Source organism: Rhodococcus sp. P3_B8, from assembly GCF_056402775.1.
The window spans coordinates 57,672-102,541 of sequence record NZ_JBFUGT010000010.1; the positions used below are offsets into that span (position 1 = coordinate 57,672).

Genomic DNA, 44,870 nt, shown 5'->3' on the forward strand with positions numbered 1-44,870 from the left:
TACACAAGCTTCTCGTTGACGACCCTGTTACCATTGCGATCGACATAAATCATGCTGTCTCCGGGCGGAACGGGAATACCTTTATCCTCGTTCACGCGATTCATGGCAGCCTTTTCCAAGATGTCCTCGTACAGCCAGCCATTCTGCATGTGAGCGAGTTCAGCTCCGGCCTCGCGCGCGATAGGGATGAAATCACCCTGTGCGGTGGCAACTGCGCAACTGCTGTAAAGCGGCCCGCGCCAGTATTCATCGATCAAATCCGCGTTATGTGCAAAGCCACCGCTAGCGAAAACCACCCCTCGTCTCGCGTAGATGGGATCACCCCACGTCCCCCCAACTCCGACGGCTGCACCAGTTTCATCTTGCAGCAGCCGCTGCACACGATGATCTGTGCGCACCTCGATACCCCGGCTTCTAACGGCTACCCCCAGTTGATCGACCAAATCTGCTCCAGGTGCAGCGGAGCCGTCCTCTCGCGCTGGTCCTAGATGCCGTAAAAATCCTTGAATAGAGTTATCCAATTCCGGGTGATAGCTGACAATGGCTGGGTACCGTTCCGTAAAGGATGGCCAGGTGGTGACCCGGAAGGCACCTGCCGCAACCAGCGCATCAATCGCTTTCGCGGCGTTATCGTAAAACGCGCCTATTGTTTCCCACTGCCACTCTTCTGCGCCGTAGTATTCGGCATCGGCGTCGTACTGGTCGGGATGCGCGACCTGGACAACGTAGCGCAAGACGCTATCTCGATCGTCGCGAATTCCTAAGACGTGCATAAGTGAGTTGTCTGGAATCCACATCGCCCCGCCGGACTTGTAAGTTGTACCGCCGACTTCATCTGATGCCTCCAATAGAAGGACCTCGGCACCACGATCGTGAGCCAAAATTGCAGCACACATTCCCGCCATTCCGGCACCGACAATGATTACATCGAATTCATCTCGATCAGTTGTCGAGAAACCAGTAGGTCGGGGCGGGGGATTGAAAAGCCCTTCCATCCACCAGTACTTCGGCGTCCCGGTTGTCACAATAAAACTCCTAGGGTTTGACAATATTCACATATTAGGCTCATCGATTAATCCTTCTTCCGCGACTGGTCCACGAGTTGCCCCTCATGCGAGTAGCTTTCGTATGCCTCGGCCAAATCGCGATATTTTCGAAAGTCTCGTAAATTCGAATAGTCTGCCCTGCGTACGCGCTCGACGAAGTCCGGATTCGAAATCTGCGCCCTACCAACCCCGATCATGTCGAAGTCGCCGGCCTCCAAACCGCGCCGTACACGGATGATGTCATCCTCCACCTGCAGTACGGGGTCTTGGTTGTCGAAGACATCACTCGCGAGATCGGTGGACAACCCGACGCTGCCGATCGTCATGACCGGGCGATCTGTCATTGTCTTCACCCAGGAAGCGACACTCCGTCTAGAGTCGAGTTCCGGCCAGGCGACAGCGTCGAATCTGCGAGCCGACACATGAAAGACGTCGGCTCCCGCTTGCTGCAAACGTTCCAGAAACGGTCCCAGTTCGTCAGGATGCGCCGCGATTTTGGCTCCGTAATCCACCTCCTTCCACTGCGAGAAACGCACTGAAATTATGAATTGAGGGCCCGTCGCAGCACGGATTGCCGAAACTATTTCAGCAGGATATGCGGCGCGGTCGGCTAGGGTTTCACCGCCGTATTCATCGGTTCGCCTATTCGTTTCATGCCACAAAAATAGATCCAACAGGTAGCCATGAGCGCAATGCAATTCAATCCCGTGTGCGCCGAGACGCTGGGCGATAAGAGCACTCTCGACATATGCATTTTTGGTATCCTCAAGGTCCTGCTTCGACATTGCAACACCGTTGGTACGGCCCTCCTGGATCAACCCTGATGGGCTCCATGCAGGATGGTCCGGATGTGGATTCTCAATACCGTCGACAACCAGTCGCAGGGCACCTGGATGCCACAGCTGCATCAACAAGACTACGTCGCCGGTACTGAGGACCTCACGGACGACATGTCCCCATTCCTTGATGGTGTCACGGCCGAGAATGCTGAACGCCGGCTGCCAGTACCCCGCCGGATGGTCAGGTGCGGCCCCCTCGGAAATGATTATTCCCGGGCCCCGTTCAGCGGTCGAGCGCAGCGTATCCGCCATGCCCACAGTTGGCTTGTACCCACGCGAGCCACGCTGCATGGCAGGAAGAAGAAACCTGTTACGGACCGTCGTGGTATTGATTCGAAGAGACGAAAACAGTAGATCGTCTGTATCTTTCAACACATCTTCTTCGGCATAGTTCGTCTGCATCTGACCGCCTTACGGTTGGAAATCGAGTCACCGAAGACGTTAAGTCCGTCACAGTTGGGTGACAATTAGGAACTTTTTGGTGCCTACTAACGACACGCAATGTGCCGAGCGGTCGGTTTCGTTCGGCAGCGTGATCAATGAGGTCCGCAGACGGTCGATCGCGCCACGAGGTTCGGTAACATCGCGCGAGTCGATCGAGTATTCGACGATCTGATTTGAGTACAGATCATCAACGATGCTTAGGCAGTGGTTCGCGCTCATTCGGATTGTCCTACTGAGAGATCGGCGACTGCGCGACTTGTCCCCTCAAATTCTCGCAGCGGTTTGATCGGTTGGCGGCTTCTTTCAGTTCGGGGGCTCGCCTGAGTTCGAGGTCGAGGCGCCACCTGTCTTGACGCCGTCGTCGCGCTTTCACCCATCCGCACAAATAATCCTCGACGGCGATGACGTCGCTGCGAAACTTCTCGTATCGAGAACGCCTCCAGTGTGAGGACATCCCTCCACGGCGGGGAAGCATCCACGAAGTGGAGGGATGTCGAACCAACCCGCACCAGACCCGATCGTTCGACGAATGCAACCGGTCCGCATTGAACCAGCGAACCCACTCGGCGCAGCGCGCGGTCATCGTCTCCACGATCAGCGGAGCCACCCGCGACCACCACACCGGCGCAACGCCAGGCGCTTCGAGCATGACCTGATGCCGGTCGCGCCCATCGAACGCCGCAACCCGTACCGTGCGCACGCCTGCTTCATGATCTCGGCGGTATACTGACTTCCCCCGTCCGAGCGCATGATTGTGCCTGCGACGTCTCCGCCACGTTCGTCGACAGCCATGTTCAGCGCTTCGAGGACCAGTTCGGTGCGCATGTGATCCGCCACCGCCCACCCCAGAACCTTCTTCGAATACTCATCCTTAATCGCACACAGATACATGTCACCTTCACCGCAGGTCAGACCTGCGCGACGACCTCGTCGTCGGCGGTGGTGCCGACCACGAGCGCGCCGTTGGATGAAGTCTCCGATCGAACCTGGAAGGGGTTCGGGTGGGGAACCCCATCAACGGCCATAGTCAGGCGAAGCGCATCCCAGGCCGATAAGGGTACGTTCGCTGGGTCTATCTCGCACCAACTGCCGCGCCGGGCATGGGCGCGAGCTTGGCGGCCTCGGCGACGGCGGAGCTCCAACTGAACTCGTTGTTGTCGCTGAAGTAGTAGTAGGTGGCGCCGTTCGGCATCATCGCGACCGTGATGCCGCCGTACCCCGACATGAACGGTACGTAGAAGGGGCTGGTGTAGGCGGGGTTGTCGGCGGAGGTGAACTCCTGGCCCCAGAAGCCGTTCTGGTACTTCATGGGCTTGGCGCCGGTGGTGGTCATGCCCCGGTCCTCCGGGTCGCGTTGCATGGTGGCCGTGAGCAGTGCCGGGTCGAGTATCTGCGTGCCGTTGACGGCGCCGTGGTCGTTGTTGAGGAACTTGGCGAACCGGGCGACGGAGTCCTGCGTCCAGAACATGCCGTACCCGCCGAAGGGTTCTCCGCCGGGGCTGTTGTCGGTGCGGGAGGAGACGAGCGAGTCGGGCCCGACGCCGACGGGTTCGAGCACGTCGTCACGGAGCATGTCGAAGATGTCGGTGTCCGAACCGGCCTTGTCCTGCAGGTAGTTGTTCATCGCGCGGGTGGCGAGGAAGGTGTCCGAGGTGTGGTAGACCCACTGGCTGCCGGGGCCGGACTTACGCGGGAAGGACAGGGCGAGTCGCATCTTGTCGGCGTAGGGCTCGGCTGCGAAGAAGTCCGCCATGGTGGGGCCCGCTTCGTCGGTCTCGTAGCCGTGCGAGGTGTAGTTCCCGGTGGCCATGTCGAGAGTCTGGTCGAGGGTGATGCCGCTCCAGGCGGTGTTGCCGGCGGTCTCGGGGATTCGGTCGGAGAGCCTCTCCTGGGCCACGGCGGGGCCGTAGCGCTTCGCCAGACGCAGCATGGCTGTTCCCGCGAACGCCGACTTCGCGGTCGAGTACGAAGGCAACAGCATCTGGCCGCAGAACGGGTACTCCCCTTGCCGGGTCCGACAGTTGCCCACATAGTGCACTCCGCCGAAGTAGAAGCCGAAGGTGCTCAGTGCGGACGGCGTGATGCCGGCGCTGAACTTCGCTACGTCCACCCCACTGTCCGGGTAGTCGGTGGCCAGCGCCGAGACGGGCTTGGTCGGGAGCCGGTCCCCGACCTCGGCGGCGTACGCGTCGCGCAGGTTCTCGGCGCCGTCGACGGGGCCGGGCCGGTAGTCGGCCGGTACCTGGCCCCACATGTCGATCTGGAAGTATTCGCAGGTCTCCGTGGTGATCTGGTAGCGGATTTCGGAGACCGATGTGGCGTCGAAGAGGAACATCAGGGTGCCGTTGTGCACGCAGTTCGCGTTGCGCTCGACGAGCGCGAACGGCAGTGAGGCGCGGGTGCGTTCGCCGTCGCCGTCCTCGTTCCACGCGCGGCCGGGACCCACCGCCAGGTTCCACGCCTGGTTCCCCGTGTACTGCAACCCGCGCTTGGCCGGGACGAGGTGGCTGCCGTTCTGCACGAGGGCGATGTCGACCGGTGGCAGGTGCCGGGTGGCCGCCGTGTCTGCGTATCCGTGCGGGTCCTTCAGTACGCGGAAGCCGCCGGTGGTGGAGAGACCATTGAGGGTGAGGGTGCCTTCGAAGCTGTGGGTGGGTGGTGCTGCCTGGGCGGGCAGTGCGAAGGCGCCGTCGGGGACCGTGTCCGTGGCGGCGCCCTCGGTGAGTTGGCCGGCGGTGAGTTCGGTCCGGTTCACCGCACCGCTTCCGGTGAGCGGATCGCCCGGTACGGGCACGGCTTCGGCGGGCGCCGCGATCGTCGGTGGCGTGACGGTGCACAGCGCCGCGAGTGCGACGGTAACGACGATGGCACGGCTCAGCCCTCGGGCATAGAAGGGTCTTGGCATGGTGTGTGTCCTCTCGGGCCGGCAGCAGATACGGATATCGCCGCATCCTGGGGCCCGCCGGGGCCGCCGTCCAATGCCTGTCCGGTCTGATCAGGCTGCCCGCCAGGTATACGTCCAGCTCATCCGCGGGCGGTGACCTGAGGCCCGTACTGCTCGACGCAGAAGCGCGACAGCCCCGTGGCGAAGGCCTCGATGCTGCGCAGCGCATAGTGGCTGGCGTCCCACGCGGCGTGCAGATGGATCTGCAGCGGCTCGCCCGCGCCGTCGAGGATGAGCAGCGGGTGCAGGTCGAAGCGGGGATCGTCGGAGACCACCGCAATTCCGTGGCCCGACGCCGCCATGGCCTGGGCGACGTGCGGAGTGTCGCATTCGAGCACGATGTCGTACGAGGCGTCGGCGTCCTGCACGGCATGGTCCAGGACGCGTCGGGTGCCGTGCGCCGGGGTGAGGACGATGAGGGGCGCCGCGGCGAGTTCCCCGATCGTGACGCCGTCCCGGTTCGCCCAGGCGTGGTCGGCCCGCACATAGGCCCACAGCGGTAGCCGCGCCACGGGCAGCCCGGCGAAACGGCGCCTCGGAGGCGCCGTGGAAATGGCTACGTCGGCGCCCCTCCCCAGGGCCTGGTACGCGCGGGCCGGGCTCTCCGCCTGCACCGTGACGAGCGGATCCTCCGGTCCCCAGGTGGCCAGGAACGGTGCGATCACGTCCGTGATGGTGGTGGGCGGCGCCGCCACGGTGATCCGCATGGCGCGACCGGAAGCAAGCGCTCCGACTGCGGCCTCGGCGGCGTCCGCTCGGGCGACCAGATCTCGGGCCAACGGAAGGAAGCGCCGGCCGGCGGCGGTCAGGATCAGCTGTCTGCCGCCGCGGTCGAAGAGCGTCATGCCCAACGACGCCTCCAGGCCGCGCAGTTGGCGCGACAGCGAGGGCTGGGCGACGCGGACCTCCTCGGCGGCCTTGGTGACGGAACCGGTCTCCACGATGGTCAGGAAGTAGCGCAGCACCCGTAGTTCCATTGGTAGTGGCCTCTCGGAAGACGGAGGAGACATGACCCTTGCATGCCTCAAAGGCATGCAAGTCAGCCCTAGAAAGTATTTGAAATTATATGTGACGAGGCCCACGCTTGTCTCACCCCGGCCGCCCGGCCCACGCCGCCGGCGCCTGAACCACCATCAACTGCTCCCTCCAGAGCCCTACCTTCGATTGGCTGGTGTTCCCCGCATGACCCGCCCCCTGCCCCTGATCCTCGCCCAGGCGCCCGGCCGCCCGGCCGACGACCTCGCCGGCTTCACCTCCGACGTCGAGCGGCGCGTGAAGCTGCGCGCACCAGGCGCCCTCGTCGTCTACCCCGAGCTACACCTCGGCGAGAGCGCCCCAGGCGTTCCGGCCGCGCCGGAGAAGGCCGCCGAGCCGCTCGACGACAAACGGGACGCTGCCCTCGCCGAACTCGCGGGCGACCTGGGCATCTGGCTGGTACCCGGCAGCGTCTACGAACGCGGCGCCGACGGTCGCATCCACAACACGGCAGCCGTCTACTCGCCGCAGGGCGAACGCCTCGCCGCGTACCGCAAGATCTGCCCGTGGCGCCCCTACGAGACGACCGCACCCGGCAACCGGTTCGAGGTCGTCGACCTCGCCGGGGTCGGCCGTATCGGACTGTCCATCTGCTACGACACCTGGTTCCCGGAGGTCTCCCGCCATCTGGCCTGGATGGGCGCAGAGTTGATCGTCAACGTGGTCCGCACCCCGACGAGCGACCGCGCGCAGGAAATCGTCCTCAGCCGCGCCAACGCCATCACCAACCAGGTCTTCGTCGCCAGCGTCAACTCCGCCGCCCCGTCCGGGATCGGCCGCAGCCTCGTCGTCGATCCACAGGGCACGGTGCGCGCCGAAACCGTCGATGCCGGCGACTCCACCCTCACCGACGTGATCGACCTCGACGAGGTCAGCAACGTCCGCCGCTACGGCACCGCCGGCCTCAACCGCGTCTGGGACCAGTTCCGCCCCGGTGACGCGCCCCTCGAACTCCCGCTGTACGGGGGCCGTATCGACCCCGCCACCTGGAACGCCGCCCACACCACCGAGGAGCCACCACGATGAACAGCGAGACAACTGGGAACACCATGAGACTGAAAGGCGACCTGAGCCTCTTCTCCGTCATCCTGTTCGGCCTGGCCTACATCTCCCCCGGCATCGTCGTCACGATCTTCGGCGTGGTCGCCGCCACCAGCGGCGGCGTGGCCCCGACGGCGTTTGCCGTCGCCACCCTCGCGATGGTGCTCACCGGGCTGAGTTACGCAAAGATGGCGCGCGCCGTGCCCGGTTCCGGGTCGGTCTACACCTACGCCCGCACGATGCTCGACAGCCGCATCGGTTTCCTGTCCGGCTGGGCGATGCTGCTCGACTACTTCTTCATCCCGATGGTCGGCTGGCTGATCACGGCGATCTACTTCAACGCCCAGTTCCCTGACATACCCAAGTGGGTCTGGCTGATCGTCTCGGTGGGCATCACCACCGCCATCAACGTCTTCGGCATGAAACTCGCGGACCGCGTCAACAAGGTCCTGATGTTCATCGCTCTGGGGTCGCTGGTCCTCTTCGCCACCCTGTGTGTCGTCTTCCTCGGCAAACACGGCTCCTCCGCGCCCGCCACGGACGCCCTGTGGAACTCCGGCACTTCGATCGGCGCGGTCACTGCGGCCGCCGCCATCGCCGCGTACTCCTTCCTCGGCTTCGACGCCCTCTCCACACTCGGCGAGGAGGCCAGGGGCGGGGCGAGGACGATCGGCAGAGGCATCGTCGGGTGCGTCATCGCCGCCGGCGCGATCTTCTTCGTGCTGTCCTTCGTGATGCAACTCGTCCACCCGGGCGCGCTGTTCGCCGACGTCGACGCTGCCGCCTACCATCTGAAGGTCCAGGTCGGCGGCGAGACGTACGCCGAGATCATCAACTTCGTCACCATCGCCGGATCCATTGCCTCCTGCATCGCCCTGCAGGCGTCCGCCGCCCGCCTCATGTACGTCATGGGACGCGACGGCGTACTGCCCAAGGCCGTCTTCGGCAAGCTGTCGGCGAAGACCGGCACCCCGGTCAACAACCTGCTGTTGACCGCGGCCGCCGGTGTCATCGCCATGAAACTCGACCTGACCACAGCCACCTCGTTCATCAACTTCGGCGCGTTTCTCGGCTTCGCCGTGGTCAACGTCTGCGTGATCGCCCACCTGGTCCGAGAGCACAGACACGGTCGCACCCTCAACCGCTTCTCGTACCTGGTGATGCCGGTCATCGGCGGCGCCGTCTCCGTCTATCTGCTCACGAGGCTCGGTGACGTCGCTCTCCAAATCGGCGTCGTATGGTTGGCGATCGGTGTTGTCTATCTGGCCGTTCTGACCAAGGGCTTCCGCCGGCCCGCACCGGAAATGACCTTCGACGACGACCCCGTGGCCACGGACAAAGTCACCGCGTAGCTCCCCTCCCTCGCCCGGCGGCGTCGTGCGGTATCGCGACGCCGTCACCGGCCGGGTGAGGCGCGGCCGTACCCTGGGTCGTGGAGCAGGAACAGCGGTCCTGACGTGCCCGGTCGTGCCACGGGCCGCGCCAGCACGGTGCGAATCACGCGCACGACACACTATTACCGAAATATCTTCAATCTCCGACCAGCAGGACCGTTCACAGTGCTATTCCTTCTGATCCATGCCGTCATCACAGTCATGTCGATCGTCCTGCGCCGCCGCGTGCCGAATGCCGGATCGCTTCTTGCGGTTGCGGCACAAACGTACGCAACCGAACGATGGAGCACCGCGCATATCGTCGACCCTGATGTCACCGCACAGTTCCTAAGTACCAATCCGGGCCATCTCGCCGGCGAATCGGTCGCAGCCCAAAGATCCGACACGACAGAGTCGCCCATCGGTAGCTGCCGAGCAGGCGGAACCACTCTCGCTCGAACTAACAGCACTGGCCCGCACCACATTCGACACTCCGCGAAGCAGCTCACGATCCCAGACCCTCAGGATTGATATGCACAAACACTCGCGCACGAGGCGCCCCTGGCAGATAGTCTGCCATTCACTCTTCTCGGCACACTCAGCGACGCGAACGATTCCGAGTTGATCATCCTCAAAATCCGGTCGCGCTCCACACGAGAATGACCGCGAGGCGATGACGCAGAGATCGCGCGCAACAAACCGCACATCACCACGCCACCCACGGGTGCAATAACGGCTCCGGCAACAAGCCAGAAAGCGGCCATGATGGCGCCACGCGTTCATCTCGACGACGTCCTCGATCTCGCGATCTTCTGGGCACCGATCGGCGAACCTACACCCGGAACGATCCAGTCCGAATTCGGCATCGATGTCGCCGAGTACCGACGACTACTTTTGGCCGCGATACAACGGCACCAGCAGCGGCCGCTCGTCCCCTGCGATGCTGCGACCCTTGACCGGGTGTACTCCCCATCCGTTCTGGCGGCACTCGCCGTACAGCATCATCACACACCGTCCTTACCAACACATTCGGTCGATCCGAACCCCGAAACCTGCGATTAACCCCCCGCCACCTGGTCGACTAGACACAGGTCTTCACTTCGAAACAGAGAATGCCATGTCAGCAACCGAAACCGGGGGACGCCAGGGGGAAACACCGGATCTACAAATTGCGCGAACAACACCAGTTGAGATGGAGATCCGTCGTTACCGTCGATGGCGCGATAGACGACGTGAGGCAGAGCGCCGACGTACCCAACTCCCTGAACGCAGTCGAGAAGTCGAGGACATACTCACCTTTGCGCGGAGATGGGCCCCCTACGGGGGTCCATCCGAGGAAGATATTTTCGTCAACTTTGGAATGTCAACCAAAGGGTTCGAAGCAAGAGTGAAGCAGATTTTAGACGAGATCGGTTGCGACAGTCTCGAAGAACACAATTGATGTGGGTCTATCGCGAGTCAACCTCCCCGATGACCCAGTTTCGCAGTTGGGAAGCGCACACGAGAATCAGCCACCGCGGATCCGTCCGTTCTGATACTGATCGCCGCGACGAGCCCGGCGATACTGATGGCCATTCGTGTCCTTCCTCTGAACGGGTGGGGAGTCGTTGCAGCCGCCGTCGCCGATGGATTAACTGCCTCGCCAATACAGCCACCACCCGGACAATCGCCCCTGCGCTCGTACCTGCCTTCCAACACACCGCCCTCCATTCCTTCGACGCCCTTTCCCGGGAGATCGTCTGATGCGGCGGGCCAGTGCTGATCTCCCTCGCCGCAGCTATCGCCGTCACTCCACCGCGGTTGCGCTGTTCGCCACGAGTGCGAAGTGTGATTCCGAAGACATCAGCAGGAGCCGACCCAGGAAACGTGCTCTATGTAGGACCTCTAGCCTCGAGCTTTCACGTCGATTTTGGCCGGGCCGTGTGTTGATCATGAAGAAAGGTGCTCTGAACTGGGAGAATATGGCTTGCTGAGGGCCGATATTCACTGCGTTCGAGGAGCACCTTTCTGGTGGGCAAGTCTACTTCGTGGTACCCGTCGCTGTCCGTCGACTCCGCCGGAACCGGTGTCGTGTCGCACGCCGGGGCGATGTTGTTGCTACGCACCGCAGAGAAGTCCGGTCTGACCACCGCGTTGTCGAGCGCGCTCGAGCCGTGGCGTAAACCGACGACCTCCCACGATCCGGGCAAGATCATCGCCGATCTGACGATGGCACTCGCCCTGGGCGGCGACTGCCTGGCCGATATCGCGCTGCTGCGGGAAGAACCCGCAGTCTTCGCCGGGTGGCGTCCGATCCCACCGTCTCGAGACTGATTGCCGCATTGGCCGCTGACGCTCCGAAAGCGTTGGCGGCAATCAACTCCGCCCGTTCGGCAGCCCGACAGATCGCCTGGAGCGCCGCCGGTGAACAGGCTCCCGACCATGAAATCGACGCCGGACATCCGCTGATCATCGACCTCGACGCCACCCTGGTGACCGCGCACTCGGAGAAGGAAAACGCTGCCGCCACCTACAAGAGAGGGTTCGGCTTCCACCCGCTGTGCGCGTTCGTGGACCACGGACCGGACGGCACGGGAGAGCCGTTGGCGATGATGCTGCGACCGGGCTACGCCGGCTCGAACACCGCCGCCGACCACATCGAGGTCATCCGACAGTCGTTGCGGCAGTTGCCGTTCACCGCCAAAGGCGGACGGATCGGACGCAAGGTACTGTTCCGCACCGACGCGGCCGGCGGCACCCATGCCCTCATCGACTACCTGACCACACAGAAGTTGTCGTACTCGATCGGCTTCGGTCTGACCGACGCCATCGTCACCGCCATCGACGCCCTTTCCGAACAGGCTTGGATCCCCGCGCACAACGCGGACGCGCAACCCCGCGACGGCGCCTGGATCACGGAAGTGATCGGGGTGCTCGATCTGCCGGGCTGGCCCGACGGGATGCGGGTCATCGTCCGTAAGGAACGCCCACACCCCGGTGCACAACTGCGCTTCACCGACCGTGACGGGCTGCGGTTGACCGCGTTCGTCACCAACACCGAAGGTGGACAATTGTCCGATCTGGAACTGCGGCACCGGCGCCGGGCACGCTGCGAAGACCGGATCCGCATCCTGAAAGACACCGGCCTGGAGAATCTTCCGCTGCACGGTTTCGATCAGAATCGGATCTGGCTCGCCCTGGTCGCCCTCGCCGTCGAGGTCACCGCATGGATGCAGACGCTCGCGCTCACCGACGACACAGCCAGGCGGTGGGAGCCGAAACGCCTACGACTACGCCTGTTCGCCACCGCCGGCCGCATCGCCCGTCACGGGCGAAAAGTGCACCTGCGGCTGTCCGCCCACGCACCCTGGATCGACTTGCTGATCACCGCATTGGCCCGTCTCAACGCGATCCCCGACCCCCTCTGAACAGCACCAATCCGACCACCGAGACGAAAGGGATCAACTTTCGGGGCCCTGGACCCCGACGACCACCCGACCGCGTCGGGCGAGCGCTCGTTGCCGAGCACCGAATCCACGCCGAAATACCCAACGCGACACCGATCAGAGCGACACGTCAGAGGCATGCAAGATTGAGGCTAGACGCAGCACCGAAGATTCAGTTGCAGGAGATTCGCTTTCCGGCTTGACCCAGACCATCCGACCCCAGTGTCGACCACACCTAAACTGAATTTAAACTTCGTCAGCGCGTGTGTATGAGGATGAGACAACCAAGCCCTGAGTTGGCCCGCACAGCCATTGGAACCCTCCCTTAACAGTCAGGGGCTGTCGAGAATGCGACTGTCGTGGCGATTCCGCATGTCGCACCTGTCGACGGCTTTGCCTATCCCGATCTCCACTCAGGTTCCGACCTGTCGGACGGTCAGCGCTCTAGGTCGCCGGTCCGTTGGTGAGGGTATGCGTTCGCCAAATTACGTATCTCGTTTTGGGCACAGTTCGATTCGGGGATCACCTGCCACAATCGCTCGATGAACCGGGACGTTGTCATGTCGAAGTGCACAAGCATTTCCTCCTCGGCAGCGCCCCCGTACGGTGCCCACGTCCTGGCGAACTCGATGAGGTGCTCCGCCTCGGTATCAGGATGGCTGCGTGTGCGGTTGGCTTCGATCCAGGCGGCGCGACGTCTTTGGCGCCATTGGCGATACTCACGAGAGTTCATGGGAATTCACAGATCTGCTCGGGACTACGGGTGAGGCGGGCCGGTGGGTCGGGCCGAGAGAGAACTGCGCCATGATGTCGTCGAGCATCGGCGGGTCGGGCGGGCGGGCCGGGCGGGCCGGGCGGCGCCGGTGACGTTCTCGAATCGTCCGCCGGCGTCGTCCGACCTTTGACTTGATGTCAACCAGCAGGTTGTGCGTCACGGACGTTGGTGTTGCTGGACTCCTCCTCCGAATCCGTGGCGCTGGTGGCGTGTCGTGCTGCGATGTATCCGAAGGTCATGGCGGGTCCGATGTTGATGCCTCCGGACGGGTAGTGCCCGCCCATGACGCTGGCCTGGTCGGATCCCACGGCGTAGAGGCCTGCTATCGGGGTGTCGGAATCGTCGAGCACACGCGCGGAGGCGTCGGTGACGATACCGGCGAAGGTCCCGAAGCTTCCGGGCACGACCTTGACGGCGTAGAACGGTCCCTTCTCCAGTGGGGCGAGTGAGGGATTCGGGAACGGGTTGTCCGGGTCCCCGGAGCCGCGGTTGAACATCGTTTCGCCGCGGTGGAATTCGGGGTCCTTTCCGCGTCGGGCATTGTCGTTGAACGATGCGACCGTGGTGTGGAGTTGGGCGGGGTCGATGCCGCATTGCTGTGCCAGCTCGGTGAGGGTGCGGCCGGTCTTGAGGTAACCCGAGCGCAGGTACGGCCAGACCGGGATGGGGCGCGGTTTGGACATTCCCAACGGATACAGGCGCTGGAACCGGTGATCACAGACCAACCACGAGCACACTTGCTGCCCGTCGGGAACGGCGTCGATCATCGCGGTGGTGTAGTCGTGGTAGCCGTCGGCCTCGTTGACGAACCGCTTGCCTGATGCCAATACCCCTATGACACCGGGCTTTCCGCGGTCGAGGATGTGCGGGAAGACGCCTGTCTTGCCGTTGCGGTACGGCACCAGCGAGACCGGACAGTAGGCGACCGGTGAGGCGAGGGTGGTGTCGAGTCGGCCGCCGGCGGATTCGGCGAGCGCGATCCCGTCACCGGTGGTGGTGTCGGGGGCCAGGGTCCAGTGTTCACGCCCGGTCGGGGTGCGCGGAAAGTACTTTTTGCGCATGTCGACGTTGCTCGGGAAGCCACCGGCCGCGAGGATCACTCCCCGGGCGGCGTGGATGGTGACCGTGCCGTCGGGGCCGTCGAGCTGCGCTCCGGTCACCGCCCCGGAGTCGTCGGTGGTCAGCGTGCGCGCCGGCGACGAGACGCGGACGTCGACGCCGAGTTCGTGAGCGGAGGCCAGGAGCCGGCCGATCAGGGCGGTGCCGTTGACCAGTTGCATGCCCTTGCGTGCGGTGGCCAGGTCGATGATGTGCCGGGTGACGCGGCGTGCGGCGTGCCCGAAGGCCTTCGGCGAGCGGGTGGCGTGCAGAAACGCCTGGAGGTCGGGGCCGGCCATGATTCCCATGCCGAGGAATGAGGTTTCGTAGAGTTGCCAGCGCAGCTTCGCCCGAACCGGGGCGGGAATCTGGTAGGCGTCGATGGGCTGGGGTGCCACCGATCGGTGTCCGGTTCCGGCGCCGGGGGTGCCGCCGTGGATGTCGGCGATGGTGGTTCCGGGTACGAACTGCAGCCTGGTCTTGTCGTGGAAGAACCCGACCATGCGCGGCGCTTGCGCCAGGAACGCATCGACCTTGGCGGCGTCGAAGTTCGTCCCGAGCAGGTGTTGCAGGTAGGTGCGCGGCAACTCGATGTCCTCGTCGACGTCGTCGGCGCGGGCGAGGGGGTTGCGCGGCGCCCACATCCATCCGCCCGACCAGGCGGTGGCCCCGCCGCAGACGTCGGCCTTTTCGGCGACGATGACTTTCGCGCCGTGGTAGGCGGCGGTGACGGCGGCAGCGAGGCCACCGGCTCCGGCGCCGATGACGAGCAGATCGCACGAGAGGGTGTCGGTCATCGCCGGCCCTGCCCGGTCCACTTGTACGACCACAACCCTGCTGCAAGCGCCACCAGGGAGGCTGCGGCGAGCAGGATGGCCACCGGGGTCCAGTTTCCGCTGTCGCCGAGCAGGGCGGTGGCGGTCAGCGGCACGAAGCCGCCCACGGCCCCGGCGACGGCGTAGCCGAAGCCTGCGCCGCTGTAGCGGATGCGGGCGTCGAACATGTCGGTGAACCAGGTCTGCTGCACCGAGGCGGAGATGTTGTGTCCGAGGTTGATCAGGATGAAGAACCCGAGAATCATCATCGGCATCGATCCGCTCTCGAGGGCGGAGAAGAACGGGACACCGGCCGCGGCCGCGCACAGCGGGCCGACGATGTAGAACCAGCGGGCACCGAACCGGTCTGCGAGCAGTCCCCACAGCGAGGTGGTCGGCACGGCGAGGACGAGGGCGACCATCGATGCGGTGAGCACGCTGCTCGGCGGGGTGTCGGTGTAGTTCTTGACGTAGACCAGCGAGAACGTGAAGCCGATGTAGAACGTGCTCTGGTCGACCAGGCGCATCCCGATGATGGCGAGGATCTGCTTGGGGCTGGTCTTGAGGGCCTCGAGCAGCGGTGCGGCCTGCTTCTTCTTCGTCTCTTCGAGTTCGGCGAACACCTTCGACTCGGGGACGCCGCTGCGGATCCAGAGCCCGACGAGTGCGAAGAGGATGCTGACCAGGAACGRCAGACGCCAGCCCCAGGTGTCGAACTGCTCCTCGGTGGTGAGGTTGGTGACGATCGAGAACGCCAGGGTGCCCAGGAGTAGGCCGAGGAACGATCCGATCTGTACCCCGCTGGCGAGGAAGTTGCGCTTGTTCTTCGGCGCGTTCTCCACCGCCATCAGGGCCGCTCCGCCCCATTCGCCGCCGACTGCGATGCCTTGCACCGCGCGCAGGCTGACCAGCAGGATCGGGGCCGCGATGCCGATGGCGGCGTAGCTGGGCAGCAGACCGATGGCGGTGCTGGCCAGACCCATGATCAAGATGGTCATCACCAGCATCTTCCGGCGGCCGACCCGGTCACCGAAGTGGCCGAAGATCGCCCCACCGATCGGGCGGAAGACGAAACCGACCGCGAACGAGCCCAGCGAGGCGAGAACACCCACCGTCGGGTCCTCGGAGGGGAAGAACATCGGTCCGAACACCAGGGCGGCGGCGGTCCCGTACAGGAAGAAGTCGTACCAGTCGACGATCGCGCCGACCGTGCTGGCCATCGCCGCCCTGCGGGAGCCGGTCGGTGCCGGTGCGGGCACTTCGCCGTCGACCGGACCGGTACGGCCGGAGGACGAATAAGGTTCCGAGGCTGGAACATTCGAAACAGTCATGGGTGGGGGTTCTTTCCTGGGGTGAAGCCCGAGCCGAAGGGGCGGTTGCGGCGGAGGGGGCGCAGTGCTTGAATGACTACGTAGTAAATTTGTGATTCACAGCATAAGTAGGGCGCAGCTGTCCGTCAACTCCCACCTTGGAAACCGCGTAAAGGACTGTTCATGACACGACCCATCGGGCTGGCCCACCTGTCGGCTCTGCATCTACCCCCTCCCGAGTTGGTCGAAGCTGCGGCCGACTGCGGCTTCACCTCCATCGGCGCGCGGGTGCATCCTGCCACCACGTCGGAGACCCGGTATCCCATGGCCGCGGGCTCCCCGATGTCGGCGCAGACCCTCGCCCGACTCGAGGACACCGGTGTGAGCGTGTTCGATGTCGAGGTGTTCACCCTCGACGGGATGCGCAATCGCGGTGAGTGGATGCCGGTGCTCGAGGCCGGCGCCGCCCTCGGTGCCCGGGTACTCAACGTGATCGGCGGTGACGACGACCGCCATCGCCTGACCGATTCCCTGGCTGCGCTGGTGCGCGATGCCCACGAGTTCGGTATCACCGCCTCGATCGAGCCGATCTCGTATCAGAAGGTCGACACCTTCCACGCCGCCGCCGCCGTGGCCGAACAGACCGGGTGCGGGATCATGCTCGACGTCCTGCACTTCGTCCGCGCCGGGGGCACCGTCGGCGACCTCGCGGCTGCTCCGCCGGGAGCGGTGCAGGTGATCCAGTTGTGCGACGGTCCCGCCGCGGTCCCACACCTGGAGGCGCCGCCGCGGATGCCGCTCGGTCAGGACACCAACGGGTCCGACCGCCAGATCGAATCGCGCGCGAAACGTCAGGTGCCCGGGGACGGCGCGTTTCCCCTGATCGAGATCCTCGCGGCGCTGCCCGACGTCCCGGTCAGCGTGGAAGTTCCCGACGTCGCCTTCGTCGAATCACACGGCATCACAGAACATTTGCACAAACTGATGGTCGCAACACAACAGCTGATCACCACCGCCGACACCGAACGAACGGAAGCGATTCGATGACCGCAGTCGACACCACCGACTCCCTGCACGTCACCACCGCCGACCCCTCGACGTTCTATCCCGGCCGATTCGCCGGACGCGTCATCCTCGTCACCGGCGCTGCCGGTGGCCTCGGATCAGCGGCAGTGGACCGGCTCATCCACGAGGGCGCCTCGGTGGTGTGCACCGACGTCGTCGGGGACGGGGACGGGACGGGCCGCGACATCGCGGCTCTCGACGTGACCGACCGTGCAGCCTGGGACGAGACCCTCGCCCGTGTGTTGGCCACCCATGGCCGCCTCGATGGCGCACTCTTCGCGCACGGCATCCAAGGACCGGAAACCACGATCACGGCCATGCCGTTCGAGGGCTGGTCGAAGACCATGAGTGTCAACCTGGACGGCTGCTTCCACGGCCTCGCCGCACTACTTCCCACGCTGACCGAGCAGGGTTACGGCCGGGTGGCCATCTTGTCCTCGATCTCGGCGCGGGAAGGTAATCCCTTCCAGGCCGCCTACTCCGCATCGAAAGCGGCCGTGGTGTCCCTGGTCAAAACCGCCGCCAAGGAGGTCGCCACACACAACGTCACCGTCAACGCGATCGCACCCTCGATGATGCACACCCGGATGCTCGACGACCTCAGTCCCGAACGCAACGCCGCACTCCTCTCCCGGGTCCCCATGGGCCGGGTCGGCAGCACAGCAGAATTCGCTGCCCTGGCGACCTGGCTGCTCTCGACCGAGGCCAGCTACGTCACCGGACAGACACTGGACCTCAGCGGTGGCCGGAACACCGCCTGACAGTGGGTAACCGTTTCCGGTCGGCCGCCGGCGCCGCGCTCGGCCGGGCCGAACCGGAGGTACGGACGTTGCCGGCGCATACTTCGACGGCGATCCGCGCGAGTGCCGCGGCCGGGAATCCCGGACCGCGGCGCACCCGCCGCCAATCTCCCCCACGCCCGGAACACCAATCCCGGACCGAGGAGGGAGGGGTTGTCCGATGAAACCCACGAGGAAGGCACACCCACCAGCAATCGAGGTGTGTGCGAGGACGACCCGTCGAAGCCGTTCGACGCCGACCACACGGCGCCACGCCCAGGCCTCGGAGCCCGCGGCGACGTCATCCGAACCCGGCCCACCGTTGGGTATGATCCGCACGTGGTAACCAGTGTCGATCTCGCCGCCTACCTGGGACTGAGCCAGTCGACAGTCTCCCGTGTCATGCGAGGAGACCCCGCCGTCGCCGAGCGGACGACCAAACGGGTACTTGCCGCAGCCCGGGAACTCGGTTACGTCCCCAACTCGGCAGCTCGCAGCCTGGTCACCAGACGGGCGCGGGCGATCGGTGTCGTGGTCGCCGACCTGACCTCGCCGTTCTACCCCACCGTCGTCGACGCCATTCAGCACCGGCTCAGCGAACGCGGCTATCGCATGGCCCTCATACGCGACCCGGACGTCCCCGAGGGCGTCGACAGCGTGGACGTCCTCGACCCGGCGACCGTGGACGGGATGATCTTCGTATCCGCTCGCCRCAAATCCCGCACCGTGCGCCGAGTGCTCGAACGAAGCACCCCAGTGGTGCTCCTGAGCCGCGACGATCCCACCCTGTCTCTCGAAGTGGTCCTCTCTGACGACGAAGGTGCCGGCGAGCTGGTGATCGACCACCTGACCGCACTCGGTCACCGCGACATCGCGATCCTGTCGGTACCGCGCGACCGCACCAATGGTGCCGCCCGCGAAGACGGCGCCCGGCACGCACTCCAACGCCGCGGAATCGCCCTACCCGACCACTACATCCGCCGGGCAACCATGACTCACGAGCACGGCGTGGACATGGCGACATCACTGCTGTCGATGGACCACCCACCGTCAGCGATCTACTGCGTCACAGACGAATTGGCGTTCGCAGCATTGGACGCGGCCGCGCGTCTCGGCGTGTCCGTACCCGCCGAACTGTCCGTGATCGGCTTCGATGACTCACCACAAGCGCGATGGGCAATGATCAACCTCACCACCATCCACCAGCCCATCGAGGACATGGCCGCCGAAGCGGTCCAGCTCCTCCTCGCACGACTCGACGACAACACACCGGAACAACCCGGCAAGCGAGTCTTCCCGGTCAGCCTCCAGATCCGAGGCACCACCGGCCCCCGCAACGCGCCGCGTCCACCAGCTAGTGGTGTGTCTCTGATTTAGCTGATCTTTTCGAGTGCGACGCGGCCGCGGGCGACCTTGGCGAGGATGGATTCGGCGGTCGCGGTCCATTCGTAGGGTCGGGGGTTTTCGTTGTGGGCGTCGAGGTATTCCTCGATCGAGGCGATGAGGTGCGGTACGGAGTGAAAGACCCCGCGTCGCAGAGCTTTATCGGTCAGCTCTCGGAACCAACGTTCGACGAGGTTGAGCCATGAGGAGGAGGTGGGAGTGAAGTGCAGGTGGAACCGTGGATGCTTGTCGAGCCAGGCCCGGACCTTCTCGTGTTTGTGGGTGGCGTAGTTGTCCAGGATCAGGTGGATTTCCAGGTCCTTGGGCACCTCACGGTCGATGGTGCGCAGAAATCGCAGGAACTCCTGATGGCGGTGGCGCGGCAGGCACTGGCCGATCACGGTGCCGGTGAGGACGTCGAGCGCGGCGAACAAGGTGGTGGTGCCGTGACGCTTGTAGTCGTGGGTCATCGTCTCGCCGCGGCCCTTGATCATCGGGAGCGAGGCCTGCGTCCGGTCGAGGGCCTGCACCGACGACTTCTCGTCCGCGCACAACACGATCGCCCGCTCGGGCGGGTTCAGATACAGACCGACGACGTCGACGAGCTTGTCCTCGAATCGCGGATCATTCGACAGCTTGAACGTCTCGACCCGGTGCGGCTTGAGTCCACGAGCGGACCACACGCGCTGGACCGTGTCCTTCGAGACTCCGACATACTCGGCCATCGTCCGGCAACTCCAATGAGTCTCGCCTTTCGGGCGGTAGTTCTGCGTCAGGTCCACGATCTCGTCGATCTTCTCCTGCGGGATCGAGGGCTTGCGACCTCGACCCTTGCGCACCTCGCCCAACCGCGCCATGCCATCCTCGGCGAACCGTGTCCGTCAGTTCGCCACCGATCCCGGCGATACCGACAACGCCTGCGCGATAGCCGTGTTGGCCACACCCTCGGACGCCATCAACAGCGCCTTGGCCCGCACCACCTCCCGGTGCGCACCCGTCTGCGACCGCGCCAACGACTCGAGCACAACACGCTGCCCATCGGAAATCTGCAAAGCGGGTACCGGATTCCTCATGCACGGATTCTATCGAATTAATCCATATTTATTTGCGAGACACACCACTAGGTAGCCAGAAGCGGTATAGCCGGGTTTTGGGGTCACGCTTGTGGTGCAGGTCATGGTCGGCGGCTTGGTGTTCCAGCCGCGAGTTGCGCTGTGGCGGTGAGAGTGTCGACTGTTTCGAGACGGCAGCGGACGCTGGTGAGGTAGCGAGCGGCGTCGGCGGATCGACGATACGGTGGTCGTAGGACAAGACAGATAGGCCATCCACCGGACATCGATCTGGAGATCCCCTTCATCGAGAAATTTGCTCTTACGTACCACCTCACCGCCGGGGCGCTCACCCAACGGTTAGGAGCAATCGCTGCCCACCATCACCCGATCCACGCCGACGGTGTCGATGGCCGCCCACACCACGTCCTGCTCCGAAGTCAGTTCCGGCGGCGTCACGATTTCGCTCTGTCGTGGGGGTACTGCTCGGCGATCTCACTTGCCTCCCGGACAAGCCAGGTCAGCCCCACTGCGCCGTCTTCCCCAACCGTCCGCAGATCCGCCCACCGACTCTGCGGGCCACGGACGCACACCAACGCCAACTCGTTCTCGGACAACGCCTGCCACAGCTGCTCCACCGCGGACGACCCCATGCCGTCCATTCAACCGCAGAACATCACGCCGGTGCCGAAGCCCGGGCGCGGGCACGCCGGGACGACAGGTGCCGTATCCAGCATGTCGCGGCTCCGCGTCTGCTGCTGGCACCCATATGGGCCATAGGTCCCCTATGCACACCGCACTGCCGATGGGTGAGTGGCGGAGCGACGACATCGGAACCTGGCCTGGATCTCGCCGCACTGCGTGGATTTCGAGGGCCGTCGGCGAGAGCTGGCGCGAAAGCCATCGCGGACATCACCGCTCGGATCGAGTCACATCTGGCCGGCCACGACGGGTACCTCGCGTTCTCCGGCGGAAAGGATTCGCTCGTCATCCTCGACCGGGCCCGCCGCGTCGAACCGGAGGTGCCGGTGGTGTTCTTCGACTCCGGCCTCGACTACCCCGAAACCTACGACTACCTCACCGAACTCGCCCACACCTGGCGGCTGGACCTGCACTGCATCCCCACCGACCCACCACTGCTGCAGGTGCTCGCCGACTCCGGCCTGTGGAACCACACCGCACTCACCGACGGTGCGGCCGCGGCGATGGTGGATCTGCACGCGGCGCTGATCACTGAACCCGCTCGCCGCGCGCACGCACTGCTCGGGCCGGGTGAGCTGTGGGGTATGCGGGCCGACGAATCCGCCCCCGCCGAATGCTCTACACCCGAGGTGGCCGCCGCAACGGCATCATCGCCCGCGCGGACGGCACCGCCGCGTACGGGCCGATCTGGGACTGGACCACCGAGGACGTCTGGGCACACATCGCCCGACACCGGCTGCCCGTGAACCCGGTCTATGCAAAACTCCGTGAGCTGGGTGTCCCCGAGCAGCAGCACCGCCTCTCCCACCTCATCGACGGTGGCCACCTCGACCGCGGCCGGCTGACCTGGCTTCGCCGCGGGTGGCCCGCCCTCTTCGAGCAACTCGTCGATGTGCTCCCCCGCATCCGACAACTGAGCTAGAAAAAAATGTCGTCGGGGTATGTCGAGAACCCGCGCGCGGCTTCGTCCCCGGAGTGAAACGGCCAGAATGGGCCGCACCGCACCCAGGGAGAACATGATGGCCAAGTACCTGTTGCTCAAGCACTACCGCGGCGCGCCGGCATCGGTCAATGACGTACCGATGGACCAGTGGACGCCGGAGGAAATCTCGGCCCACGTGCAGTACATGAACGACTTCGCCGCCCGACTGGAGGGCACCGGCGAGTTCGTCGACAGTCAGGCACTTTCCGCGGAGGGCATGTTCGTCCGGTACGACGGTGAGGGGCGGCCGCCGGTGACCGATGGCCCGTTCGCGGAGACCAAGGACGTGATCGCCGGCTGGATGGTGATCGACGTCGAGACCCACGAGCGGGCGCTTGAGTTGGCCGGCGAGTTGTCCGCGGCTCCGGGGGCGGGTGGGAAGCCGATCCACGAGTGGCTCGAGGTGCGACCGTTCCTGACCGCCGCACCGAACACTACGGAATGTGGTTTTCACCAGGGGTGATGACATGTCCCCCGCGATCGTCTGATCGCGGTGCCGGGGCCGCTCGAACAAGGCGTGCTGTCTAGTGCGTGGGCAAGATTGGGCTAGAGTTTGGACACTGCGGATGCACAGGATGAGCCGGAGGCGTTTACCCCTTCTCGGCGTTGGTGCCTTCGGTTTTCTGTTTCGCGAGCCGCTCGTCGGTCATCCGCTTCTTCAGCTCCCGGCGGGCGCGTTGCTTCGGGGTCTCCTCCGGTTCGGGTTGGTCGTCGACGGGCCGGAAATGCGCGCGTCCCAACTTGATGTCCGGGTGCACGACCAACTCGGGGCGACCCTTGTCGTCGGTAAACAGTCCCATCTCGTTCCCCTCATTCCTCGGTGATGTCCCGCAGCTGCACGATCATCCGCCGGCCGATACTGCCGTCCGGGCGACGGTATCGCCCCTCACCGGCCGAGACCACATCGAACCGCATCCCGCGCGGCAGCAGGTGCGCAGTGTCGTCGACCGTGTCCGACCGCCCCATATGTCGGTTTCGATCTCGAACACCACGTCCCGCTCCCGACCGTCGGGTCAAGTTCGTGCAGGGCATGGGTGGCCACTGTGTGCCGGTCGAAGTCCAACCGCGATCCCGGCTGCAGCGTCGAGGGCAGGTTGACCGCTTCCTGCGGCACCATGTGCGGGAGCGTGACCGCGCAGTAGAGGATATGTCCTCGGTCGCCCCACCGTTCCGCGGTCTGAATCGCCCGGTCCACCCGCTGGACCTGCGACCGCATCTTCACGTCCAGTTGCTGCGCGTCACCGCGTGCCGTCGACAACGCCTCGCCGACCGTCTTCCACCGGTCCGGGTCGGTAATCAGGTTCTGCACGGCGGTGTAACCGACTGCCGGCAACCGCGACTGCGCCTGGTGCTTGTTCACCGAGCGCACCTTGCGCTGACGTGAACTCGGCGGCTGACGAATCGAATCCGGGATCGGCAGCTCGCGGCGTTTACGTTCGGAGACCTCGGGCACTGTCGCTCGGGGGAAGGCCCGCTCCAGGTCTTTCCGAGCACGGGTGAATTCGGCGTCCTCAACCATCCGGTCCAGCTCCCGCGCCGAGTCACGCTCCTGTGCGCGGTCTTTGTACGTGTCGGCGGAACGATAGCCGGCGGGCTTCGATGCGAGCGTGGTGCTGGTGCCGGGCTCCGGATCCAACCGACTCGCCGGTGCATCCGGGCTCACGTTGTACGCCACCAGATCCCCTCCCGCTGCGTCGAATACCCCCCAGATATGATGAAGCGTGGCAGGCAATAATGTCCCAATTGACGACCTGCCACGCTCGAACCCGACCGCAGCGTGGGTCTACCCGGGAGAAGCATTCCGGTGACCAAACCAGCAACTCGCTCCCACGCGTGCTGTCGGCGTTGCCGCCGACGGTACGAGCATACCGAAACACGCAGAGGTGGAACCCGATCCGCTCGCACTTAGGGGTTTCGTCGTTCGGGGTGTTGACCTGCGATCACGGCACGTCCCCTCGCGGACTGGGTGAGCTGAAGACACCGTACCGCCAGTCTTCTCGGACGAAGGCCTCCGTGTCACGATTCTGAGTCGTTAGCGACCGCACCGCAGCAGACCTCGAACGCGAACTCGCCATGCTCGTCTACGTGCGGGACCGCCTCCGGGCGTCGGAGGGCGAACACTTCCGAATCCCGACCACGAGCGCCGACGTGGTACTCGATGCGCTCAACAGCATCGAACGGTCTCCGTCGGATCCGACATTATTCCGCCCGGAAAGAGCACGAATGACCACAGGTTCCCGGTTCCGAGGAGGTGGTCACGGGCCTGCACCAAGGCAAATTCCGCTGGTTGCCAGCGGGGAGAATAGCCTTGTACCAGAGTCCTCTGAAGTAAAGAGCCCAGTAGCTGCCGGTCCTCGCGTCCGTGAGCAACTCAGGGCTTGCTTCACCGTCAACGAATTCCTCGACATCGGCAGCTGTCTGCCCACCGGTGTCGCTGGGCTACGCCGACCGGGACCCGTTCCCGCGTTCCGCCCGCCATACCGTTGGACTGGATCCGAACTCGTTTCGAAACCATCGCGAGAACGCGGAGAGCTCGGAAAATCCAAGCAGTCCAGCGATATCCGTTAGGGAGCGTGTCTGCTGGGTGACGTATCTCTGGGCCAGCTCCGCTCGGATGCTATTCACCATCTCCGAGAATGAGGTGTTCGACCGGGCAAGAAGCCGATATACCGTGACGCGGTTGACTCCCAGGGTCTTCGCGACATGCTGCAGTGAACACCGGCCGGTCGGGAGAGTGGTCTCGATCAATTCACGGATGCGATCGAGGTCATCGACGGGGCGCGGGCTGGCGATGGTGTCGATATATTCCTTCGCGAACGATTGAAACAACGTGTCAAACAGTTTGTTCGGGAAGTCTAGGTCGCTCGCAGGAAATACGAAACCATTGAAATTGTCGCCAAATCGGACCGACTTCCCCAAGGTCTTGGGGTGACGTGTCCGGGTGGCCGGCGCGTCGTGGGTGAAGCAGATATATGCCGGATTCCACTGGTTTCCGACAACGAACTTGATTAGACGGATAAGCGCCCCCACGGTCATCTCAGAAAAATGTGTGGAGTTGACGTCGGGACTTAGGTTGAAGTCAATCCTAACCTTCGCGAGGTCGTCCGCTTCGGAGATCCGGAGGCTGATGGCCTCGCTGCGAATGTGCTGATATTGGCCGAGCAACATCAGTACGCCGCGAAGATCCGCCTCGCCCTGCGCAGCGACACTGATCGGGCCTAGGTTGGTCACCTTCCGGCTGTCAGCCAGGCGAATTCCGAAGTCCTCGAGACCTGTTGCCACCGCAGACCGCTCGAGGAGTTGAGCGGCGGCGTCGATGGCGATCCACTGGTTTGGCACGGCCAGGTCAGCTGCCTGCAGTCCCACCGACCTCAGTAAGGGAAGTGGGTCAACTTTCCGAGACCGAACGAGATCCAGGTAGCCGGTCAGAGCGGCATTGCGGACGAGCATGGTCATCGCGGCGTCTTTCCGATTCTCGTCGAACGGCGGTGGGCTTTCTCCTTCAGTCGTGACGACCGAGCAGGGGTTCCCTATTGCGGCACGAGAGGGGGAGGTGCCTCCTGCCTGGGTTTATACCACTTGGTAAGGCCAGGTACTGGCAGTCGAGGGTACCTCGCAGCTGCGATCGTCGGTAGCGCCGAGCCCCGGACGGCCGGTGACCGAAATCGCCCGCTGCCAGCGAGTGCGGCCGGATCCACCGACCGGGGACGCTCCGCCTGTTCCTTCGGCCGATCGGCTTCAACAGATACGCCGAGGGGCGCGGATCCACCAGGCGATCGGTCAGCGGCCCCGAGTTGTGCGCGAGGGATAACCGCAACCTCCGGCAGGCGGGCCGGGTCCACCTGACCAGGGATCCGCGGATGTCGCGGCGAAGGCACTCCGGGAGGTCGGTGTCCTGAGCGTTCAGGTCCGGGCTTGGCTCCGAGCCTGCCGGCGAGGCCGCACCGCCGGATCCGCCGGCCTCCCGAGCCGACCGTTCGTCGCGGCTTCGTGTCCGGGCACCAGTAATAGCGCGTCAAGAGAGATGCAACGTGAGGTCAAATTCTTTTCACGCCCGAGCGATACAGTTTCGACACCTGAAGGTGCGAATCCAGTCATTTAATGGTCCGCATTAGAAGAGCATTCAGCGATCGGCCCCTGGAATTGCAGGCCGAGCTGAACGAGTAACCCTTCCGCGTGAAAGAAAAGGAGCGACACCCATGGGCACCGCCGTTACATTCGAGGAACCAGCGCAGGCCGAGAATTCACGGATCAGAACGAAGCAGTTGACCCGTCACATCGGCGCCGAACTGTTCGACGTGCAGATTCCCGATATCACTCGCGACGCCACACTCTTCGCAGAATTGAAGACGCTCCTCCTGAAGCACAAAGTGTTGTTCCTCCGAGATCAGGACATCACGCGTACTCAACACGTCGAGTTCGCGAAGAAGTTCGGTTCGCTCGAAGAGGGCCACCCCAACACCGATGATGATTCGGGCGTAGTGCTCCTGTACAAGGACAATTCGAGCGAGGGGCACTACGAGAACTCTTTCCACAGCGACACCAGTTGGCGCGAGTGTCCATCCATGGGCTCCGTTCTGCGTTGTGTGGAAACGCCGGAGGTCGGTGGCGATACCATCTGGGTCAACATGGTCGAGGCGTATCGGGAGCTTCCGGACCATGTCAAGAAGGACGTGCGGTTCCTGCGTGCCCGGCACGGCTTTGAGGCAGTTTTCGGTGCTTCCAAGCCGCTGGAAGTGCGGCACGAGCTGAAGGAGCGTTTCCCTGATGCCGAGCACCCGGTTGTGCGCACGCATCCTGAGACGGGTGAAGAGATCCTCTATGTGAATGTGTTCTCCACGCACTTCACGAACTTCCACACGCCGAGCAGGGTGCGTTACGGTGCCGATTACTCGCCGAGCGCAAGTAATTTGCTCGACTACCTGAAAAGCCGGGCATTGATCCCTGAATACCAGGTCCGTTGGACGTGGACGAAGAACAGCGTCGCCATCTGGGACAACCGATCCACGCAGCATTACGCGGTGCAGGACTACTGGCCGGCGGTCCGGAAAATGGAGCGCGCGACGATCGCAGGAGATCGGACCTTCTAGGTCTCCCGTTCCCGCGTGTTGCCCGGAAGTTCCCGGCCGCGCAGAACAACGCGACCACACCGGCCTGATGACAGGTGACCTGCCGGAGAACCCCGTGCCACCCAACTTCCGCGGCCGTGCGCGACAGCAATTGCCGACCGACCTCAGGACCCCCAAATGACCGGCACTCCCCACGCGTCCGACCTTCGTCCACCCGTTCCGCGGCCGAACTCTCGCGGGGCGTTCCTCACCGCGCAGGTGCAGAGTTATCGACGACATCGACCTCGCACGCAGCAGACCGCCGCAGCGGCGGCGGCTCGCCGGACCTACCCGCATCACGAGGCGGCGGAGATCATCCGGTTCGCCGAGGTGTGGGCGCCCTACGGCGGCCCGCCCGGCGACGAAGTGTTCGTCCGCTTCGGCATTACCACCGCCCAGTTCCGGGCGCGACTGCGCGACGTGCTCCGGAAGTGTTCCGATCCGGACACCACTCGCTGGCGCACTGCCGCGTATCGCGTTGCGTGAATGTCCGCTTGACCAGCGGGCGACCGAGTACGACGAACTCCCCCCTCGGCGCGCTCGCGCCGAGGTGTTCGGGTCCGCACCACCGGACCGCATCACACAATTTCAGCCATCACACAATTTCAGCTCTGATAGGAAAACGATGAGTAGATTCGACGTCACCAAGACGAACATTGCGGTCGGGCAGTTGATCGAGCAGACCGTCAACCCGCGGCACCGGTACCTGCTGCATGCTTACAACCGGCACCGCAACCTGGAGATTGCCGGCCGCTGGGAGGAGATCTTCGCACCCGACATGATGGTCGACAAGCCCGTCTACAACTTCAACACGTTCGGTCGCATGGTCAAGCTCGAGGGTGCCGACGCGATCAAGAGTGTCTACAGCGAATGGGCTGGAACCGGGCAGTGCATCTTTTACGTCGAGGACGAGAAGATCGCTGTCGGCGACAACCTGATCTGCACCGACTTCGTGCTCTACCAGCAGACGCCCGGAACGGCGCTGGCCGCTGACGGCATCGACGTCGACCCGCAGGCGACCTATCTGATGAAGAACCGGCAGTACATGAACTGGCCCTACGACGACGAGGGCCGCCTCATCGGTGAGGATGTGTGGGAGGTCGACGAATCCACACGGGAGTACATCCGACTCGACCCCTCCGAGGTGCTCACCTGTGCACAGGCGGCGCCCCTGCTCGAACCGCTGATCAAGCCGCTGCCGGTGCGTCCCTTCTAGGGAATTCCCCACTGTCCGCCGAAGACGGCAGCGGCACTGGGGGTTCCGCCCTGCAGATGCCCGGGTAGGTGGTCAGCTTCGGTGAACCACCGCCTGGGCTTTCCGATTCTTCGCCGGTGATCCCGGCGACGGCGCCGTTCCCGGCCAGCGCCCGCGAAGGCTTCCGGCACCTTCGGGCGCCCCAGGGCCATCCACGCCCGATTCGACAACGGCCACGGCCGCAATACCCACCGAGAGAGTTGCCACATGCTCAATCTGTCCATGCTCCTAGAGGATTCCGCTCGTCGGTATCCGGACCGCGACGCCCTGATCCACGACGAGCAGCGGTTCACCTACGCCCAGCTCAACGCCGTCTCCAACCAGGTAGCCAACCTTCTCGTGTCGCGCGGGATCCGGCCCGGCGACAAGGTGGCGCTGTCCCTCCCGAACGTGCCGTGGTTTCCGGCGCTCTACTACGGGATCCTCAAGGCCGGCGCGGTGGTGGTGCCGCTGAACATCCTGCTCAAGGGCCGCGAAATCGCTTACCACCTGGCCGACTCGCAGGCCAAGGCCCACTTCTGCCACGAGAGCACGCCGGACCTGCCGATCGCCGAGTTTGCCCGCGAGGGCTTCGCCGACACCCCGAGCTGCGAACACCTTTTCGTGATCAGCGCGGACCAGGTGGCCCCAGGGGAGGGCGTCACGGCTCTGCCGCACGCACTCGAAAACCAGTCCAGCGAGTTCGAGAGCGCGGTCCGCGAGGCCACCGACACTGCCGTGATCCTCTACACCAGTGGCACCACCGGGCAGCCCAAGGGAGCCGAGCTGTCACATTCGAACATGGTGATGAATGCGCAAACCTCCAACCGCCTGTTCGACTCGAGACCGAGCCAACAGGACACGCACCTGACGGCGCTACCGCTTTTCCACACCTTCGGCCAGACCGTGAACATGAACTCGGCCTTCTCGGTGGCCGCGACATTGATCCTGCTGCCGCGATTTGATGCAAAATCCGCCCTGAAGATCATGAACGAGCAGAACGTGACGGTCTTCGCGGGGGTGCCCACCATGTACTGGGGTCTGCTCGACGCCCTCGCCGCCGGAGTCGACGGAGTGGACGTGACACGGATCGCGGCGAACCTGCGTAAGGCGATCTCGGGTGGATCGGCGCTGCCGGTAGAGATCCACAAGCAATTCCGGCAGCGATTCGGCGTCCAGATCCTCGAGGGCTACGGGCTCTCGGAAACATCGCCGCTGGCGGTGTTCAGCGACGCCGAGAGCGATACCCGGCCGGGGTCGATCGGCACGCCCGTCTGGGGTGTGCAGGTCCAGTTGGTCGATGCCCAGTGGAAGCCTGTGACCTCGCCCAATGAGGTAGGTGAGATCGCGATCCGGGGCCACAACGTGATGACGGGCTACTACAACCGGCCCGCGGCCACCGTCGAGGTGATGCGCGAGGGCTGGTTCCGCAGCGGGGACCTCGCCCGCCGCGACGAGGACGGCTTCTACTACATCGTCGACCGGGCCAAGGACATGATCGTGCGCGGCGGTTTCAACGTGTACCCCCGGGAAATCGAGGAGGTACTCATGGCCCACCAGGCGGTCTCGCTGGCGGCAGTGGTCGGGGTACCTCACGAAAGCCACGGCGAGGAGGTCAAGGCCTTCGTCATCCTCGACAAGGATGCGGACATTTCCGAAGGCCAGCTGATCGAGTGGACCAAGACGCAGATGGCCGCCTACAAGTACCCACGGATGGTCGAGTTCGTCACGTCATTGCCGATGACCGCCACCGGAAAGATCCTCAAACGCAGCCTCGCCTAGGTTGCCTCACGCATCCGGCCGCGCCGGCAACCGGGGGCCGCAACGCGACTCCCATGACACTTACTGGCCCCATCGGGCACTACTGCATGGAGAAACAATGCTCGACAAGCTGCACATCGTGGTGGGAGAGGTCCGGTCACCGGTCCTGACCAACAGCCCCTCCGGATCCGACGAGGCCGTGGTGTTCGTGCACGGAAATCCCGGCTCCGGCGACGACTGGGTCCCGTTGTTGGAGAAGGTTGCCGCCTTCGCCCGGGTGATCGCCCCCGACATGCCCGGTTTCGGCGACACGGAACGGCGCACGAATCAAGACTTCACGGTGCCGTCGCAGGCAGAACACCTTGAGGGAATCATCAACCAGCTCGGTGTCACGCGCGCGCATCTGGTCCTCCACGATTTCGGGGGGCCGTGGGGGCTGGCCTGGGCTGCCGCGCATCCCCAGCACGTCGCGAGCGTCACGCTCATCGACACCGGCATCAACAGGAACTCGCACTGGCACGGATTCGCTCGCCTGTGGCGAACCCGGTTCGTCGGCGAACTGGTGCAACTGATGATGAGCCGCCGGGTCACCCGGGCGATCATCGGACGCAAGAATCCCGCATTGCCCGAGAACTGGCTGAACCAGATCGTGGACCACGCCGCGCCCTGGGGTACCAAACGGGCGGTGCTCCAGATGTACAGGTCCCTGGACCTCGCCGTGCTCGAAGGAAGTTTGACCGGCCCGCTCCGGGATCTGGAGGTTCCGTCGCTCGTGGTGTGGGGCGCGGACGATCCCTTCATTCCCGTCGAGTTCGCCCAGCGGCAGTTGGCGAGCTTTCCCGGCGCGCGGGTCGACATCGTGCCGGGAACCGGACACTGGCCCTGGCTCGATGCGCCCGACAAGGTCACCGACATCGTGCTGCCGTTCCTCCGTGCCCAGTTCGACGATGCCCCCTCCGACGCGGCTGGTATCTCCGGTCGCGACGTGCCCACGACCACGGTCGGTCATTAAATTAGGAGCACCACATGGAACTGCGTGCCATCTCCGTCGACGACCCGGCCGCCACACCCCGCGTCGGCCCCAGCACCCGGTCGAGTAGGTATCCGTGGATCGTCTTCGCCCTCACCTTCGGGCTCCTGCTCTCGGACTACATGTCCCGGCAGGTTCTCAGCGCCATCTTCCCCTTCCTGAAAACTGAATGGGCGCTGTCTGATTCCCAGCTCGCCTCGCTCTCGAGCATCGTCGCGCTCATGGTCGGCCTGCTCACCCTGCCGCTGTCGCTGCTGGCGGACCGGTGGGGCCGGGTCAAAAGCCTGGTCCTCATGGCCGTGCTCTGGAGCGCAGCCACCCTGTTGTGCGCAGTGGCCGGCAGCTACGAACAAATGCTCGGTGCCCGGTTCCTCGTCGGAGTCGGCGAGGCCGCCTATACCAGCGTCGGTATCGCGGTCGTGCTCAGCGTCTTCGCCCCCCGACTGCACGCCACCCTCAGCGGAGCCTTCATGGCCGGCGGATCATTCGGGTCGGTGATCGGTGTCGCCCTCGGCGGCGTCATCGCCGTCCACGTAAGTTGGCGCTGGTCGTTCGCGGCCATGGCGATCTTCGGTTTGATCCTGGTCGCGCTGTACCGAGCCCTGATCACCGAACGTAAACTTGCCCAGCACGCCGCCGACGACCTGCCCGCGGTCACAGCTGCTGCAACACAGGCGGGGTACCGCGCCCCGGTGTCGACCCTGTTCACCAACCCGGCGGTCCTGTGCGCCTATATCGGCGGCGGACTGCATCTGTTCACCGCCGGAGTGCTGCTGTCCTGGCTCCCCAGCTTCTTCAACCGCTACTACGACCTTGCCCCGGCCGAGGCCGGCGCGATGGCGGCAGTCTTCGTGTTGCTCGTCGGCAGCGGAATGGTGATCTGCGGCATCATCACCGACCGTGTCGGCCGCACCGACACCAGCCGCAAGTGGACCGCAGCGATCGCCTTCTGCCTGATCTCGCTCGTGTTCCTGACGGTAGGATTTAGCGTCGGTACCGGGACTGCGCAAATGGTCCTGATCGCAATCGGTGCCTTCTTCTCCGGCGGGGCGTCCGGCCCATCCGCGGCCATGGTAGCCAATCTCACGCACTCCTCTGTCCGAGCCTCCGCCATGGGTACCCTCGCCGTTGCCTACAACCTGCTGGGAATGGCGCTGGGCCCCTTCACCGTCGGTGTCCTCGCCGACCACCTAGGGCTGCTTCGGGCCCTGCAACTCTCACCCCTGGTCTACCTCGGTGCAATCGCCGCACTGATCGCCGGCAAGCGGCTCTACCCGGCCGGGATGCGAAAGCTCGCCGCACTGAGCACGGACACACCACACCCGTGAATCCCCCGACCCACGCGGGGGCCGGTCCTCACCCTCACTCCGCCGCGCGGGCAGCCGGGCGACCGCATCTGGCTCCCTCCTTATCCACCTCCTCGCTCATGCCGGGCCGCTTGGCTTGGCCAGCGATCGACCGTGCTCAGCCTGGACCCGCTGCCGTCGGGAGGCGTCGTTGACCGGCCACGTGTGCGACCCGGGCTTTCGCGCCTCGCCCGCCAGCTGCTTGACGGGGCTCGCGGACGCGGCCTCCTTGAGCTTCGCGCCGAGGCGGCCCCGCAGGTGCAGCCGCATCGCGGTGTCGTCCCGGTGGGCGACCTGGAAGACGCCGTCCCCACGCCCCAGGCTGACACACATGGCGGCGATCCCCTTGCCGAAGTCTGCGGGCCGCTCCCCTGCTATCCGGCTGAGCACCGTGTCAGCGGCATGCGCGCCGAGGGGCAGCGCAGCTTGGCAGCTCATCCGCATCGGCAGGTTCGACGGGGCCGCGGCATCGCCAGTCGCGACGATGCGTTCGTCGTCCACGCTGGTCAGCGTCTCGTCGGTGAGGAGACGGCCCACGGCGTCGGTGCTCAGCCCGCTGCGACCGGCCAGGTCCGGAACGCCGAAGCCGGCGGTCCAGATTGTCACCGTGCTCGGCAGCTCACGGCCGCCGCTGAGCTCCACGGCGTCGCGTGTCACCGTGGTGACCTTCGCGCCAGGGCCATCGAGCACGGTCACACCGAGATTGGACAACCCCTTGGCCACCGAGCGTCGGCCCCGTGGGTGCAGGTACGGGCCGAGCCGGTCGCCGCAGACCAGAGTCACGGTCCGCCCAAGCTCCGCGAGCTCGGCCGCCGTCTCGATGCCGAGCGGACCGCCACCGACCACCGTCACCGGCGCCGCTACGGGGGCGTCATCGAGGACGGACCGAAGCCGCTGCGCCTCCTCCAGGCCGGCGGTCGGATAAGCGAACTCGGTCGCTCCGGGTACGCCCCGGTCGGCGCTGCCACTGCCCACGGCGTAGATCAGGTAGTCGTATCCGACGGTCCCGCCGGACTCCAACATCACACCGCGCTCGGCAGCGTCGATCCTCGTCACGCTGTCCACCAACAGCCGGATACCGTCGGCCAGCACGTCGGAGTAGTCAACCACCGCATCGTCGGACCCGCCCACCAGCTGGTGCAGGCGGACCCGCTCGACGAAACACGGACGCGGGTTGATCAGCGTCACCGCCACATCGTCGCGCTGGGTCAGGCGATTCGCCGCCATCACGCCGGCGTACCCGCCACCAACCACGACCACATCGATCTTCCCGGGGCGCACACTGCTCGCATTCATGATGTCTCCTTGAGATTGGCGTCGCACATAAGACGCCGCCCGCCCCACCCTTGTGACAACACGTGACCCACACCCCTTCCCTGACACAACGGTCAGATCAGCGCAGGGACCCTGAGTGACGTTGAGGACCCCTGAGTGAGCTGCACGGGTCGCCGCTGCCCCCTTGTATGGGCCCGTGCTGATCATGGACCGACACTCGAGCCCGGCCATCCCGCCCACCACCGTCATGTTTACAAAAACTCGATTGCGGAAAAGCGCACCCGAGGAGGTGCACACCATGACCACCGAACAGTGCGTCAGCGATACCGACAGCACAGGCCAGGCCGCCATGCCGATCCATACACAGACGCTCCACGACCTGGTCGCGGCGATGTGGTCCGTCGACACCAGCGACGGACCACTCGACCTCGACGCGGTAGCACGGATCCGGCAACACCAGTTCGACGACTGGATCCTCGCCGCCGCCCGCTCCGGCTTCCTTACCGCACGCGAGATCGACACGCTCGTGCAGTCCTGGCACGCCGACCCCCGGTCGCTGTTCGACGCCCTCCTCGCCAACTCCGACGACCTCACCCGGAGGCGCTACCAAGCGATCTGGAACTCACCGGGCACCCTCGACGCAGTCGAGTACGCCTGACGCATCCCCCGCAGACACCACGGATCCAGCCTCGCTGTCGGTTCGCGCGCGTCGGATAAGAAGACCTTCTCGTCTGCCTCGGAGAACACCGCTCCCACGTAGGTGCGGATCCGGAACACCGGCCGCGCCGGACCATCCTGTTGTCAGGTCGAAGGGGTCGTCGGGGGCAGATTCCACTCGTGAGCGTGGACGAGAGGAACCGAGCCGGTCTCCCGCAGACGCGCGACGACGGTCAATATTCCGTCGTCGTAAAGGGATCCGCCGCTGCTGATTCCGGCTCTGTCGAGCATGGTGCGCCAGCCGCTGTAACGCAGCCCGGGCCGAGTTGTTGGCGTTCACCACGTTCCCCAAGGAGATCTGGCGCGGTGGCCTCGGCGATCACCGCACATGCGTCAGCGGCGTTGGCGGCGGTCCGGCAGATACCTCGCAGATAGGGTGATGACACCGGCCGGAAAGGCGCTGAAAACGCTGCTACTGAGTAGTGTTCAGAATTAGCCTCGCGGCCGGAAATCTATTTGCAACGTGATGTCGACCCCTTGCTGAGTGGCGTCGGCAATCCGATCCATCAGGTCATACGCCAGATCCCGATACCGGGCTTCCCACCTGGTCGTATCAAGGTGACTGGTGTCAGCCGCGAGGAACTCGCTCCATGCGGCGTGCGCGGCCGTCACTGCTGCAATCACGTCATCGGTTCCGTCGGCAGTCATAGAACGATCCTCCTCTTCTCGAGGACGCCCAGCTATTCGAAGCCTTCCAGGTCGGAGCAGCCCGAACGGCCTTTCCTCGACGGGGTCAAGCGCGCTGGTGCGTCGGGCCCCGCGACGGCGTGAAGCGAGCTCCGAATTTCGGATACGTGCTGATCAGGGCGGTGGCTCGGCTCCGACCTGGTGAGCCAGGCCCCGTCGGGATCCGGCCCAGTTTCGGCGTCACCACAGCCCGTGCCGGCGTTACGATCGGGCCATGGGACTGGGCGCCGTGGCGCGAGCGCTGATACGGGCCGCGTACCGGCTTGTTCGTTTCCCGCTGCACCTGGTCGACGACGTGGTGTTGCCGGTGATCTTCGAYGAGCAGGCACCGGTGCGGCGGGCGTACGGGAAATTCCTCCTCGACTGCGACGGCGCCGCGGCGTACCTCCTCGCCGACGACACGGCGGCGGTCCGTGCCGCCATTCTCCGTGGACGCAGCGCCGCCTTCCACGATGCGATCGCCCGCCACCCCAGTAGCCTCCACACCGAATCCGAGGTCGTGATGATGCACCACCGGGCACGTTTTCGAGAACGCCGCAGCGCCACCAACCCGCCCGGACACTCGACAACCCGCCCGCCCCGGTAACACCCCCCCCAGGACTGAGGCATGTGACAGAAATCGATCGATTTCCGACACGAGGAAATGCTGCTCGCCCCGGGCAGGACAAGACAGGTCGAGTGTCAGGTCGCCGGTACCGAGTCACCTGCCTCGGTAAGCGCGCGAGTGCCACTGCACCKACGGGCTCGCGGGCCTGCATCGGAACGATTGCGACACGATGGTGGGAAGCAGTGATGGCGCTAATCTCATAGTTCGGTCGCGGCCCGCGAGTGTGCGACCCAGAGTTCGGAATTCCCGACGAGGAGGCGGTGTGCCGCCTCGCAGACCCCCTGCTTTCCTTCTTAGTGCCGGCTGTCCTCGGTGGCATGAGGTTGGGCCAGCGGCGGTACCTGCGCTAGGTGTTCCCGAACAATCTCTGTCATCGTCTTCCGCTGATTGATGATCGTTGAGTAGCACTCGCGCAGTCCAGATAGGTCGGGCACGGACCGCTGAATCACTGCTTGCTGCGAGGCGGTCGCACTCAATTCGTGGAATCGCCGCGTATCGATGTACAGCGTCTTAAGAGCCGCGTGTGTATGTGGCTCACTCACGATGAGGTGCGCAGTACTAAATCCCATTTCTATGGACATCAGGCCTCGTATCCAGATCTCGGCCTTAGCCATGAACTCTGCAGCTGCCTCGTTGGTGCGTGGCATCGAGGGCACATCTTGCAGGAGTTCCAGGAAGGATTGGAATGGGAAGGCGAGGTTTGCTATCTCTTCCCAAATCGGCGGAATGCAGCGGATCTGTTCAGCGCGGCGCTGTGCGTCAAGTTCATTAGCGAGCAGTTCGTCTGACTTCATGAGCTGTGCGGTATGCCGAGCTTCAGCAGCGACCATCTGTTCAACCGAAACTGCGTGTACCCGTTCCAGCTCTTTCACTAGGCGTTGGTCTGCCGCTTCTAGTTCACGGGCAAGGCGCTCATCGGCCTCAACCTTCGCGTCAGCTGCATCATCTCGCGCGCGCTTAATCTGCCAGAGCGCGACAACTACCGCTGCCAGCGCCCCGAAGCCGCCGACCCAGCCACCGGCCGCTGACCATTGATCGACGCTGAAGCGGGTGCCTGTGATGAAGACGAAGATATAGTGGCCGGCCACTACAGCCAGGACTAAGAGAACAACCGCTCCCATACCGGCTGCCAGGTACCACGCCAACTTCTTTGTGTCACGGGTGGACTCTAAGGTAGGGGCGGCTCGGCAAACTTCTCTGCAGTCCGTCGCTTGTCCCTGATGTCGTTCACCGGTGACGTTGCCGCCGCACCCCATCTTCAGCGCCGACCAGTCCCGGCCCCGACTCTCCCGGTTCGGCAACCGCACACTCAACTCCGCCATCCATGTCGTCGCCCTGAGTCAGGCAACGGTCTCGGGCAACGAGGATCACGCCTATACCGGGCGCAAACTCGACGAGGGCAAGACCGCCCGCGAAGCCCAACGCCGTCTCGAACGGCAGGTCACCAAGACGCTGTGGCGGACCATGCGCCGAGACGAAACCCGCCGCCGCCTTGAGTCCGGAGGCGTCCCCGAGGGTGTCCCGTTCAGCGCCCGGGGCTGAAAATCTTCAACCACTGATTCGGCTCTATCCGACCGATTACCGTTTTCTGTGTCGGCCTTTCTGAGCCGCCCGGAAGGTCCCGACGCCCCGGGATGGTCACCCCCGGTCGGGCTGTCGGTGGCTATGCGCCGCGGCGGGCGCGGGCGCCCTCGACCACGGACTGCTGGAGCACCCAGGTACCGCCGACACGGGTGGCCGGCAGCACCTTGCCCTTGATCGCCTTCAGTACGCCCTGGCGGGTCATTGACGAGGCCGTCGGCGGCCTCCTGCACCGACACCAGCGGCGGAGGTCCATCGCGTCGGTGAGGCGATCGAAATCGGCGGTGGTGAGCACCCGCAGCGACCGCAACGGCCAGGGGGAGGTCTCCAGGACCGCCAAGGCCGTCGAGGTGGCCTGCCGCACCGATTCGGCGGGGATGGTGAACACGACCTCGACGTGGCCGAGTTCCGAGCGCGCGGCCGCGCCGCACAAAGATTTCCCTGCAACGTCATTCGCCGCATCCACCATGCGGATGACCTAGGGTCTTGGCGAGCTTCGAGCGTTGTGGCGGTCCCGCCGGGCACGCCGCCTGTCCGGATCGAGCCTGCGTCGCATGTCCTCGGACGCGTCCGGACCGGCGACGAACTCGGCCCTCATCGAGGACAGCGGCCGGCCACTGTAGTGATCGACGAACTCGGGGACGATCTCCGATCCGGTGACCTGATCGACCAGGACGACGTTGCGGGCCGTCCGCCGCGTTCTTGGTCCCCCAAAGGTACAAGGCCACGATGACCGGGCGTGGTCACGCCCCTTGTCTGTGACGATGTACTCATAGCGGGCCTGTTTGGTCGAATACATCGCGGTGATTCGGATCGTATTGTTGCAGTTACGGTGTCCCGTAGCACCGTCTCGTAGGCGTCGTCGAAATCCGCCTGCTCACCGCTGGAGATTGCGATCGCGCGATCTGGGCACGCACTCATCCCGGCGTCCGCCAAGGCTGAGGAATCCGCCCGTAATCTGGTCCGCGCCCGCGAGGCCTCGCGGCAGGATCACGATCTGTGACTGCGGCAGCAGCGGTTCGCATAGGCGTCGACGCGCGGTATTTGATCTGGAGTTGTCTGGACACGGCACGGCAGCGACGGTCTCACAGGTACCGAATTGTTCGTGGTTGGCGAACGCCAGCATCGGGTGAAATCCGAACTCCCTGTTGTACGTGGCGGATGCCTAGTCCTCTCGGAACGGGCGGTCACCAACGTCGCATCGAGGTCGATAACGGTCGGGGTGATGCGTGATCGTACTGGTCGCCCGCGTGCGATCTGGTGTTCCGTCATGTGGTGGCACGCCGGTGTCGATCGCGCCGAGGACCGCGGGTGTGAGCAACCGAGGTCCATCGCCGCACTCTCGCGACGCCGTGTGCGCAGGTCATCGATGCCAGGCTGCCCGGCAACCCCTCTGTGCGCCCCAGGGTGGAAGGCGTGATCTCCGCCCCATCGGTTTGATATGTCCCACGCGTCGCGCGAGGTCGCGACCTGACTGGGTGCGCGGCACCTAGTCGAGCTGCGTCCTGTCTACGCATCCCACTTCTCGCAAGAATTGGATCACCAAGTTGTGAGAGAGGATCGTGATGGATGAATCCGGAACCACCATCGACCGGGCAGATGTCATCGGCATGTGGGTGACAGCAGACGGCTTCATTCGCCAGGAACTGCGTGCGGATGGGCGGTACGACGAGGCGCGTGGCACACGGCTGGGTGCGTACACCGGAAGTTACACGGTGACAGGAAACCATCTCGACTACATCGACGACCTTGGTTTTACCGCAACAGGAGACATCAGTGACGGGGTGCTGTTCCACGAGCATCTCGTCCTATACCGAGAGGACAAGCAGTCATGAGCGAGCACAAGGTAGTCCTGATCACGGGGGCAAGTAGTGGGATCGGGGAGGCGACAGCGCGGAAGTTAGCCGCCGACGGCCACCACGTCTTTATCGGCGCACGGCGCACAGAACGACTCGAGCACTTGGTCCAGGAGATTGGCGATGCCAACGGCGGTGCAGCATTCCGCAAGTTGGACGTCACTGACGTAGCCGACGTCCAGTCCTTCGTGGAGACTGCCCGCGAGCGTTTCGGTCGCGTCGATGTAGTGGTCAACAACGCCGGAGTCATGCCCCTGTCGCCGCTGGCCGCGCTGAACATCGACGAGTGGAACCGGATGCTCGACGTGAATGTTCGTGGCGTTCTCAATGGCATCGCCGCAGCACTACCGGTCATGCGGGCACAAGGTAATGGACATTTCGTCAACATCGCATCCGTCGGGGCATACGAAGTGGTGCCGACAGCGGCGGTCTACTGCGCGACGAAGTTTGCGGTGCGCGCGATCTCCGAAGGGCTGCGACAAGAATCGTCAGGCGATGTCCGTGTCACCGTCGTCTCTCCAGGTGTGACGGAATCTGAATTAGCGGATAGCATTTCGGACGACATGGCACGCGAAGACATGAAGGCATACCGCGCCGTCGCACTTCCGGCCGCGGCGATAGCCAATGCGATCGCGTTCGCCATCGATCAGCCGGCGGATGTGGACGTGAACGAGATTGTCGTTCGCCCCGCCGCGAGCGCACAGTAGTTCGGCCGGACCGAGGTGGTCGTCTCCCGACGAGACGGCCACCTCAGACCACTCGTCAATTTCCGGATGTCGTCATGCCGATTGCCGATATCGCCCTCAGATACACGGCATTTGGTCGCAGACGCTGTGGCCCGGCTGGACAACACTAGTTGGACGGGTTGGTGACATCTGCGTACGTCCTCCCCCTGATCTGCCTTGTGTGCTCGCTGTGACGGGCACAAGCGTACCGAGGATGATGAAACCCGGAAGCGACGCCGTATCTGCAGCCAGGCTGGGCGGTCCGGTTGCTACCACAGACAGTGCTGAGGACTGTCCTTTGCCCGCTATAAGATACAGCGGCGAGTTGACCGCCTGTCCCGTGGCCGGTCCGGCCCGATGCTGCCGCGTTTTGCAGACCATCCTCGGATGGGCGTCATCACAAACGTTTCCGGGGCGTCATTTCGAGGACAGTTCGTGAAGAACGGCGTCCTCTCGGGTCGCGGATGCTCCGAAACGTCACCGCACGGCGGCAGCCAACCCGCCTTCGTAGAAGCCGGTGATGAGCTGGCGAGCCTGCTCGGCAGGGATTCCGTCGGCGTCGAACTCGGCGTCCCAGGAAACAACGGTCTCCCCTGACTCGCCGTCCCGGGCGACGGCAACGGTTGCCTGGTAGTTGCATACGGGAATGGACCCACCAACCATCTTGTAACTGTACGACTGCTCGGTCTGATTGATCAGTTCTTCGATCGCCTCACCACCACCTTGCAGAGCGACGCAGCGGACGCTGTTCCGGCTGTCGTCGCGTGCAGTGTGTTCGGCATCGGGATGCCAACGATGGATGGCAAAGAAGTCTCCGATTCTCCCCCACACCAACTTCTGGTCCAGCGGGGTACGAACTTCTGCATGAACTGTCAACATGCTCCTCGGATCCTTTCGTGGTTGCTGTGGGTCGTGTGGTCCGGATTCCGCGCCGGACGCTGGGCGTCGGCGATGGTTCCACTGTCGCCGAAGACCGGCCCGTCTGTCGTGGGTGCAGTGCACCCACCCACTACCAGGCAATTCAGAACTAACATTGGGAAATGCCTTCCAGCGAACTCGGACATTTCCTTCGGTCACGTCGTGCTCAGGTTTCACCGAAGGACGCAGGAATTCACGGCTATGGCACTCGAAGAGTTTCAGGCCTTCGACGTGAGGAAGTCGCGATCCTTGCGGGACTGAGCTCCGATTACTACACCCGCTTAGAGCAAGGGCGCGAACGTAATCCGTCCGCTCAGGTGCTCGATGCTCTCTCGCGCGCGTTGCGCCTCGATGCCGACCAGGAAATGCACCTGTACCGGTTGGCCCGGCTGGTGCCGAGCGCCCGCGGGTCCAGTGCACGGGAGTCGGTCAGTCCGGCACTTCTCCAGTTGATGGATACCTACGACTCGACTCCGGCGTTCGTGTTGAATCGGACACTCGACATTCTCGCGTGCAACCGGCTCGCCGAAGCGCTCTTCTCGCCGTTCACCGCTGCTGACAATCTGCTGCGGATGGTGTTTACCGATCCAGCGGGAGCGTCTTTCTACGCCGAGTGGCATCGCGCGGCACAGGCCACCGTCGCAACATTACGTTTGGCCGTCGGCCACGACCCGGATGATGCTCGTCTCACCCAGTTGGTCGATGAGCTGTCGGCGGCCAGCCCCGCGTTTCGCCAGTACTGGGAAGAGGGGCAGGTGCGGGGCAAGACACTGGATGCGAAGGAGCTCGTTCATCCCGATGTGGGAACGTTGAGCTTGACGTTTCAAGCTTTCGATGTGCGTGACAAGCCGGGACAACAGTTGGTGATTTATCAGGCGGAGCGCGGGTCCCCGAGTGATCAGGCGCTGAAGTTGCTTTGTTCGCTCACTGCGACCAGGGACCGGGAGCGGCGGGAGGCGGAAGCAAGTTCGCCCGACTGACGTCGCGCGGCTACCGACCCCCACTCCTGCTCCCATTTGCTGAGCTTGAAACGGGGCTGCACACGGGTGCCGGGATATTGACTAGTCGATCAACGATGGCCACTTCGTCATCCGCTCACGGAGGTCGATCGCCTCACCGTTCTCGGAGAACGTTCCGTCGCCGCGGTGATGGATCTCGCCCGTGCCTCGCTTCGAATCGTCCACCCACACATGCTGGGCCTGGACAATCCAGAGTCCGTAGTCATCGACGAGGCGATCGTCGACGACGCGGCATTCGATATTCGCGAAGCACTCCGCGACGAGGGGGGCCGCAACGGATGCCGATGCCAGCGGGGTGAGGCCGAAACGCTCCCACTTGTCGACGTCCGCACCGGATACGTTCCCGACGTCGACGACCTGCTCAGCGAGTTCGATGGCCGGGATTGCAATGACGCACTCGCGGGTGTCGCGCAGCGTGTCGAAGCTGTAGTCCCACGGGCCGAGCACGAATCCGATGAGACCGCCATGTTGCACGGGCATGTTGAAACCATTTGTCATCAGATTGTCATGCCGTCCGTCGGACGTCGAAATCATGATCACAGGGCCTGGCTCGATCAGTCTGTGCACTTTGGAAATTGGGTACGGGGAGAATTGATCCGGACCAGTCATGCGGTTTTCCTTCCGATCAGGTTGATTACCTATAGTTTTCAGGGTTCAGCTGATGGTCGCGTGGCCCTTTCACACCCCCCTTGGAACTTGACCGGTTGCCTTAGAATCAAGCCATGGCGAGCACTGAGTTGGGGGAATTTCTGCGGGCCCGACGTGCTGCTGCATCACCGGATTCTGTTCCGTTTGCGTCCGCGGGACCTCGGCGAGTGCCGGGGTTACGCCGGGACGAAGTGGCCATGCTGGCCGATGTCAGTCCTGACTACTACCGCCGGCTGGAGCAGGGCCGTGAACGTCACCCGTCCCAAGCGGTCCTCGAGGGGCTCAGTAAGGCTCTGGTTCTTACTTTCGAGGAACGTCGGCACCTCTACTCGCTGGCAGGTGTGGCGTGGCGACTCGACGGTGCCGAGCTTCGCCGGGAGGTCGATCCCGCGTTACTGCGTTTGATGGAGTCCTGGGAGCGCTCCGGCGCGTTCGTACTCGATCCGGTCTTGGACATCTCGGCGATGAACTCCCTGGCGGTGGCGCTGTTCGAACCGTTCGCTGATACGACCAATCTCGTGGAGATGGTTTTCTGTGATCCGGCCGCCCGTGAGTTCTTTGTCGATTGGGAGGAGTCGGCGAAATCAACGGTCGCCAGTCTACGAGCGACCGCCAAGTTCTCCTCGACTCCTCACCGGTTCACCGACCTCATCGCCCGGCTCGAGGCCGGAAGCCCTCGTTTCTGCGAGCTGTGGGCCCGACATGAGGTACAGCCGAAGACTCATGAAGTCAAACAACTGCGCCATTCCACCGCCGGCGAGCTCACGATCGAATTTCACGCATTCGGTGTCCCAAGCGCGCCCGGTCATCAGCTTCTGGTGTACCAGGTCGAGCCCGGCTCGCTCGGCGAGACCCGTCTGCTCGACCTGGCGACACACCGCATCGATGCCGGTGTACGTAGCGCACAGCCCGCTGGGCAGGCGGACCGACCCACCGCGTCAATGGATTAGATACGAAAGCAGGCCGAGCAGCGCCGAACCACCCAGCGGCTTCATCGGGGTCGTGCACTTCAGACTCAAGCCGTGAGGGCGGAGAACCGCCAGTCGAGGACGGAGGCGTCGGTGCGGTCGCGGTGTGTGAGAAACACCAGTGAGTGAAGGTGCAGGACCTCACGGTCGCCGAGGGCGTCGGTGCCTTCGACCTGCAGTTCGCCTGTGAGGATGTCGCCTTCGGAGACCGGCCCGGTGTGATCGCAGGAGGTCCAGCCCAGGACCGTTCACCAGGTTCGGGAGGACACGGGTGGCCTGGCCGAGGCGATGCCGATCATGTGCCGCCGTAGACGAGGCGGCCGGCGGCGCTGACCCGTTCGTGGTGGGTGGCGGCGATGTTTGAGCTTGAGCCGCGCCAGTTTCGGGGCGCTCGAGACCATGTCGCCGCTGCTGCCGAACACCGCCCCGAGCCCGGCATCGAAATGCGTGCCCGGCACCCGCGTGCGGTACGCGTCGATGCCGGTCAGCGCCTCATCGACGATCTCAAGGTCGCGTGCGGTCTCGTTCTTCGGGAGCACGATGTTCGCCAGGCCAGGCCAGGCGCACGCGGCGAGGTCGTCCCGTGTCCAGGGGGGTGGTCAGCCCGTTCACCCGCACCGACACACTGCCCTCGCGCGTCGGTCTCGGTCACCAGTCGGCGCACGAGGTCGCGGGCCTGCTCCTTGTTTCGGCGGTGACGGAGTCCTCAAGGTCGAGACCCACCCTCCCCTGCGGTCGAGGCCAGCGCCTTGCGCGCCTTCCATTTGTCGGAACCGGGCGCGATCAGCACTGACCGCCGCCGCGTAGCGATCTCATTCACCACAGTCTCCTTCGACACTATTCATCCGGTTGGTTTTTGGTTTGCAGCACGCCTGATGGAGGCGAGCGAGAACATGCACTGATCAGTCAAAACATCTACTAACACACAGTTTCATCGGTTGCACTGTGAGCGCACCGCTAATCATAGGGAGGATACGTACGGATGAATTGGGTAACGGTTTTGCGGTTTGCCTGGGTGTGGTGCACCTAGGCAGATCGCGGCCTGTTCGCCCACCCCGATCACGCCGACGATGGAATCCGTACCCCGAGGAACCACACCTCGAAACACCACCGTCAAGGAGACACACCCCATGAGCCAGGTCCTGACCGGAACCCCCCTCACCGGCCGCATCGCCGTCGTCACCGGCGCCTCCAGCGGAATCGGCGAAGCCACCGCCGAACGACTCGCCCAACTCGGCGCCAAGGTCGCCCTCCTCGCCCGCCGCACCGACCGCATCACCACCAC

39 protein-coding genes and 4 pseudogenes (1 of these 43 only partly in view) are annotated in these 44,870 nt (G+C 64.3%); 22 read left to right on the forward strand and 21 right to left on the reverse strand.

Annotated elements, in window-relative coordinates; translation table 11 throughout:
- The 6 genes from AC1D1G_RS06805 to AC1D1G_RS06830 all read right to left on the reverse strand — a co-directional run.
- Window positions 1–1,025, reverse strand: partial view of an FAD-dependent oxidoreductase gene (locus AC1D1G_RS06805; protein WP_477951553.1) — the 5' portion only. It extends 712 nt beyond the left edge of the window; only the first 1,025 of its 1,737 coding nucleotides appear in the window; its start codon is at window positions 1,023–1,025; the stop codon falls past the left edge of the window.
- A gap of 47 nt (window positions 1,026–1,072) precedes the next feature.
- Window positions 1,073–2,287, reverse strand: a complete 1,215-nt coding sequence (locus tag AC1D1G_RS06810) for an oxidoreductase (protein WP_477951554.1) — start codon at window positions 2,285–2,287, stop codon at window positions 1,073–1,075.
- Window positions 2,288–2,335: 48 nt separating this feature from the next.
- Window positions 2,336–2,548: a hypothetical protein gene (locus AC1D1G_RS06815; RefSeq protein ID WP_477951555.1), complete on the reverse strand. Its 213-nt coding sequence runs from the start codon at window positions 2,546–2,548 to the stop codon at window positions 2,336–2,338.
- 375 nt (window positions 2,549–2,923) lie between these two features.
- Window positions 2,924–3,220, reverse strand: coding sequence for a DDE-type integrase/transposase/recombinase (locus AC1D1G_RS06820; RefSeq protein WP_477951556.1), 297 nt, complete (start codon window positions 3,218–3,220; stop codon window positions 2,924–2,926).
- Between the two features lie 181 nt (window positions 3,221–3,401).
- Window positions 3,402–5,234, reverse strand: coding sequence for a serine hydrolase domain-containing protein (locus AC1D1G_RS06825; RefSeq protein WP_477951557.1), 1,833 nt, complete (start codon window positions 5,232–5,234; stop codon window positions 3,402–3,404).
- A gap of 119 nt (window positions 5,235–5,353) precedes the next feature.
- Window positions 5,354–6,250, reverse strand: a complete 897-nt coding sequence (locus AC1D1G_RS06830; protein WP_477951558.1) for a LysR family transcriptional regulator — start codon at window positions 6,248–6,250, stop codon at window positions 5,354–5,356.
- Window positions 6,251–6,455: 205 nt separating this feature from the next.
- Here AC1D1G_RS06830 and AC1D1G_RS06835 point away from each other — a divergent pair, with 205 nt between their 5' ends.
- From AC1D1G_RS06835 to AC1D1G_RS06845, 3 genes and pseudogenes are all read left to right on the forward strand, one after another.
- Window positions 6,456–7,334 (forward strand): carbon-nitrogen hydrolase family protein, encoded by an 879-nt coding sequence (locus tag AC1D1G_RS06835; RefSeq protein ID WP_477951559.1) that lies wholly within the window; start codon window positions 6,456–6,458, stop codon window positions 7,332–7,334.
- Entirely contained in the window at window positions 7,331–8,701 is a 1,371-nt protein-coding gene (locus tag AC1D1G_RS06840) for an APC family permease (protein WP_477951560.1), read from the forward strand. Before AC1D1G_RS06835 ends, AC1D1G_RS06840 begins: the two co-directional genes overlap by 4 nt.
- A gap of 2,109 nt (window positions 8,702–10,810) precedes the next feature.
- Window positions 10,811–12,129: pseudogene (locus AC1D1G_RS06845) on the forward strand (IS1380 family transposase).
- 454 nt (window positions 12,130–12,583) lie between these two features.
- Here AC1D1G_RS06845 and AC1D1G_RS06850 read toward each other — a convergent pair.
- From AC1D1G_RS06850 to AC1D1G_RS06860, 3 genes are all read right to left on the reverse strand, one after another.
- Window positions 12,584–12,880 carry a hypothetical protein gene (locus AC1D1G_RS06850; RefSeq protein ID WP_477951561.1) on the reverse strand — a complete coding sequence of 99 codons (297 nt, stop codon included), beginning with the start codon at window positions 12,878–12,880 and terminating at the stop codon, window positions 12,584–12,586.
- Window positions 12,881–13,059: 179 nt separating this feature from the next.
- Window positions 13,060–14,817, reverse strand: coding sequence for an FAD-dependent oxidoreductase (locus tag AC1D1G_RS06855; protein ID WP_477951562.1), 1,758 nt, complete (start codon window positions 14,815–14,817; stop codon window positions 13,060–13,062).
- Entirely contained in the window at window positions 14,814–16,094 is a 1,281-nt protein-coding gene (locus AC1D1G_RS06860) for an MFS transporter (RefSeq protein WP_477951563.1), read from the reverse strand. The genes AC1D1G_RS06855 and AC1D1G_RS06860 overlap by 4 nt, the downstream gene beginning before the upstream one ends.
- 234 nt (window positions 16,095–16,328) lie before the next feature.
- Between AC1D1G_RS06860 and AC1D1G_RS06865 the strand changes: the two genes are divergently transcribed.
- The 3 genes from AC1D1G_RS06865 (at window position 16,329) to AC1D1G_RS06875 (ending at window position 19,366) form a co-directional block, all read left to right on the forward strand.
- Window positions 16,329–17,192, forward strand: coding sequence for a sugar phosphate isomerase/epimerase family protein (locus AC1D1G_RS06865; protein WP_477951564.1), 864 nt, complete (start codon window positions 16,329–16,331; stop codon window positions 17,190–17,192).
- Window positions 17,189–17,971 (forward strand): SDR family NAD(P)-dependent oxidoreductase, encoded by a 783-nt coding sequence (locus tag AC1D1G_RS06870; RefSeq protein ID WP_164065656.1) that lies wholly within the window; start codon window positions 17,189–17,191, stop codon window positions 17,969–17,971. The genes AC1D1G_RS06865 and AC1D1G_RS06870 overlap by 4 nt, the downstream gene beginning before the upstream one ends.
- Window positions 17,972–18,163: 192 nt before the next feature.
- Window positions 18,164–19,366, forward strand: coding sequence for a LacI family DNA-binding transcriptional regulator (locus tag AC1D1G_RS06875; protein WP_477951565.1), 1,203 nt, complete (start codon window positions 18,164–18,166; stop codon window positions 19,364–19,366).
- On the opposite strand, the pseudogene AC1D1G_RS06880 reads toward AC1D1G_RS06875, so the two are convergent.
- A pseudogene (locus tag AC1D1G_RS06880) lies at window positions 19,363–20,445 on the reverse strand (IS630 family transposase). The gene AC1D1G_RS06875 and the pseudogene AC1D1G_RS06880 sit on opposite strands and share 4 nt — an antisense overlap.
- A 431-nt stretch (window positions 20,446–20,876) precedes the next feature.
- A complete protein-coding gene (locus AC1D1G_RS06885) occupies window positions 20,877–21,074 on the reverse strand; it encodes a hypothetical protein (protein ID WP_095869800.1) in 198 nt (65 codons plus the stop codon).
- 204 nt (window positions 21,075–21,278) lie between these two features.
- On the opposite strand from AC1D1G_RS06885, the pseudogene AC1D1G_RS06890 reads away from it, so the two are divergent.
- Both AC1D1G_RS06890 and AC1D1G_RS06895 read left to right on the forward strand, forming a co-directional pair.
- Window positions 21,279–22,045 (forward strand): annotated as a pseudogene (locus AC1D1G_RS06890) (phosphoadenosine phosphosulfate reductase domain-containing protein).
- 97 nt (window positions 22,046–22,142) lie between these two features.
- Window positions 22,143–22,568: a YciI family protein gene (locus AC1D1G_RS06895; RefSeq protein WP_477951566.1), complete on the forward strand. Its 426-nt coding sequence runs from the start codon at window positions 22,143–22,145 to the stop codon at window positions 22,566–22,568.
- A gap of 127 nt (window positions 22,569–22,695) precedes the next feature.
- Here AC1D1G_RS06895 and AC1D1G_RS06900 read toward each other — a convergent pair whose 3' ends face one another.
- The 3 genes from AC1D1G_RS06900 to AC1D1G_RS06910 form a co-directional block, all read right to left on the reverse strand.
- Entirely contained in the window at window positions 22,696–22,905 is a 210-nt protein-coding gene (locus tag AC1D1G_RS06900; RefSeq protein WP_477951567.1) for a hypothetical protein, read from the reverse strand.
- 86 nt (window positions 22,906–22,991) lie between these two features.
- On the reverse strand, window positions 22,992–23,780 hold the full coding sequence (locus tag AC1D1G_RS06905; RefSeq protein ID WP_477951568.1) for a hypothetical protein: 789 nt from the start codon (window positions 23,778–23,780) through the stop codon (window positions 22,992–22,994).
- Window positions 23,781–24,544: 764 nt separating this feature from the next.
- On the reverse strand, window positions 24,545–25,561 hold the full coding sequence (locus AC1D1G_RS06910; protein WP_477951569.1) for an AraC family transcriptional regulator: 1,017 nt from the start codon (window positions 25,559–25,561) through the stop codon (window positions 24,545–24,547).
- Window positions 25,562–26,304: 743 nt separating this feature from the next.
- Here AC1D1G_RS06910 and AC1D1G_RS06915 point away from each other — a divergent pair.
- The 6 genes from AC1D1G_RS06915 to AC1D1G_RS06940 all read left to right on the forward strand — a co-directional run bounded on the left by AC1D1G_RS06915 (window position 26,305) and on the right by AC1D1G_RS06940 (window position 32,566).
- Window positions 26,305–27,195 (forward strand): TauD/TfdA dioxygenase family protein, encoded by an 891-nt coding sequence (locus tag AC1D1G_RS06915; protein WP_477951570.1) that lies wholly within the window; start codon window positions 26,305–26,307, stop codon window positions 27,193–27,195.
- 156 nt (window positions 27,196–27,351) lie between these two features.
- A complete protein-coding gene (locus AC1D1G_RS06920; RefSeq protein WP_477951571.1) occupies window positions 27,352–27,699 on the forward strand; it encodes a hypothetical protein in 348 nt (115 codons plus the stop codon).
- A 139-nt stretch (window positions 27,700–27,838) separates the two neighbouring features.
- Complete coding sequence (locus tag AC1D1G_RS06925; RefSeq protein ID WP_095869795.1) at window positions 27,839–28,429, forward strand: hypothetical protein; 591 nt, start codon at window positions 27,839–27,841, stop codon at window positions 28,427–28,429.
- A 246-nt stretch (window positions 28,430–28,675) separates the two neighbouring features.
- Entirely contained in the window at window positions 28,676–30,229 is a 1,554-nt protein-coding gene (locus tag AC1D1G_RS06930; protein ID WP_477951572.1) for a long-chain-fatty-acid--CoA ligase, read from the forward strand.
- Window positions 30,230–30,326: 97 nt separating this feature from the next.
- Window positions 30,327–31,220: an alpha/beta fold hydrolase gene (locus tag AC1D1G_RS06935; protein WP_477951573.1), complete on the forward strand. Its 894-nt coding sequence runs from the start codon at window positions 30,327–30,329 to the stop codon at window positions 31,218–31,220.
- A 14-nt stretch (window positions 31,221–31,234) separates the two neighbouring features.
- Window positions 31,235–32,566, forward strand: a complete 1,332-nt coding sequence (locus AC1D1G_RS06940; RefSeq protein ID WP_477951574.1) for an MFS transporter — start codon at window positions 31,235–31,237, stop codon at window positions 32,564–32,566.
- A 96-nt stretch (window positions 32,567–32,662) separates the two neighbouring features.
- On the opposite strand, the gene AC1D1G_RS06945 is transcribed toward AC1D1G_RS06940, so the two are convergent.
- Entirely contained in the window at window positions 32,663–33,880 is a 1,218-nt protein-coding gene (locus AC1D1G_RS06945) for an NAD(P)/FAD-dependent oxidoreductase (protein WP_477951575.1), read from the reverse strand.
- Window positions 33,881–34,157: 277 nt separating this feature from the next.
- Here AC1D1G_RS06945 and AC1D1G_RS06950 point away from each other — a divergent pair, with 277 nt between their 5' ends.
- Window positions 34,158–34,517 carry a hypothetical protein gene (locus tag AC1D1G_RS06950; RefSeq protein WP_477951576.1) on the forward strand — a complete coding sequence of 120 codons (360 nt, stop codon included), beginning with the start codon at window positions 34,158–34,160 and terminating at the stop codon, window positions 34,515–34,517.
- A gap of 491 nt (window positions 34,518–35,008) precedes the next feature.
- Here AC1D1G_RS06950 and AC1D1G_RS06955 read toward each other — a convergent pair whose 3' ends face one another.
- Window positions 35,009–35,224: a hypothetical protein gene (locus tag AC1D1G_RS06955; RefSeq protein ID WP_095869789.1), complete on the reverse strand. Its 216-nt coding sequence runs from the start codon at window positions 35,222–35,224 to the stop codon at window positions 35,009–35,011.
- A gap of 253 nt (window positions 35,225–35,477) precedes the next feature.
- On the opposite strand from AC1D1G_RS06955, the gene AC1D1G_RS06960 reads away from it, so the two are divergent.
- On the forward strand, window positions 35,478–35,849 hold the full coding sequence (locus AC1D1G_RS06960) for a hypothetical protein (RefSeq protein WP_477951577.1): 372 nt from the start codon (window positions 35,478–35,480) through the stop codon (window positions 35,847–35,849).
- Between the two features lie 314 nt (window positions 35,850–36,163).
- Here AC1D1G_RS06960 and AC1D1G_RS06965 read toward each other — a convergent pair whose 3' ends face one another.
- Window positions 36,164–36,958 carry a hypothetical protein gene (locus AC1D1G_RS06965; protein ID WP_477951578.1) on the reverse strand — a complete coding sequence of 265 codons (795 nt, stop codon included), beginning with the start codon at window positions 36,956–36,958 and terminating at the stop codon, window positions 36,164–36,166.
- A 145-nt stretch (window positions 36,959–37,103) separates the two neighbouring features.
- Here AC1D1G_RS06965 and AC1D1G_RS06970 point away from each other — a divergent pair, with 145 nt between their 5' ends.
- Window positions 37,104–37,412, forward strand: coding sequence for a hypothetical protein (locus AC1D1G_RS06970; protein ID WP_095869786.1), 309 nt, complete (start codon window positions 37,104–37,106; stop codon window positions 37,410–37,412).
- Window positions 37,413–37,533: 121 nt separating this feature from the next.
- On the opposite strand, the gene AC1D1G_RS06975 is transcribed toward AC1D1G_RS06970, so the two are convergent.
- Window positions 37,534–37,920: a helix-turn-helix domain-containing protein gene (locus tag AC1D1G_RS06975; RefSeq protein ID WP_477951579.1), complete on the reverse strand. Its 387-nt coding sequence runs from the start codon at window positions 37,918–37,920 to the stop codon at window positions 37,534–37,536.
- A 1,096-nt stretch (window positions 37,921–39,016) separates the two neighbouring features.
- On the opposite strand from AC1D1G_RS06975, the gene AC1D1G_RS06980 reads away from it, so the two are divergent.
- Together AC1D1G_RS06980 and AC1D1G_RS06985 are read left to right on the forward strand one after the other, a co-directional pair.
- Complete coding sequence (locus tag AC1D1G_RS06980; RefSeq protein ID WP_095869784.1) at window positions 39,017–39,286, forward strand: Atu4866 domain-containing protein; 270 nt, start codon at window positions 39,017–39,019, stop codon at window positions 39,284–39,286.
- A complete protein-coding gene (locus AC1D1G_RS06985; protein WP_167117966.1) occupies window positions 39,283–40,014 on the forward strand; it encodes an SDR family oxidoreductase in 732 nt (243 codons plus the stop codon). The genes AC1D1G_RS06980 and AC1D1G_RS06985 overlap by 4 nt, the downstream gene beginning before the upstream one ends.
- A gap of 495 nt (window positions 40,015–40,509) precedes the next feature.
- On the opposite strand, the gene AC1D1G_RS06990 is transcribed toward AC1D1G_RS06985, so the two are convergent.
- Entirely contained in the window at window positions 40,510–40,911 is a 402-nt protein-coding gene (locus AC1D1G_RS06990; RefSeq protein WP_095869782.1) for an SRPBCC family protein, read from the reverse strand.
- A gap of 161 nt (window positions 40,912–41,072) precedes the next feature.
- Here AC1D1G_RS06990 and AC1D1G_RS06995 point away from each other — a divergent pair, with 161 nt between their 5' ends.
- Window positions 41,073–41,930, forward strand: a complete 858-nt coding sequence (locus AC1D1G_RS06995) for a helix-turn-helix domain-containing protein (RefSeq protein ID WP_095869781.1) — start codon at window positions 41,073–41,075, stop codon at window positions 41,928–41,930.
- Between the two features lie 81 nt (window positions 41,931–42,011).
- Here AC1D1G_RS06995 and AC1D1G_RS07000 read toward each other — a convergent pair whose 3' ends face one another.
- Window positions 42,012–42,578: a flavin reductase family protein gene (locus tag AC1D1G_RS07000; protein ID WP_172652430.1), complete on the reverse strand. Its 567-nt coding sequence runs from the start codon at window positions 42,576–42,578 to the stop codon at window positions 42,012–42,014.
- A gap of 113 nt (window positions 42,579–42,691) precedes the next feature.
- On the opposite strand from AC1D1G_RS07000, the gene AC1D1G_RS07005 reads away from it, so the two are divergent.
- Window positions 42,692–43,567, forward strand: coding sequence for a helix-turn-helix transcriptional regulator (locus AC1D1G_RS07005; RefSeq protein WP_095869779.1), 876 nt, complete (start codon window positions 42,692–42,694; stop codon window positions 43,565–43,567).
- Between the two features lie 65 nt (window positions 43,568–43,632).
- Here the strand turns inward: AC1D1G_RS07005 and AC1D1G_RS07010 are convergent.
- Window positions 43,633–44,396 (reverse strand): annotated as a pseudogene (locus tag AC1D1G_RS07010) (aldolase/citrate lyase family protein).
- A gap of 319 nt (window positions 44,397–44,715) precedes the next feature.
- On the opposite strand from AC1D1G_RS07010, the gene AC1D1G_RS07015 reads away from it, so the two are divergent.
- Window positions 44,716–44,870: SDR family NAD(P)-dependent oxidoreductase (locus AC1D1G_RS07015; protein ID WP_477951582.1), on the forward strand; the 155-nt coding region annotated here is incomplete at its 3' end.

Bases quoted from the DNA above. Each gene is read 5' to 3' on its own strand.
- AC1D1G_RS06810 (WP_477951554.1), bottom strand. From the start codon at position 2,287: ATGCAGACGAACTATGCCGAAGAAGATGTGTTGAAAGATACAGACGAT.
- AC1D1G_RS06815 (WP_477951555.1), bottom strand. From the start codon at position 2,548: ATGAGCGCGAACCACTGCCTAAGCATCGTTGATGATCTGTACTCAAAT.
- AC1D1G_RS06820 (WP_477951556.1), bottom strand. From the start codon at position 3,220: ATGTATCTGTGTGCGATTAAGGATGAGTATTCGAAGAAGGTTCTGGGG.
- AC1D1G_RS06825 (WP_477951557.1), bottom strand. From the start codon at position 5,234: ATGCCAAGACCCTTCTATGCCCGAGGGCTGAGCCGTGCCATCGTCGTT.
- AC1D1G_RS06830 (WP_477951558.1), bottom strand. From the start codon at position 6,250: ATGGAACTACGGGTGCTGCGCTACTTCCTGACCATCGTGGAGACCGGT.
- AC1D1G_RS06835 (WP_477951559.1), top strand. From the start codon at position 6,456: ATGACCCGCCCCCTGCCCCTGATCCTCGCCCAGGCGCCCGGCCGCCCG.
- AC1D1G_RS06840 (WP_477951560.1), top strand. From the start codon at position 7,331: ATGAACAGCGAGACAACTGGGAACACCATGAGACTGAAAGGCGACCTG.
- AC1D1G_RS06850 (WP_477951561.1), bottom strand. From the start codon at position 12,880: ATGAACTCTCGTGAGTATCGCCAATGGCGCCAAAGACGTCGCGCCGCC.
- AC1D1G_RS06855 (WP_477951562.1), bottom strand. From the start codon at position 14,817: ATGACCGACACCCTCTCGTGCGATCTGCTCGTCATCGGCGCCGGAGCC.
- AC1D1G_RS06865 (WP_477951564.1), top strand. From the start codon at position 16,329: ATGACACGACCCATCGGGCTGGCCCACCTGTCGGCTCTGCATCTACCC.
- AC1D1G_RS06870 (WP_164065656.1), top strand. From the start codon at position 17,189: ATGACCGCAGTCGACACCACCGACTCCCTGCACGTCACCACCGCCGAC.
- AC1D1G_RS06885 (WP_095869800.1), bottom strand. From the start codon at position 21,074: ATGGGGTCGTCCGCGGTGGAGCAGCTGTGGCAGGCGTTGTCCGAGAAC.
- AC1D1G_RS06895 (WP_477951566.1), top strand. From the start codon at position 22,143: ATGGCCAAGTACCTGTTGCTCAAGCACTACCGCGGCGCGCCGGCATCG.
- AC1D1G_RS06900 (WP_477951567.1), bottom strand. From the start codon at position 22,905: ATGGGACTGTTTACCGACGACAAGGGTCGCCCCGAGTTGGTCGTGCAC.
- AC1D1G_RS06910 (WP_477951569.1), bottom strand. From the start codon at position 25,561: ATGACCATGCTCGTCCGCAATGCCGCTCTGACCGGCTACCTGGATCTC.
- AC1D1G_RS06915 (WP_477951570.1), top strand. From the start codon at position 26,305: ATGGGCACCGCCGTTACATTCGAGGAACCAGCGCAGGCCGAGAATTCA.
- AC1D1G_RS06920 (WP_477951571.1), top strand. From the start codon at position 27,352: ATGACCGGCACTCCCCACGCGTCCGACCTTCGTCCACCCGTTCCGCGG.
- AC1D1G_RS06925 (WP_095869795.1), top strand. From the start codon at position 27,839: ATGAGTAGATTCGACGTCACCAAGACGAACATTGCGGTCGGGCAGTTG.
- AC1D1G_RS06930 (WP_477951572.1), top strand. From the start codon at position 28,676: ATGCTCAATCTGTCCATGCTCCTAGAGGATTCCGCTCGTCGGTATCCG.
- AC1D1G_RS06935 (WP_477951573.1), top strand. From the start codon at position 30,327: ATGCTCGACAAGCTGCACATCGTGGTGGGAGAGGTCCGGTCACCGGTC.
- AC1D1G_RS06940 (WP_477951574.1), top strand. From the start codon at position 31,235: ATGGAACTGCGTGCCATCTCCGTCGACGACCCGGCCGCCACACCCCGC.
- AC1D1G_RS06945 (WP_477951575.1), bottom strand. From the start codon at position 33,880: ATGAATGCGAGCAGTGTGCGCCCCGGGAAGATCGATGTGGTCGTGGTT.
- AC1D1G_RS06950 (WP_477951576.1), top strand. From the start codon at position 34,158: ATGACCACCGAACAGTGCGTCAGCGATACCGACAGCACAGGCCAGGCC.
- AC1D1G_RS06955 (WP_095869789.1), bottom strand. From the start codon at position 35,224: ATGACTGCCGACGGAACCGATGACGTGATTGCAGCAGTGACGGCCGCG.
- AC1D1G_RS06975 (WP_477951579.1), bottom strand. From the start codon at position 37,920: ATGGTGGATGCGGCGAATGACGTTGCAGGGAAATCTTTGTGCGGCGCG.
- AC1D1G_RS06980 (WP_095869784.1), top strand. From the start codon at position 39,017: ATGGATGAATCCGGAACCACCATCGACCGGGCAGATGTCATCGGCATG.
- AC1D1G_RS06985 (WP_167117966.1), top strand. From the start codon at position 39,283: ATGAGCGAGCACAAGGTAGTCCTGATCACGGGGGCAAGTAGTGGGATC.
- AC1D1G_RS06990 (WP_095869782.1), bottom strand. From the start codon at position 40,911: ATGTTGACAGTTCATGCAGAAGTTCGTACCCCGCTGGACCAGAAGTTG.
- AC1D1G_RS06995 (WP_095869781.1), top strand. From the start codon at position 41,073: ATGCCTTCCAGCGAACTCGGACATTTCCTTCGGTCACGTCGTGCTCAG.
- AC1D1G_RS07000 (WP_172652430.1), bottom strand. From the start codon at position 42,578: ATGACTGGTCCGGATCAATTCTCCCCGTACCCAATTTCCAAAGTGCAC.
- AC1D1G_RS07005 (WP_095869779.1), top strand. From the start codon at position 42,692: ATGGCGAGCACTGAGTTGGGGGAATTTCTGCGGGCCCGACGTGCTGCT.